Genomic DNA, 57,671 nt, shown 5'->3' with positions numbered 1-57,671 from the left:
CGTCGTCGCGGTGATCGACTCGGGCGTCGACGCGCGCAACGCCCAGCTCCAGGGCGCCGTGCGGGCCGGCCCGGACCAGCTCGACGGCGGCAACTCGGTGCTCGACTGCGTCGGCCACGGCACCGGCGTGGCCGGCATCATCGCCGCCCGCCCGGTCGCCGGTTCCCCGTTTCGCGGCCTGGCCCCAGCCGCGACGATCCTGGCGCTGCGGGTCAGCGAGCTGATCGAGGGCGAGGACGGCGGCGCGATCGGCCGCCCCGGCACCCCCACTGGCCTGGCCAACGCGATCCGCGACGCCGTCGCCCGAAACGCCCAGGTGATCAACCTTTCCCTGGTCTCCTACCGCGACGACGCCGTCGTCCGCGACGCCGTCAGGTTTGCCCTGGACAACGACGTGGTCGTGGTTGCCGCCGCGGGCAACGGCGCCGAGCAGGGCAACAGGGCCCCGTATCCGGCCGCCTACGACGGCGTCATCGGCGTGGGCGCGATCGCCCCCGGCGGCCAGCGGCTGCCGACCTCGCAGACCGGCCCTTACGTCGACCTCGTCGCCCCCGGCTCGCAGGTTGTGACAACCGCGACACCCGACGGCTGGACAACCATGGACGGCACCAGCTTCGCCACCCCGTTCGTCGCGGCGACCGCTGCGCTGCTGCGCCAGTATCGCCCCGAGCTGACCGCCGCCCAGGTATCCGCCCAGCTGAGGGCCACCGCCGACGGCGGCCACGCGGGCCCCGGCTACGGCGCCGGTCTGCTCAACCCTTACCGCGCCCTGACCGAACGCCTGGGCGCCTCTGCGAAGCCGGCCGCTGCGCCCCTGGCCCAACCCGCACGGAACCCGAACGCCGCCCGCGAGTCCGAGGCCCGCCGCCGGACGGTCCTCCTGGCCCTGACCGGCCTGGGCACGGTCCTGCTCGCGTTCCTCATCGCGGTCGTCCTCCCCCGCGGCCGCCGCCGCGGCTGGCGCCCCGGTGTGCGCGAACTCCCATCAGCCACGGCCCCCGATCTCGACCCGGCCACCTCGGCCTTCGGCGGCCCATGACCCCGCCTCGGGGGTCACGGGTCCGAACGCCCGCCGCGCGGCACCGGGAAAGAGCAGGCGGCGCCAGCCCCCGCGAGAACGGAGGAGGGCGCCGCCGGAGTTGCCGATCGCGATGGCTCAGCTGCCGCCGCCCGGAAACAGGTGGGTATTGCGCAGCTCGGTCTCGCGGTAACGCTGCAGCGAGTCGTCGACGCCGGCCTTGATGTCGCGCAGCATCTGGGCCAGGTCGGCGCCGGCGCGCTCCCAGTTGGCCTGGCGCGCCGAATACGCGTCTTTGGCATCGCCCTGCCAGCCGGCCGTGAGGCGCTTCCCGAGCTGGGACACCTCGTCGAGGCGGGCGTGCAGCGTGTTGAGCGCGGACTGGATGGAGTGGCTCGCGTGCTCCAGTGCGCCGAAGTCGACTACCAGCGTGTCGTCCATGTGAGATGCCTCCAGGGTCAGCCGAGCGCGGACAGGTCGACACGACCGGCGCGGCGCATGGTGCTCGCCGCCTCGGTGTCGGTGGAGCCATAGTTCCGCCCCGCCGTGCGGAGCCCTTCCGCCGTGTCCAGGAGGCTCCGGTTGAGCACATCCTGATCATTCTTGAACGCGGCCTTGACCGCCTCGAATGATCGGCCGCCGGCGCCCTGCCAGCCCCCGCGCGTCACTTCCAATTCCCGCATCAGCGTGTTGAGCATGCTCTGCAGCTCCCCGTTGACCTGCTCGAACCGCTGGGCAGCCGAATTGAGCTCGGCTTGCTGGGCCTGTGTCGTCTGGGCCACCGGCGATCACCCCGTTTTCTCGTTAGTGGACGTTTGGCATGACCTCGCCGACCGTATCGGCATCCAGCGATGCGACACCACCCCCGATCACCCGCTGTGGATAACTTCCGGCATTTCACCTTTATGATGTGCGGCATGGCGGAGGGCCGGTCGTTCATCAAGTGGGCCGGCGGCAAGACACGCTATGCGGCGCAGCTGGTGGCGGCCGCACCCGCGTTCACCGGGCGGTACTGGGAGCCGTTCATGGGCAGCGCGGCCGTCTTCTTCGAGCTCAGGCCAGCCAAGGCGGTGCTGTCCGACGCCAACCCGGAGCTCGTCGCCTGCTTCCAGGCGGTCGCCGCCGACCCGGAGGCCGTGATGGCGCGCCTCGACGCCATACCGAACACGCCGGAGCAGTTCGAGCTGGTCAGGCGGCAGGACCCGGCCCAGCTCGGCGCGGTCGAGCGCGCGGCCAGGGTCATCTACCTCAACAAGACCGCGTTCCGGGGCCTGTGGCGGGTCAACCGTCACGGCGGGTTCAACGTGCCGTACGGGGCTTACGACAGGCCGTACTATCGCCGCGAAACGCTGCTCGAGGCCTCTCGCGCGCTCGCCGGAGTCGACGTGCGACTCTGCGACTTCGCGGTCGCCCTGCGCGAGGCGGCAGCCGGCGACTGGGTGTTCCTCGACCCGCCCTACCTGCCCGAGGGCGGGTTCGCCGACTTCAAGCGGTACACCGCGGGCCAGTTCCGCGACGCCGACCACGAGCGGCTCGCGGCCGAGATGCACGACGCATCGGACCGAGGGGTGCTGCTGACGATGACCAACAGCGACACCGAAGCCACGCGACGCATCTACACCGGTTTTCGTGCCACGCGCATGGCGACCCGGCGCGACATCAACCTGCGCGCCGCCGCCCGGGCGAGCTTCGACTTAGTCCTCACCAACTACTGAGCCGGTTGCGCGGCGACCGCCGGGTCGAGCGCCGGGCCGGCGGGCAGCAGTGCGATCACCTGGCTGGGCACGTCGACGGGCTGCTGACCCGCATACCCGAGCGCGCCCAGCGCATCGGGCGCCGGCAGGGCGTGCCGCCGGCCGAGATCGGTGACCAGCATGAACACGCCTGTTTCGGTCCGCACCAGGGCACCCGATCCGGGTGGCAGCACGATCCGGTCCGCCAGCACCGCCCCCTCCGCCGTCGCCGAGGCGGTCCTGAGCGCGTGGGACAGGTCCGGCAGGGTGGCGCCGACCGTGACGGCATCCGCGTTGCACACCTCGCGGGGCTGCGTGTCAAGCAACTCCGGCGGCGCGGCGGGCAGCGCGCCGTCTCCGCCGCGATCCGGCGCGAACGGCTTGATCTGAGTTCCGCGCACCAGCGCGGAGAACTCGGCCGGGTTCAGCGTCATCAGCCTGCCGCCACCCTGCACGCTCTGCGTCTGCGGGGCCGCGAGCAGCAGCGCGGCCTGCAACGGCGTGACCGAGGCGAGGCCGTCGGCGGTGACCAGGAACGCGTCGGTGCGGGCGCCGGACGGCACGCCGTACAACTGGCCGACCTTGCCGGCCGGGACGGTCCTGCCCCGGTCGGGCACGGCCGGCGTGACGAGGTCGGCGCCCGACGGTACGGCGTGCAGTAGCGCCTGGGCCACCGCGACCTGCGGACGCGCCGACCAGACCAGGGCGGGCAGCGCGGCGCCCGGCTCGCGGATGAGGTGCTTGTGGCCGTGCCAAACGAGGTATGTCTGCTGGCCCGGACCGCCCACCAGCAGGCCTTTTTCTCCCAGAGGTGTACCGCCGGAAGGCCCGCCGCCCACGAAGAGCACCGATCCGTCGGCGGTCGAGCAGACCGTCCACGCCCCCTTGCGCAGGCCGCTCGCGGCGGGCAGCGAGGCGGGCGCGCCCGGGATGCCGAGCGTCTCGCCGCGGGGTGCGCCGGCCAGCGCGCCACGCGACACGACGACGGTCGGCGCGCCGGCGGCATTGAGGATGAGCAGCGCCGACGCCTGGTTGAGGACGGGGTGGAGCATCTCGTCGCGGTACACGTACAGCGCTCCCGACTCCCGCTCGACGATGATCGCCCCGTCGTCGCGCCACTTGCCGGAACTTCCCGGGCGCAGAGCCGCGAACGCCGCCGCCCCGCCCACGCCCAGCGCCGCGAGCAGCACGCCGACCAGCGTCGCGCCCGCGACCCGGCGAAACGGCGGCTGAGCAGGGTCGGTGTCCCGCATCACCAGAGCCGACACCACCCGTTGGAGCATGAACTGGTACGAATGCAGCTGGTCCTGCCGCGACGCCATCGGCCCCCCAAAACTGTCGTACCGGCGCCCTACGATAAGCCCGTCACTGACATCGGCGGGGGGCGATATGTCGACACGGATGCGAATAGTCCTCGGTCAGGCGGCGATCGCGCTCGTGGTCGTGGCCTGGTCGACCGGCCCGGCCTGGGCGTTCGTCGCGCTGCCGTTCGGCCTGGCCGCCCTGATCCTGGCCGTCGCGCGCTTCCGGCACCGCCAGCTGTCCTCGTGGATCGGCGACGGCATCCGCTTCCTCGCCCGGCGCCACACGCTGCCCGCGGGCGCCGGCGGCGCGGGCCTGCTCGCCCTGGTCCGCCCCGGCGCGGCGGCCTCGTCCGTCGACGTCGACGGAGCCGACGTCGGCGTGCTCGAGGACACCGACGGCCTGGCCGCGATCGTGCGCGTCGGCGACCCGTCCGGCCTGCTGGGCACCGCCCTGCCGCCGCTGCCACCACTCAACGCCCTGCTGCCGGCGCCCGCGCGGGACGTGCCTGAGGTGCGCGTGCAACTCCTCGTCAGCGCCGTCACCGCCCCGGCACCGTCGACGACCCCGTCCGCGACCTCCTATCGGCAGCTCACCGACGGCCGGGTGCTCGCACACCAGCGGGTGCTCGTGGCGGTGCGGGTGCGCCGGGCAGGCGGATATCGGCGCGCGGATCTGCAGGAGTCTCTCGTCGTTGCCGTGCGCCGGGTGTGCCGCCTCCTCGCCAAGGCCGGCCTGCCGGCGCTGCCGCTGTCGGCGACCTCGGCGCTCGCCGCGGTGACCGAGGCCGCCCAGCACGACCCGGCCCATTCCGTGCGAGAGACGTGGACCGGCCTGCGTGTCGGCGGCCTGCACCATGCGGTGTTCCGGCTGAGCCGCTGGCCCGAGCGAGGCCCGCTGATGAGCCAGCTGCTGACCTTGCCGGCCTCGACGACGACGCTCTCGCTGGCCGCCCAGTCCCCGGACCCACCAGCGCGAAGGCAGGCGAGCGCCCCAGCGGACGGCCCGCCGGGTGCGCTCGTGGGCAGCCCGGTGGGTTCACCGGCGGTGCGGGCCGAGCTCGTCATACGCCTCGCCGCCCCTGACGCGGGGGCGCTCGCCCAGGCGACGACGGCCCTGCACCGGCTCGCCGCGAGCCTCGACGCGAAGGTCGCCCGGCTCGACGGCACCCAGCTCGACGGCCTAGCCGCCGCGCTCCCGCTGGGCGCCGGCGCGACCGGCGACGACGCCGCGCTCGCCGGTCTGGTCACCGGGCGCGACGGCCTGGCCCTCGGCGGCGGCCGCCCGGCGAGCGTCACCGCCCCGCGCCTGTCCGCCATCGAGCCGGTCGTCGGCGGCGAGGGCGTCATGCTCGGCGTCAACCGCCGCGGCGAGCCGGTGGTGATCCGCCTGTTCCGCCCGGAGCCCACCCGCGCCGCCCTCATCGGCGGCCCGCACTGCGCCCAGCTCGTGGTCCTGCGCGCCCTGGCCACAGGCGCGCGGGTCGTGGTCCAGTCGGCACGGCCGCGGGCATGGGAGTCGTTCCAGCGCGCTGTGGGCGCCGCCGAGGCACTGGCGGTCCTGCCCCCGGGTCGCCTTGCCGAGCCGCCGGCGGCCACCGCGACCAGCCCCCTGCTGTTGGTGTTCGACGTGGGCCCGCTCCCCGACCGCGCGGTCCCGATCCCGGAGGGCGCCTGGCGCACCATCCTGTTCCTGCGCGACGACCTCACGACGGCCGACATCGACCTGCTGACCCGCTGCGACCTGGTCCTGCTCCAACCGCTGACCCCGCACGAGGCCGCCCTCGCCGGCGACGCCCTCGGCCTGGGCGACTCCCAAGCCTGGCTGACGAAGATCTCCCCCGAAATGCTCGGCGTCGTCGTCAACCGCCAAACCGTCCGCTGGACCCAGCTGTCAACGACCCCGATCGAACACCAACTGACCGGCGGCCCAGCCCGTTGAAGCCGCCAGTTGCCTGCCCGGCGGCCCCGCCTCGCTGAGCGCCGGCCGGCAGCCCAGCCGTCCGGACCGTTGCCCGTCGCGCCCGCAGACGGTCGACTAGCGGTGCGTGAGTGCGCCGGGGCGCTCCGTGAAGGTCAAGGCACGCCGGTCGCGATGGGGTGAACGATCGGGGGATGGGTGGGTGGGCGATCGGTGGAAGGAGAGGTGATGGCGGGGTGTTCCGGACTGGCGCGGGCATGGCACGATCACCCGCATGGGAATCGTCATCCGGCTCGCGGTGAGTGCGTTCACGGTCTGGCTGGCCACGCTGGTGATCTCGGGGATCACCGTCGAGGGTGACACCGGGCGCAAGGTGCTCACGCTGGTCGCGGTCGCGGCGATCTTCGGGGTCGTCAACGCCGTGTTGCGGCCGATCATCAAGACGATCGGGTGCTGGGCATACCTGCTGACCCTGGGGCTCGTGTCGCTCGTCGTCAACGGGGCGCTGCTGCTGCTGACCAGCAAGATCGCCGAAGCCCTCGACCTCTCGTTCCGCGTTGACAAGTTCTGGCCGACCGCCGTGCTCGGGGCGCTGTTCATCGGCGTGGTCAGCTGGCTCCTCAACTTCCTGGTCCCGGACGGCGGGGACAGGGATCGCAAGCGGAACGACCGCCGGCAGGTGGCGCCTCCACAGCAGTACGGCAGGGACCGCTACCGCGACTACAACCGGTGACGAACGCCATCATGTGAGGGGGGCAGGCGCCTGCCCCTTACGTCGTCAAGGCCTACGGTGTGGAGCGTGGACCCGCTGCGCCGTGGTTATCTCTCCGCGCTCTGCGCCAACTTCCTCTGGGGCGTCTTCCCGCTGTACTTCCACGCCCTGCGGCTCGCCGGCGCTGTCGAGGTGCTCGCGCACCGCGTCGTGTGGTCGTTCGCCTGCATGGCGGTGCTGCTCACGGCGCTGCGGCGCTGGCGCGAGGTCGGCGCACTGCTGCGCAATTGGCGTCTGGTCGCGGGCCTCTCCGCCGCCGCGGTGTTCATCGCCGTGAACTGGGGCGTCTACATCTTCGCGGTGAACACGGATCGCGTTGTCGAGGCTTCCCTGGGGTACTTCATCAACCCCCTCTTCGTCATCCTGCTCGGCGTCCTCGTCCTGCGCGAGCGGCTCCGGCCCGCGCAGTGGGTCGCACTCGGCGTCGGGACGGGCGCGGTGCTGATCTTGAGCTTCGACTACGGCCAGCTGCCGTGGATCGCGCTGACCCTGGCGGCCACGTTCGGCTGCTACGGGCTGGTCAAGAAGCGGCTCGGGCTGCCGGCGGCCGAGGGGCTGTTCCTGGAGTCGGGCGTGCTCACGCTGCCGGCGCTCGGGTATCTGGCGTGGCTGACCGCACACCATCAGTCGACGTTCGGCACGGTGTCGACAGCGCACTCGCTCATGCTCGCGGGCAGCGGCCTGCTCACCGCGACACCGCTGCTGCTGTTCGCCGTGGCCGCCAACCGCGTGCCGCTGTCCGGGCTCGGCATCCTGCAGTACCTGACGCCGACGCTCCAGTTGCTCCTCGGGGTCGTGGTGTTCAGCGAGCCGCTCCCGCCCGTACGGCTGGTGGGGTTCGCGATCGTGTGGTGCGCGCTGGCGATCTTCACGTGGGACGCGTTCCGGGCTGCGCGCCGAAGCCGGGTGGAGCGCGGCGCCGAGGACGTCGAGGTGACCGAGCCATCGCCGCAGCGGGACACCGCCACGGCCGCGGGGCCGGCCTGAAGGAGACATGTCGCCGATGCGGCTTGACCTGAGCGTATGCCGGCGCGCCTACTCGGCGAGCACGGTCGCCAGGTGGTGTGCGGTGGCGAGCAGGCGGGTGCGCACGACCTTGGCCGAGGACATCAGCTCGGCGGGCGGCAGCGCGCAGGCCAGCACGACCCGGCGGTCCGGATCGCGGTCGTTGATGACCATGACGGCGGCGCAGGCCAGGCCCGGACGGTACTGGCCGATCTCGATCTGCATGCCGCGCCGGTCACCGGCGGCCAGGTCGGCGTCGAGCGCCTCCGGCGACGTGAGGGTGGCCGAGGTGTAGGCGCGCATGCCGTACTCCTTGAGGAACCGCCACCGCTGATCGGGGCTCATCGTGGCGAGCAGCGCCTTGCCCAGCGCGGTGGCGTGCGCGGCCTCGTCGTAGCCGGGCACCAGGTCGTCGAGGGGCGGCGTGCGTGGACCCTCGGCCGTCGCGGTCACCGCGACCCGCCCGGCGATGAATCGGCCCAGATAGTGGGTGTACCCGGTCTCGGCCGCGGCTCGGCGCAGCCGGTCGATGACGGCGCTCGGCCCCCGGAAGGCCAGCACGAGCTCGCGGTAGCGATCGGCGATCTCCAGCCCGACCACGTAGGTGCCGTTCTCCCGGCGGATCACGTAACCCTCGTAGGCCAGCGTCCGGACCAGGTGATAGGTGGTGGCCACGGTGAAGTCACAACGTCTCGCGATCTGCTTCACCGTCAGGCCGCGCGGCGACTGACCGACCGCTTCGAGCACACGTAAGGCCCTCGAAACACTCCGGATGAGATCCGAGGGTTCGGCTTGTGGATCCCGCACCGCCGCCCCTCCCCCAGCCGCAGCAGCAACCGAGTCACACCATATGAAATCGGAGAGGGTCGAGGGAACAATCTGATCATTTATGACGCGAGGTGGGGGGATTACGGCCGTCCACACATAGCGATGAATACACCATACTGGACATCGTGATCGCGATCGACCCGTTGCGACACGCCGATGGATGTGAGTAGTGGTCACCGACTGATCGCAACAGCTGAGTAAGTAATTTACCAATCATTAAGTACTTGGATCAGAAGTACGCACACACCACTCCGGCCCGTCATCGCGTCGTAGCGACTTGTTGTCGGCCCGGGTACCGCACCAGATGGCATTGAGCAACGCGTGCTCCGGCAGCAAAAATCAGGACGTGCCGTACGAAGGCATGAAAAATCCGACCGGCGCCGGGTGAAATCAACATTGACCGGCGTCGGTCGGAGGGCTATTGCGTCAGTTGGTCCGATCGGCGATGAAGTCGCACAGCGAGTCGAGCGCGGCGCGGGCCGGCACGTCCGGCAGCACGGACAGCGCGGCGCGGGCCTTGTCGGCGTAGCCACGGACGGTCTCGCGGGCCTGCTTGAGGGCCGCCGACTCGCGCAGCAGACCCAGCGCCTCGGCGTGCAGGGCGTCGTCGGTGACCGGGCCGGCCGAGAGGATCTCGCGCAGCCGCACGGCGGCCGCGTCGTCGTCGGAGGAGCCCAGCGCGTAGAGGACGGGCAGCGTGGCCACGCCCTCGCGCAGGTCCGTGCCGGGCGTCTTGCCCGACTGGTCTCCGTCGCTGGCGATGTCGATGAGGTCGTCGGAGAGCTGGAAGGCGATGCCGAACGTCTCGGCGAAGTTCGCCAGGGCGTCGACCTGCTCCGGGGTGCAGCCGCCGAACATCGCGCCGAACCGGGCGCTGGTGGAGATCAGGGAGCCGGTCTTCTGCTCCAGAACGCGCAGGTAGTGGCGGATCGCGTCCTCGCCGTCGAGCGGGCCGGCGGTCTCGGCGATCTGGCCGTGCACGAGCCGCGAGAAGGTGTCCGCCTGGATCTTCACGGCTTCCACGCCCAGCTCGGCGGCCAGGTCGGCGGCGCGCGAGAAGAGGTAGTCGCCGACCAGGATGGCCAGCACGTTGCCCCAGCGGGAGTTCGCGCTGGGCGCGCCGCGGCGCACGGGGGCCTCGTCCATGACGTCGTCGTGGTAGAGGGTCGCCAGATGGGTCAGCTCGACCACGGCGCCGGCGATGACGACGTCACGGGACGTGGGGTCGCCGAACTGCGCCGCAAGGCCGACGAGCAGGGGGCGCACCCGCTTGCCGCCCGCATCGACAAGGTGCCGGGCCGCCTCGGTGACCAACGGGTTTGCGCTGTGCACGGAGTCGATCAGCACCACCTCGACATCCCGGAGGATCGTCGCGACGCTGCTCTCCAGCTCCGGATCGGCCAAGGTCAGGCCGACGGAGGCACTCGACTGCACGGTTCCCGTACTCACCACAGCTCCAACGATGCCATACGCACTTCGTCTTCCGGATACAGGGACGTCCCCGCGTGGGAGCCCACGGGGGACGTCACTGTCGGTATAACACAAACAGCTATCTAGAGGAACTTCCCGGCGTTCTGCGTCACCTCGAGTAGCGCACCCGGCGCCACGCCCAGGACCAGCGTCGCGACCGTGCCGATGACCAGCGCGGCCGCGGTCATCGCGCCCGGAATGGACACGGCCGGCGTGCTCTCGCCCGGCTCCGACAGCCACATCATGACGACGACGCGCAGGTAAGGGAAGGCGAGGATGGCGGAGCTCACCACGCCTGCGATCACCAGCCAGGTCTGGTTGCCGTCGACCGCCGCCGCGAACACGCCCACCTTGGCGGTGAACCCGCTGGTCAGCGGCAGGCCGGCGAAGGCCAGCAGGATGAAGGTGAACAGCGAGGCGTACAGCGGCGAGCGGCGGCCGAGCCCGGCCCAGCGCGACAGGTGGGTGGCCTCCCCGTCTGCGTCGCGCACCAGCGTGACCACGGCGAACGCGGCGAGCACGGTGAAGCCGTACGCCACCAGGTAGAACAGCGAGCTGGACAGGCCCTTGTCGTTGAGCGAGATCACGCCGATGAGCAGGTAGCCGGCGTTCGCGATCGACGAGTAGGCGAGCAGACGCTTGATGTCGGTCTGGGTGACCGCCAGGATCGCACCGATGATCATCGTCGCCACCGCGATCGCGCCCAGCACCGGCTGGATCGTCAGGTCGGTGTGGCGGAAGCCGACGTACACCAGGCGCAGCAGCCCGCCGAACGCGGCGACCTTGGTGCAGGCCGCCATGAGCGCGGTGATCGGCGTCGGGGCGCCCTGGTAGACGTCGGGCGTCCACACGTGGAACGGCACCGCAGCCGCCTTGAACAGCAGGCCGATCGCCAGCATCGCCAGGCCGACGTACAGCAGGATGTCGTTCTGGGCGTTGGCCTGGATCGCCGTGTCGATCGACTTGAAGTCGACCTGGCCGGCGTAGCCGTAGACCAGCGCGATGCCGAACAGGAAGAACGCCGAGGCGAAGGAGCCGAGCAGGAAGTACTTCATCGCGGCCTCCTGCGACAGCAGCCGCCGGCGGCGAGCCAGCGCGCAGAGCAGGTACAGCGGCAGCGAGAAGACCTCGAGCGCGACGAACATGGTCAGCAGGTCGTTCGCGGTGGTGAACAGCAGCATGCCGCCCAGGGCGAACATCGTCAGCGGGAAGACCTCGGTCGCGCCGCCGAATCGGGCCGCCTGCTCGCGGTCGCGATCCGTGTTGGCGGTGACCGCGGCCTGCGCGACGAACGCACCACCCGGCTCCAGCGTGCGCTCGCCGATCAGCAGCAGCGAGACGATGCCCAGCACGATGATCGCAGCCGACAGGAACAGGCCCGGCTTGTCGACCGCGACCGCGGCCGCGGCGGTGATCACCGGCTTGTCGCTCTGCCGGATGACCATGACCAGCGCGGCGACCAGGCCGGCCAGGGCCAGCGTGAGCTGGACGCTGTGCCGCACCCGCCGGGGCACGAAGCCCTCGACGAGGATCCCGACGCAGGCCACGCCGAAGAGGATCAGCATCGGCGCGAGTGCCGCGTAATTCAGGTGCGGCAGTTGGAGAGTTTCGTTCACTTGCCGGCCTCCACGGTACCCACGGTGGCTTTCGGGTCGGTCCTGCCGACGTCCTGCATGGTCGCCTTCACCGCCGGGTTGATCACGTCGATCACCGGCTTGGGGTAGAAGCCCAGCAGCAGGATCAGGGCGATCAGCGGGGTGACCACGACGGCCTCGCGCAGCGAGAGGTCGCGGCCCATGGCCTTGATCTCGGCCAGCTTCGGGTTCGGGGTGCCCTGGGTGGTGCGCTGGATCATCCAGAGCACGTACCCGGCCGCCAGGATGATGCCGGCGGTGGCGATGATCGCGACCGGCTTGTTCACCGTGAACGTGCCGATCAGCACCAGGAACTCGGAGACGAAGGGCGAGGTGCCGGGCAGCGCCAGCGAGGCGAGACCGGCGATGAAGAAGACGCCGGCGAGCACCGGCATGAGCTTGCCCGCGCCGCCGAAGTCGGTCACCAGCGCGCTGCCCCGGCGGGCCACCAGCATGCCGACGACCAGGAACAGCAGGCCGGTCGCCAGGCCGTGGTTGACCATGTAGAGGACCGCGCCCGTGCCGGCCTGCGTGGTGAAGGCGAAGATGCCGACGCCGATGAAGCCGAAGTGCGCGATCGACGTGTACGACACCAGGCGCTTGAGGTCCTTCTGCCCGATCGCGACCAGGGCACCGTAGATGATGCCGACGAGCGCGAGCGTGAGCCCGAGCCACGCGAAGTCCTTCGACGCGTTCGGGAAGAGCGGGAGGCAGTACCGCAGGATCCCGAACGTTCCGACCTTGTCCAGGACGCCGACGAGCAGCGCGGCGGAACCGGCCGGCGCGGCGCCACCGGCGTCCGGCAGCCAGGTGTGGAACGGGAAGAACGGCGCCTTGATCGCGAACGCGATGAAGAACCCGAGGAACAGCCACCGCTCGGTGTTGGTCGAGAAGTCGGCGTGCAGCAGGGTCTGCCAGTCGAACGTCTCCCCGCCCAGCACCCACAGCCCGACCAGCGCGGCCAGCATGAACAGGCCGCCGAGCAGCGAGTACAGGAAGAACTTCACCGCGGCGTACTGCTTGTGCTGCCCGCCGTAGGAGCCGATGAGGAAGTACATCGGCACGAGCATGACCTCGAAGAACACGTAGAACAGGAACACGTCCTGCGCGGCGAAGACGCCGATCATCGTGCACTCGAGGGCCAGCAGCAGCGAGAAGTACGCCGGGACCGACCGCTTGCTGTGCTCCGCGTCGTGCCAGGAGGCCAGGATGACCAGCGGCACGAGCAGGGCGATCAGCGCGATCATGACGAGGGCTATGCCGTCGACGGCGAAGGTGAACTTCGCGCCCCACTGCGGGATCCAGGTCCAGGAGTCGCGCAGCTGGAAGCGGTCGCCTTCGGGCTTGAACTGCGCCCACAGGCCGACGCCGAGCGCCAGGACCACGACCGACCAGGCCAGCGCGACGCGCTTGGCGAGTTCGGGCTTGTCCTTGGGCAGCAACGCGACCCCCGCCGCGCCGACGAGCGGCGCGGCCGTGAGAACGGTCAGGTAGGGGAAGCTGCTCATCCGAACCTCACCACAAGCGTGGCGGCAACCACGAGCACCGCACCTCCGAGGATGGACAGGGCGTAGGAGCGCACGAACCCGGTCTGGGCCCGGCGCAATCGGCCCGACCCGCCGCCGACGCCCGCGGCCAGGCCGTTGACCAGCCCGTCGATGCCGCGGTTGTCGAGGTAGACCAGGGCGCGGGTCAGGTAGCGACCCGGCGCCTCGAACACGATCTCGTTGAACGAGTCGGTGTAGAGGTTCTTGCGTGCGGCGGTCACCAGCGGACCGGCCGGCTCCTCCTGCAGGGCGGTGCCCTTGTTGAACAGCGCGATCGCGAGGCCGGCGCCGGCGAAGGTCACCACGATCGACAGCGTGGTGATCAGCCAGTGCGCCATGACCGGCTCATGCGCGACGCGCTCGGCGCCATAGACCGGGGTCAGCCAGTCGGGCACCGACGTCGACAGCAGCCATCCGGCGAACACCGAGCCGACCGCCAGCAGGATCAGCGGAATCGTCATCACGGCCGGCGACTCGTGCGGGTGCTTGATGTCCTCGGTCCAGCGCTTCGGACCGTGGAACGTCAGCCAGAACAGCCGCGTCATGTAGAACGCGGTCAGGCCCGCGCCGAGCAGTGCCGCCCCGCCGAAGAGCCAGGCCGTCCAGCCCTCACGCTCGAAGGCAGCCACGATGATCGGCTCCTTCGAGAAGAAGCCGGACAGGCCGGGGAAGCCGATGATCGCGAGCCAGCCGAGGCCGAACGTGATCCAGGTGATCTTCATGTACTTCCAGAGCCCGCCGAAGCGGCGGATGTCGGTCTGGTCGTGCATGCCGTGCATGACCGAGCCGGCGCCGAGGAACATGCCGGCCTTGAAGAAGCCGTGCGCGAGCAGGTGGATCAGCGCGAGCGCGTAGGCCGCGCCGCCGAGCCCGACACCCAGGAACATGTAGCCGATCTGGCTGACCGTCGACCAGGCCAGCACCCGCTTGATGTCGTCCTTGGCGCAGCCGATGATGCAGCCGATCAGCAGCGTCAGCGCGCCGACGGCGACGACCACGGTCTGCGCGTCGGGCGAGGCGTCGAAGATCGGGTGCGAGCGGGCGACGAGGTAGACACCCGCGGTCACCATCGTCGCGGCGTGGATCAGGGCCGAGACCGGGGTCGGGCCCTCCATCGCGTCGGGGAGCCAGGCCTGCAGTGGGAACTGGCCGGACTTGCCGGCCGCGCCCAGCAGCAGCAGGAGCGCGATGGCGAGGACCACACCGCTGCTCACGGCGCCGATGTTGTTGGCGACGCCCGCGTAGTCGACTTTGCCGATGTAAGCGAACATCAGGAAGATCGCGATCGCGAAGCCCGCGTCACCGACGCGGTTCATCAGGAACGCCTTCTTGCCTGCGGTCGCCGCGCTGGGGCGCAGGTTCCAGAAGGAGATCAGCAGGTAGGAGGCGAGGCCGACGCCCTCCCAGCCGAAGTACAGCATCACGTAGTTGTTGCCGAGGACCAGCAACAGCATCGCCGCGATGAACAGGTTGAAGTACCCGAAGAACTTCCGCCGGCCCGGGTCGTGCTCCATGTAGCCCACCGCGTAGAGGTGGATCAGGGCACCGACGCCGGTGATGAGCAGCACGAACATTGCCGACAGCGGGTCAAAGAGCAGGCCCAGGTCGACGTGGAAGCTGCCGACGCTGATGAAGTCCCACAGCTTGAGTTCGACGCCGCTGCGGTTCTCCAGCCCGCGCAGCGAGAAGAAGTACGTCAGCCCGAGGACGAACGACACGGCGACGCTGAGCACGCCGAGCCAGTGACCCCAGCGGTCGGCCCGCTTGCCGAGCAGCAGCAGCACTGCCGCGCTGGCCAGCGGGATCGTCGGGAGCAGCCAGAATGAGCCCAGCCACCCGGTCGCCGCCGAGTAGGCGATTGGTTCCACCACCCGCTCCTTAGTACTTCAGCAGGTTCGCGTCGTCGACGCTGGCCGAGCGCCGAGTCCGGAAGATCGACATGATGATCGCCAGGCCGACGACGACCTCGGCCGCCGCCACGACCATGACGAAGAACGCCATGATCTGCCCGTCGAGCGTGCCGTTGATCCGGCTGAACGTGACCAGCGTGAGGTTGGCCGAGTTCAGCATCAACTCGATGCACATGAACAACACGATCGCGTTCCTGCGGACGAGTACGCCCACCGCGCCGATCGTGAACAGGATCGCCGCGAGGACGATGTAGTACGTCGGAGTCACTTCTCGGTCCCCTTTGGTGCGACGTCGGCTGACGTCAACTCCCGCGTCGGCAGGATCTTGGAGATGCTGCGTTCGGACGGCGTGCCGTCGGGCAGCCGGGCCGGGGTCGCCACCGAGTCCGAGCCTGCGAAGACGCCGGGGCCGGGCTTCGGCGCCGGGTAGTTGCCCGGGCGGAAGCGCGCCACCATGCGTTCCGGCTGGCTGACCTTGTCTTCCTTGCGCTTCTGGATGTGCGCCAGGATCATCGCGCCGACCGCCGCCGTGATCAGCAGCGCCGACGTGATTTCGAAGACCCAGACGTACTTGGTGAACAGCAGCCGGGAGATGGCCACCACGTTGCCGGGTGCGTTGGCTTCGGCCAGGCCCTTCGGGCTGACGCCGCCCAGTGCCCGGTAGAGGCCGATGCCCAGCAGCAGCGCCAGGCCGATGCCCAGGATGCTGGCCGCCATCCGCTGCCCGCGCAGCGTCTCGATCAGCGAGTCCGAGGAGTCGCGGCCGACGAGCATCAGCACGAACAGGAACAGCATCATGATGGCGCCGGTGTAGACGATGATCTGCACCATGCCGATGAACGGGCCGGCCTGCAGAACGTAGAACACGCCCAGGGACAGCATCGTGATGATCAGCGAGAGCGCCGAGTGCACCGCGTTACGCGCCCAGACCATGCCGATCGCGCCGAGCACCGCGAGCGGGGCGAGGATCCAGAAGGTGACGGCCTCGCCGCCCTTCACCTCGCCGGCCGAGGCGAGCGTCTGCAGTGCCAGGGTTCCGGTCATGAGTGGACCCCCTTGTACCGTTCAGCGCCGGCGGAGGTGCCGGGGTTCTCCAGAGCGCCGACGTAGTAGTCCTTCTCGGAGTCGCCCAGGCGCATGTCGTGCGGCGGGTGCTCCATCCCCGGCAGCAGCGGCGCGAGCAGCTGCTCCTTGGTGAAGATCAGGTCGCGGCGGTTGTCGCGGGCCAGCTCGTACTCGTTGCTCATGGTCAGCGAGCGGGTCGGGCAGGCCTCGATGCACAGCCCGCAGAAGATGCAGCGGGCGTAGTTGATCTGGTACGTCTGGGCGTAGCGCTCACCGGGCGAGAACCGCGCGTCCTCGGTGTTGTCCGCGCCCTCGACGAAGATCGCGTCCGCCGGGCACGCCCACGCGCACAGCTCGCACCCGATGCACTTCTCGAGCCCGTCCGGCCAGCGGTTGAGAATGTGCCGGCCGTGGTACCGCGGAGCGGGCGGCTTGCGCTGCTCCGGGTACTCCTCGGTGACCACCTTCTTGAACATGTGCGAGAAGGTGACCCCGAACCCCTTGAGGGTTCCACCAATTGACACGTCAGCTCTCCTTGCCGGTCGGGACGGTTTCCCGCTCGACGATCACGCGCTTGGCCCGCGGGCTGGGCGGCACCTCGAGGTTCAGCGGCGGCAACGGGAAGCCGTTCTCGCCACCGATCCGGCCGCCTGGCGTCTGCGGCAGATCCGCCAGCGGGGCGCGGCGGGCGCGCTGCAGGAGGAGGAGCGCCACCACCAGCACGACCAGGGCGACGATGCCCACGATCACCCCGGTGCGCGCGCCCGTGCTCAGGTCGCTGTTCGTCTGCACCAGCCGGATGCCGGACAGCACCAGGATCCAGACCAGGTTGGCCGGGATGAGCACCTTCCAGCCGAAGCGCATGAACTGGTCGTAGCGCAGCCGGGGCAGCGTGCCGCGGAGCCAGACGAACACGAACAGCAGCAGGAGCACCTTGATGGTGAACCACAGGATCGGCCACCAGCCGTGGTTCGCGCCGTCCCAGAGCGAGATCGGCCACGGGGCGCGCCAGCCGCCGAGGAACAGCGTGGCGCACAGGCCCGAGACGGTGACCATGTTGACGTACTCGGCGAGGAAGAACAGTGCGAACTTCAGCGACGAGTACTCGGTGTGGAAGCCGCCGACGAGCTCGGACTCGGCCTCGGGCAGGTCGAAGGGTGCCCGGTTGGTCTCACCGACCGCAGCCGTGAAGTAGATCAGGAAGCTCGGGATGAGCAGCACGGCGTACCAGGCCCCCGACTGCGCCGCGACGATCTCCGAGGTCGACATCGTGCCCGCGACCAGGAAGACCGAGACGATGGACAGGCCCATCGCGACCTCGTACGAGATCATCTGGGCGCTCGAGCGCAGACCGCCGAGCAGCGGGTACGTCGAGCCGGAGGCCCAGCCGCCCAGCACGATGCCGTAGATGCCGATCGAGGCGCAGGCCAGCACCAGCAGCACCGCCACCGGGATGTCGGTGAGCTGCAGCGGGGTGTGCGTGCCGAACACCGACACCGACGGCCCGAACGGGATCACCGAGAACGCGGTGAACGCGCAGATCGTGGAGATCACCGGCGCGAAGAAGAAGACCACCTTGTCCGCCATGCGCGGCATGATGTCTTCCTTGAAGGCCAGCTTCAGGCCGTCTGCGAGCGACTGCAGCAGGCCGAACGGGCCGTTGCGGTTGGGGCCCGGGCGGACCTGCATGCGGGCCACGACCCGGCGCTCGTACCAGATGGCGAAGAGCGTCATGACGACCAGGAACGCGAAGATCACGACGACCTTCGCGAGCACCAGCCACCAGGGGTCCTTGCCGAACTGGTCCAGGTTGCCGTAGGCGAGAGGCGTCATTTTGCGCTACCCCCAGTGCTGATCTCGACCAGCGCGCCCTCGGTGACGCCGAGCGTGCGCCGCAGGGTCGAGCCCGGTGAGTTCGTCGGGATCCACACAACCCCGTCGACCATGTCGGTGACGAGTGCCGGCAGGGTGATCGCACCCCGCGCGCTGCCGACCGTCACCGCGTCCCCGTCCACCACGCCGAGGTCGGCCGCGGTGCTCTTGGAGATCCGGACCACAGCGGGGCGGGCGGTGCCGGCCAGGTGGCCGTCCCCGTCCTGCAGCGAGCCGCCGTCGATCAGGTGATGCCAGGAGGCCAGGATCGCCTGGCCGCTGCCCGGCTTGAGCGGCACGGCCGGCTCGACGTCCGGCGCGCTGCCGCGAACGACACTCGGGCTGCCGGCGCCGACGGTACCGACCGAGACGGTGCCCGGCAGCGGCAGCTGGGCCAGCGCGGCCAGCTGCGTCCGGATCGCCGTCACGTCCGCGACGCCGAGCTGGACGCCGAGCTCGCGGCCCAGCGTGTCGAGCACGCGGGCGTCGCTCATCGCGTGGGTCTTCAGCACGGTGCCGAACGGGCGGGCCCGGCCCTCCCAGTTGACGTAGGAGCCGGACTTCTCGACCGCCGGGGCGATCGGCAGGACGACGTCGGCGCGCTTGGCGACGGCGCTCATCCGCAGCTCCAGGCTGACCAGGAAGCCGACCTTGTCCAGCGCCTCCTCGGCGGCGATCGGGTCGGCCAGGTCGGCCGGGTCGACGCCGCCGACGACCAGCGCGCCGAGCCGGCCCTCGCGGGCCGCGGCGACGATGCCGTCGGTGTCACGGCCCGAGGCGCTGGGCAGCACGCCCGCGTCCAGGTCCCAGGCGATGGCGATCTCGCCGCGCGCGGCCGGGTCGAAGACCTGGCGGCCGCCCGGCAGCAGGGTCGGCAGGACGCCGGCCTCGACCGCGCCGCGGTCACCGGCCCGGCGCGGCACCCAGGCGAGCCGGGCGCCGGTGGCCTCGGCCAGCCGCGCTGCGGCGGACAGGCCGCCCGGCACGCTTGCCAGCCGCTCGCCGACGAACAGGATCGCGCCCTCGGCCGACAGCGCCTCGCGCAGCTGCTCGGACGCGCCGAGCACCTCCGCCTCGGCACCGGGGACGGTGAGCAGGACGGTCGCACCGAGCTTCTCGAAGCCGCGGCTCACGAACGGCGCCACCGCGTAGCTGGGCAGACCACGCTTGAGGTAGGCCTTGCGCGCCCGCAGGAAGATGATCGGGCACTCCTCCTCGGGCTCCAGCCCGACGAAGACGACCGCGGGGGCCTGGTCGATGTCGGCGTAGGTGACGTCGACCCGCCCGACGACGTGGGAGCCGAGGAACTCGGTCTCCTCCGCCGACAGCGGCCGGGCGCGGAAGTCGATGTCGTTCGTGCCGAGCGCGACCCGGGCGAACTTCGCGTACGCGTAGGCGTCCTCGACGCTCAGCCGGCCGCCGGCCAGCACGCCCACGCCGCCGTTGTCCTTCGCGGCGGCGAGCCCGGCCGCGGCGACCGTCAGCGCCTCCGGCCAGCTGGCCGTGCGCAGCTCGCCGGTCTTCGTGTCGCGGACCAGCGGGGTGGTGATGCGGTCGGTGGCGTTGACGTACTGGAACGCGAAGCGTCCCTTGTCGCAGTTCCACTCCTCGTTCACCGCCGGGTCGTCGCCGGCGAGGCGGCGCATGACCTTGCCCCGGCGGTGGTCGGCCCGCTGATCGCAGCCCGCGGCGCAGTGCTCGCAGACGTTCGGCGTGGAGACCAGGTCGAAGGGGCGGGCCCGGAAGCGGTACTGCGAGCTCGTCAGCGCCCCGACCGGGCAGATCTGGATCGTGTTGCCGGAGAAGTAGCTGTTGAACGGCGCGTCGTCCTCGGGCGAGTCGGGGTCGCCGCGGAACACGCCGATCTGCTCGTTGGACGAGCGCTCCATCAGGTCGATGAACTTGTCGCCGGCGATCTCGTCGGAGAAGCGGGTGCAGCGCTGGCACAGCACGCACCGCTCGCGGTCGAGCAGCACCTGGGTGCTGATCGGCAGCGGCTTGGGGTACTCCCGCTTCTGCTCGACGAACCGGGACTCGGACTGGCCGTTGCTCATCGCCTGGTTCTGCAGCGGGCACTCGCCGCCCTTGTCGCAGACCGGGCAGTCAAGCGGGTGGTTGATCAGGAGGAACTCCATGATTCCCTCCTGGGCCTTCTTGGCCACTTCGGAGGTCTTCTGGGTCCGCACGACCATACCCTCGGCCACCGGCTGCGTGCAGGAGGCGACCGGCTTGCGCTGGCCCTCAATGTCGACCAGGCACTGCCGGCAGGCGCCGGCCGGGGCCAGCAGCGGGTGGTCGCAGAAGCGCGGGATCGAGATGCCCACCTGCTCGGCGGCCCGGATGACGAGCGTGCCCTTCGGCGCCTCGACCTCGAGGCCGTCGATCGTGAGCTTCACCGTGTCAGTCTTGGGAACCACGTCGGTCATCAGTGGGCTCCTACCAGCTCGCCGGCGAACATCGGCGCCTTGCGGCCTTCGATGTAGTCCAGGTAGTCCTGCTTGAAGTACTTGATCGAGGACGTCACCGGGCTGGTCGCGCCGTCGCCGAGCGCGCAGAACGAGCGGCCCAGCAGGTTGTCGCAGGCGTCCAGCAGGGTGTCGAGGTCCTGATGGGTGCCCTGGCCGGCCAGGATGCGGTGCAGGATGCGGACCATCCAGTAGTTGCCCTCGCGGCACGGGGTGCACTTACCGCAGGACTCGTGGTGGTAGAACGCGATCCAGCGATACGTGGCGTAGACGATGTCGTCCTGGTCGGAGAAGACCTGCACGGCGGTGGTGCCGAGCATCGTGCCGACCCCGGCCATGCCCTCGAAGTCCAGCGGCGTGTCGAGGTGTTCGTCGGTGAGCATCGGCGTCGATGAGCCGCCCGGCGTCCAGAACTTGAGCTTGTGTCCGGACTGCATGCCGCCGGCCAGGTCGATGAGCTGCCGCAGCGTGACGCCGAGGCCGCACTCATATTGGCCGGGACGGTTCACCCGGCCGGAGATCGAGTAGATCTTCGGGCCCGGCGACTTCTCGGTGCCCATGCTGCGGAACCAGGAGGCGCCACCGAGCACGATGTACGGCACGCTGGCGATCGTCTCAACGTTGTTGACGACCGTCGGCGAGGCGTAGAGGCCGTGCGTCGCCGGGAACGGCGGGCGCAGCCGGGGCTGGCCGCGGTAGCCCTCCAGCGAGTCCAGCAGCGCGGTCTCCTCGCCGCAGATGTACGCGCCGGCGCCGCTGTGCACGACCAGGTCGAGGTCGAAGCCGCTGCCGAGGATGTTCCTGCCCAGATAGCCCTTGGCGTAGGCCTGCTGGACCGCGGAGCGCAGCCGGCGGGCCGCGTGCACCGCCTCGCCGCGGATGTAGATCGCGGCGAAGTTGGCCCGGATCGCATACGACGCGATGATGACGCCCTCGACCAGCGCGTGCGGGTCGGCCATCATCAGCGGCAGGTCCTTGCAGGTGCCCGGCTCGCCCTCGTCGGCGTTGACCACGAGGTAGTGCGGCTTGCCGTCGTTCTGCGGGATGAAGCCCCACTTCATGCCGGTCGGGAAGCCAGCACCGCCACGTCCGCGCAGGCCCGAGTCCTTGACCAGCTGGATCAGGTCGTCCGGGTGGGCCTTGAGCGCCTTGCGCAGCGCCGTGTAGCCGTCGAGCCGCTCGTACACGTCGATCTTCCACGCGTCGGGCGACAGCCAGCGCTTGGTGAGCACCGGCGTGAGCTTCGACAGCGACTCCTGCGAGGGCTGGTGGTCCAGCGTCATTACTTCGCCTCGTCCTTCTTGGCGATGGGCGTCTCCGGGTCGAAGCCCGGCACCGAGATCCCGAAGCGCTCCGCGAGCCGGCTGCCGGCCAGCGTCGACTCCCCGGCCGGCCCCTCGCCGATGACCTCGTCGCCCCGGTCGTCGGCGAAGCCCGCGAGCTGCACCGCCATCTCCTTGAGCGTGCAGAGCCGGGTGCCCCGGCTCGGCTGCGGTCGATCGCCGTTCTGCAGCTGCTTGACCAGCGACAGCGCGCCGTCCTCGGTCACACCGTCGAAGAACTCGTAGTTGACCGTCATGACCGGCGCGTAGTCGCAGGCCGCGAGGCACTCGGCGTGCTCAAGAGTGATCTTGCCGTCGGGGGTCGTCTCGTCGTGCCCGACCCCGAGGTATTCGCTCAGGGCCTGGTATGCCTTGTCGCCGCCGAGCACGCCGCACATCGTGTTGGTGCAGACGCTCACCAGCCAGTCGCCGGTCGGCTTGCGCTTGTACATGGTGTAGAACGTCGCGACCGCACCCACCTGGGCCTTGGTGATCCCCAGGATCTCGGCGCACAAGGCGATGCCGTCCGGGGAGACGTAGCCCTCCTCCGACTGCACCAGGTGCAGCAGCGGCAGCAGCGCGGAACGCGAGCGGCCCTCGGGGTAGCGCGCGATGATCGCACGCGCGCGCTCGCGCGTGACCTCACTGAACACCATTAACGATCACACCCACCCATGACGGGGTCGAGCGAGGCGCCGCCCACGATGACGTCGGCGAGCAGACCGCCCTCCGCCATCGCCGGGATCGCCTGCAGGTTGACGAAGCTGGGCTCGCGGTAGTGCACCCGGAACGGGCGCGTGCCGCCGTCGGACACCGCGTGCACGCCGAGTTCGCCGCGGGGCGCCTCGATCGGCACGTACACCTGGCCGGCCGGCACCCGGAAGCCCTCGGTCACCAGCTTGAAGTGGTGGATCAGGGCCTCCATCGACTGGCCCATGATCTTCGCGACGTGCTCGAGCGAGTTGCCCAGGCCGTCGCCGCCGACCGCCAGCTGCGCCGGCCATGCGATCTTCTTGTCGGCGATCATGATCGGGCCGGGCTCCAGCCGGGCGAGCGCCTGCTCGACGATCCGCAGCGACTGGCGCATCTCGTTGAGCCGCACCTTGTAGCGGCCAAACGCGTCGCCGGTCGTCTCGGTCGGGACCTCGAAGTCGTAGGTCTCGTAGCCGCCGTACGGCTGCTGCTTGCGGATGTCCCAGCCCAGGCCCGCGGAGCGCAGCACCGGGCCGGTGATGCCCAGCGCCAGGCACCCCGTCACGTCGAGCACAGCGACACCCTGGGTGCGCTCACGCCAGATCGTGTTGCCGGAGAGCAGGTCCTCATACATGTCGATGCGGTCCGGCATCCAGCCGAGCAGCTCGCGGATCTTGACGATCGCCTCGTCCGGGATGTCCTGCGCGACGCCGCCGGGGCGTACGTAGGCCATGTTCATCCGCAGGCCGGAGACCATCTCGAAGATGTCGAGGACGTACTCGCGCTCGCGGAACCCGTAGATCATCATCGACAGGGCGCCGAGCTCCATACCGGTCGTGGCGAGCCAGACCAGGTGGGAGGAGATCCGGTTGAGCTCCATCATGAGGATGCGGATCGTCTTGGCGCGGTCGGTGATCTGGTCCTCGATGCCGAGCAGCTTCTCGACCGCCATGCAGTAGCCGGCCTCGTTGAAGATCGGCGCCAGGTAGTCCATCCGGGTCACGAACGTGGTGCCCTGGGTCCAGTTGCGGAACTCCAGGTTCTTCTCGATGCCCGTGTGGAGATACCCGATGACGGTCCTCGCCTCGATGACGGTCTCGCCCTCGAGCTCGAGCACCAGGCGGAGCACGCCGTGCGTGGACGGGTGCTGCGGGCCCATGTTGACGACGATGCGCTCTTCGGAGCCGGCCTCGTTGACGACCGTGTCCCAGTCCCCGCCGGTGACGGTAAAGACCCGGCCCTCGGTAGTCTCGCGCGCTGCCGCGTAGTCGGTGGTCACTGGTAACTCCTCCGCTGGTCCGGCGGCGGGATCTCCGCACCCTTGTACTCGACCGGCACGCCACCGAGCGGGTAGTCCTTCCGCTGCGGGAAGCCCTCCCAGTCGTCCGGCATGAGGATCCGGGTCAGGTTGGGGTGGCCGTCGAAGACGATGCCGAACATGTCGTAGGTCTCCCGCTCCTGCCAGTCGGCGGTCGGGTACACCTGGGTCACGCTCGGCAGATGCGGGTCCTCGACGGTGACCGCCGCCTCAAGGCGGATCCGGCGGCGGAAGGTCATCGACGTCAGGTGATACACCGCGTGCAGCCGGCGGCCGTCGGAGCCGAGGTAGTCCACGCCCGACACCGAGGAGCACAGCTCGAAGCGCAGCGCCGGGTCATCCCGCAGCGCCTGGCAGACCTTGGCGATGTGCTCCGGCACGATGTGCAGCGTGAGTTCGCCGCGGTCGACCACGATGCGCTCGATCGCGTCGTTGAAGGAGGCATATGCCTCCTCAAGGGCGTCCACGACCTCGTCGAAGTCGCCGCCGTAGGGCCGTGGCGAGTCGAGCTCGACCGCGCGCCGGCGGCGCAGGCCGCCGAAGCCCGAGGTGTCGCCAGTGCCCTGCACGCCGAACATGCCGCGCCCGGCCCCGCTGGACGGCGGGGTCTGGGCCGTGGCGCCGACCGGCTCTACTTCAGTCACTTGGTTCCTCCGGACAGGTTCGCCCGCTCTTCCATCCACTTCTGGATGCGCAGCTGCTCCTCGCGGCCCGCGGCGGCGGCCTTCGTCCACTCGGCGCGCTTGACCTTGTCGAACCGGTAGCTCGACGGCATCGCGCCGGGCGCCACCACGGGGGCACCCTCGCGCTGCACCCGCGCCTCGATCGCGCGGCGGCGCCGGTCGCCCAGCGGCTCGGCCATGACCTTGTCGTGCAGGCGCAGGATCGCGTCGATGAGCATCTCCGGCCGCGGCGGGCAGCCTGGCAGATACATGTCCACGGGAACGATGTGGTCCACGCCCTGGACGATCGCGTAGTTGTTGAACATGCCTCCGCTGGAGGCGCAGACGCCCATGGAGAGCACCCACTTGGGCTCCGGCATCTGGTCGTAGATCTGGCGCAGGACCGGGGCCATCTTCTGGCTCACGCGGCCCGCGACGATCATCAGGTCGGCCTGGCGGGGGCTCGCCCGGAAGACCTCCATGCCGAAGCGCGCCAGGTCGTAGCGCGCGGCACCGGTCGCCATCATCTCGATGGCGCAGCAGGCCAGGCCGAAGGTGGCCGGCCAGAAGCTCGCCTTGCGCGACCAGTTGACCAGCTTCTCGACCGTGGTCAGCAGGACGCCGGTCGGTACCTTTTCCTCGATGCCCATGACTCAGTCCCAATCCAGCCCGCCGCGGCGCCACACATAGGCGAACGCGACGAACACGGTGACGATGAACAGCACCATCTCCACGAATCCGAAGAGGCCGAGTGCGTTGAAGTTCACGGCCCACGGGTACAGGAAGATGATCTCGATGTCGAAGATGATGAACAGCATCGCGGTCAGGTAGAACTTGATCGGGAAGCGGCCACCGCCGACAGGCTGGGGAGTCGGCTCGATGCCGCACTCGTAAGCGTCGAGCTTTGCCTTGTTGAACCGGCGCGGCCCAACGAAGGGCGCGACCGCCACCGAGAACAGCGCGAATGCGGCGGCTAGGGCAAAGAGCCCGAGAATCGGTACGTACGGCGCGAGCGACATCGTGCTGCTCCGTCCTTTCGGCGAGCCCGCGGGGCGGTCGGCCCCTGGGACCACTCTGTATGCGGGTTTAACACTATTCGGTATGCCTGGACGGCTTCGTCCGGGGGCACCCCAAATGCGGCCTTGGCCAGTGCCTTTGGGGGTCAGGCGGCCGGCGCCAGCCGGGTCATCGCGTTGATCACGCGGTCCATGGCGTCCCCACCCCGCGGGTCCGTGAGGTTGGCGAGGAGTTTCAGCACGAACCGCATGAGGGTCGGGTGTGGCATGCCGTGCTTGGTGGCGATCCGCATGATCTGCGGATTGCCGATGAGCTTCACGAACACGTTCCCGAGCCGGTAGTACCCGCCGTAGCGGGCCTTCAGCTCGGACGGGTAGTTGGCGAGCACGCGCTCGCGCGCGGTGCCCTGCGGGCGGGCCAGCGCCTGGATGGCGATCTCCGCCGCCAGTTCGCCGGACTCCATGGCGTAGGCGATCCCCTCGCCGTTGAAGGGGTTGACCATGCCGCCGGTGTCGCCGACGAGGAGCACACCCCGGGTGTAGTGCGGCACCCGGTTGAACCCCATCGGCAGCGCCGCGCCCTGGGACTTGCCGTCGGCGTTGGCCGGGTCGGAGAGGCCCCATTCGGCCGGGGTGTTGTCCAGCCAGTCGGCGAGCAGCGTCCTGTAGTTGGTCTTGCCATAGGCGACGCTGCTGTTGAGCACGCCCAGGCCGACGTTGACCCGGCCGTCGCCGAGCCCGAAGATCCAGCCGTATCCCGGCAGGAGCTTGTCGCCCGACTCCCGGCTGCGCAGCTCCAGCCACGACTCGAGGTAGTCGTCGTCGTGGCGGGTCTGGCTGAAGAAATACTGCCGGACGGCCACACCCATCGGCCGGTCGTCGCGCTTGGTGATGCCCAGCGCCAGCGCGAACCGCCCGGAGACACCGTCGGCGGCGATGACCAGCGGGGCGCGGAACTCCAGCGGCTCCCTGTCCTGGCCGGTGGCGGTCACACCGACGACCCGGCCGGTGCGGTCGAGGATCGGGCCGGTCACGTTGGTCCCGGTGCGCAGCACGGCGCCCGCGTCGGTCGCGGCCGTTGCGAGCATGTGGTCGAAGTCCATGCGGGTGCGGGTCAGCCCGTAGTCCGGGAAGCTCGCGAGGTCGGGCCAGTCCAGCTCCAGGCGCACCCCACCGCCGATGACGCGCAGGCCGCGGTTGCGCAGCCAGCCCTTCTCCTCGGTGGTGTCGATGCCCATCTTGATCAGCTGCTGGACCGAGCGGGGCGTGAGCCCGTCGCCGCACACCTTCTCGCGCGGGAACTCGGTCTTCTCGAGCAGCAGGACCCGCAGCCCGTGACGGGCGAGGTAGAACGCGGCGGCTGAGCCGCCCGGCCCGGCGCCGACGACGATGACATCCGCATCTTGTCCGATGTCAGTCACGGCCGTAACACCTCCTACCCGTTCGACTTATGCTCATTGTGCGCTCGTGAAAGTCTTCACAAAGTCATCCGTGGAGCAGTCTAGAACCGTGAACAGCACCGCCGTTGGTAAGGCGACCCTAATTTTTCACCCGAACAGTCATTCCGCGAGCCACATCCCCCGGCGCGGGCGGGATTGTCCACAGGCCTAGCTCGCACGTCGACAGGGCGTAACGAGACGGCAATCCTGAGTAATCATGGATGTCGCAACCCGCCGCCTGGCGACCCGCGCTCTGCGCCGGGCCGGCCTGTGGGTCTGGGCCTATGACGAGCCGATTGTCGATCGCTGGGGCGAGATCATGGTCGCGGACGTGGCGTTCGCCACGGCCCATCTGGCCGTTGACCTGGGTATGTCCCAATTTCCCGGCCTTTTTCCGGACCTTCCGAGCAACGCGGCACACGCACAGCTGCGCCTGGCCGCCGCGGGTTGGACGCTGTCCACCTTCACGCGGGCCGATCTGGAACAGCACCCTTCGGAACTGGCCCGCGAGATCCGCGCCTTGCTGGACCGCCTGACGCCGACCCGCTTCCCGTTCTCCTGACCCGTCTTGTGACTGACGCCCGCCGTGCGCCGGAGCCCGGCCGACGGCGAGGTCAGGCGCGGAAACCGCGGTGCATTGCCACCACGCCGCCGGTCAGGTTGCGCCACGCGACCTTCCGCCAGCCGTTCTCGCCGATCCGCGCGGCCAGCCCGGCCTGGTCCGGCCAGGCACGGATCGACTCGGCCAAGTACACATACGCATCCGGATTGCTCGAGACCCGCTTCGCGACCTGCGGCAGGGCGCCCACCAGGTAACCCTGGTAGACGGCGCGGAACGGGCGCCACGTCGGGGTGCTGAACTCGCACACCACCAGCCGGCCGCCGGGCTTGGTCACGCGGGCCATCTCGCTCAGCGCCGCGTCCGTGTCGGCGATGTTGCGCAGCGCGAAAGAGATGGTCACCGCGTCGAAGGTCTCGTCGGCGAACGGCAGGTGCAGCGCATCGGCGGCGAGCAGCGGCACCTCTGGGCGCTTCTCCCGGCCGGCCTGCAGCATGCCGACCGAGATGTCGGCGCCCACCGCGAGCGCGCCCGACCGGCCGAGCTCCAGCGTCGACACGCCGGTGCCCGCGCCCAGGTCGAGGACCGTCTCGCCGGGCTTGAGGCCCAGCGCGAGGCGCGTCTCGCGGCGCCACATGCGGTCGCGGCCGCCGGAGAGGACGGTGTTGGTGAGGTCATACCGGCGGGCCACGCCGTCGAACATCGCCGCGACCTCCTCCGGCTCCTTGTCCAGCGATGCGCGCGTCATGCCGACACCTCCGCTTCGCCGCGGACCGCTCCTGAGTTCACCGGGGTCAGCGGAAGCGAGCGGCCGGTGCCGCCGCCGGGGATGGCGATGGACGAGAAGTGCGACTGCACCCGCTCGTCGGTCGGGTCGTCGGCCTCGGTCCAGTGGACCTTGAGGTGCCGGTACTGCGTGTCCCGCTGCGCCGGAACGCGGTCCGCGCCCCGGATCATCTGGACGAGCTCGGTGAGGCGGGAGCGGTGCCGGGCGCCGGCGGAGGAGATCACGTTCTCCTCGAGCATGATCGAGCCCAGGTCGTCGACGCCCAGGTGCAGCGAGACCTGGCCCACGTCCTTGCCCGTGGTCAGCCAGGACGACTGCAGGTGGGCGATGTTGTCGAAGAACAGCCGCGCGACCGCCACCAGGCGCAGATACTCCAGGCTGGTCGCCTGCGTGCGGCCCTTGAGGTGGTTGTTCTCCGGCTGGTAAGTCCACGGGATGAAGGAGCGGAACCCGCCCACGGTCCCGGCCAGGTCCGCCTCGACGGAGTAGCCGTTGGCGACCGCGAGGTCCTGCACGTCCCGGATCAGCCGCAGGTGCTCGATGCGCTCGGCGTTGGTCTCGCCGGTGCCCATCATCATCGTCGCGGTCGACGAGACGCCCTGCCGGTGCGCGGCCGCCATGACCTCCAGCCAGCGCGCCCCCAACTCCTTCAGCGGCGCGATCGCCTGCCGCGGCCGGTCGGGCAGCATCTCCGCGCCGGCGCCGGCGATCGAGGCCAGGCCGGCCGCCTTGATCCGGGCGATCGCGTCCTCGATCGACACCCCGGAGACCTTGGCCATGTGCAGCACCTCGGACGGGCCGATCGAGTGGATGACCAGGTCGGGGAACTCGGTGTGCACCGCCGAGAACAGCGACTCGTAATACTCCACCCCGTGGTCCGGGTGGTGCCCGCCCTGCAGCATCACCTGCGTGGCGCCGAGGTCGACCGCCTCCGCGCAGCGGCGCAGGATCTCCTCGGTGCCGTGCGTCCAGCCCTCGGCGTGCTTCGGCGCCCGGTAGAAGGCGCAGAACTTACACGCCGTCACGCAGACGTTCGTGTAGTTGATGTTGCGGTCGATGATGTAGGTGACGATGCCGTCCGGGTAGCGGCGGCGGCGCACCGCGTCGGCGGCCTCGCCCAACTCGTGGAACGGCGCATCCGTGTAGAGCAGCAATGCCTCCTCCGCACCGATACGCCCGCCGTCGGCGGCACGCTGCAGGATCTCGCTGATCACCGGAGTCGTCACACCCAGAGCGTACCCAGAGCGGCGTCGGCGTCGAGCGGGCGTGCCTAGGATCACGAGAGTGACTGCAATGCGCTACCGGCGCCTCGGGCGCTCAGGCCTCACCGTCTCGGTGGTCGGCATCGGCTGTAACAACTTCGGCGGGCGGATCGACGCGGCCCGCAGTGCCGAGGTCGTCGACGCCGCCCTCGACCTCGGCATCAACCTGTTCGACACCGCCGACGTCTACGGCACCACCGCAGGCGCGTCCGAGGAGGCGCTCGGCGCCGCCCTCCGCAAACGCCGCGACGACGCCATCATCGCGACCAAATTCGGTATGGACACGCGCGGCGCCAACGGACCCGACTGGGGCGCGCGCGGCAGCCGGCGCTACATCCTGCGCGCCGCCGAGGCGTCGCTGCGCCGGCTCGGCACCGACTACATCGACCTGTACCAGATCCACAGCCCCGACCCGGCGACCCCGATCGAGGAGACGCTCGCCGCGCTCGACGACCTGGTCCGGGCGGGCAAGGTGCGCTACATCGGCCACTCGAACTTCGCGGGCTGGCAGACCGCCGACGCGGCCTGGACGGCCGAGACCCATCACCTCACGCCGTTCGTGAGCGCGCAGAACCGCTACTCCCTGCTGGACCGCTCCGTCGAGGCCGACCTGGTGCCCGCTCTGGAGCGCTTCGGCCTGGGCCTGCTCCCCTTCTACCCGCTCGAGCTGGGGCTGCTCACCGGCAAGTACCGGCGCGGCGACGCGCCGCCGCCGGGCTCCCGGCTGGCCCGCGACGGCTTCGCCCGCGTGCTCGCCGAAGCGCCGTGGGACCGCATCGAGCGCCTCTCCGCATTCGCCGAGGAGCGGGGGCTCGACCTGCTGAGCGTCGCGATCGGCGGGCTCGCCGCGAAGCCGACCGTGGCCAGCGTGATCGCCGGCGCCACGTCGGCCGGGCAGGTCGCGGCCAACGCGGCGGCCGCCGCCTGGGTCCCCGGCGCCGAGGACCTGGCGGCGCTGGCGGAGATCTAAGCGTCCCGATGACGGCGGACGGGTCTTGCCGTCGCCCGGCGCTGGCAGGCCGTCGAGGACGGCGACGCCGGTGTCGCGCGACGGCGAGACCACGATCGTGACCCGCCCGCCGCCCATCGGCGTGACCCACCTCAGGCGTCGAAGTCGACCACGACCCTGTCCGTGATCGGCATCGACTGGCAGGTCAGGACATATCCGGCGGCGAGCTCGTCCGGCTCGAGCGCGAAGTTGCGCGCCATCTGGACCTTGCCCTCGACGACCTTCGCCCGGCAGGTCGAGCAGACGCCGCCCTTGCACGCGTACGGCAGCTCCGGCCGCGCCCGCAGCGCCGCATCGAGGATCCGCTCGTCGTGCGCCATCGTGAAGGTGGTCTCGCGCCCGTCGAGCAGGATGCTCACCTCGGCGCCGGGCTCGGCCGTCTCGGGGGCGGCCGAGCGCGCGGCCGGCGGCGCGTCGTCGACATGGAAGAGCTCGGTGTGTACCGCGGCGTCGTCGACCCCGCGCAGGCTCAGTGCCACCTTCGCGTCGAGCACCATGCCGTGCGGCCCGCACAGGAACCACTCATCGACGGTGCCGGGCGGCACCAGCGCGTCGAGGATCGCGCCGATGCGGGCCTCGTCCAGCCGGCCCGACAGCAGCGGGGGCTCCTGCGCCTCGCGTGACAGCACGTGTACCAGGTGCAGCCGCTCCGGATGGCGGTCCTTGAGGTCGGCGAGTTCCTCGGCGAACATCACGGTGCCGGCGGCGCGGTTGCCGTAGATCAGCGTGACCCGGCTCCCCGGCTCGGTCCGCAGCGCGGTGGCGGCGAGCGACAGCACGGGCGTGATCCCCGAGCCGGCCACGATCGCCGCGTAGTGCCGCGCCCGGTCCGGGTCGAACGCGGTGGTGAAGTGGCCCAGCGGCGGCAGCACGTCGACCTCGTCGCCCGGCGCGAGCTCGGACAGCGCGAACGTGGAGAACGCGCCGCCGGCGACCCGCTTGATGCCCACCCGCAGCACGCCCTCGTCGCGCAGCAGCGCGGGGGTCGAGCAGATGGAGTACGACCGGCGGATCTCCTCCCCCGATCCGGTGTGGCGGCGCACGGTGAGATGCTGCCCCGCCCGGAACGCGAAACGCTCCCGCAGCGCGGGCGGCACGTCGAAGGTCACCGCGACGGCCTCGTCGGTCAGCCGCTCGACGTCGAGCACCGCGAGGCGATGGAACACGGGCCGCGGCTTGACGGGCCGCCGGATCGGAGAGACGGTCATAGTGCCTTCACTCGCTCGAACGGCTCCCGGCACGCCCGGCACCGCCAGAGCGCCTTGCAGGCCGTGGCGCCGAAGCGGGACAGCTCCTCGGTGTCCGGCGACCCGCACCGGGGGCAGCGCACGGTGAGCGTCAGGGCCACCGCCGCACTGCGCGCCGGCGGCGCGACACCCGCCGCGGCCAGCTTCGCGAGGCCCTCGTCGGTGATCCAGTCGGTGGTCCACGCCTCGGCGAGGTCGGTGTCCACCTCGACGTCGTGGTAGCCGCCGGCGTCCAGCGCCGCCGCGATGTCGGCGCGGATCGCGTCCATCGCCGGGCAGCCCGAGTACGTCGGCGTGATCGTGACCGTGACCTGGCCGTCACGTTCCGCGACCCTCCGCAGGATGCCCAGCTCCTCGATGGTGACCAGCGGCAGTTCCGGGTCACGCACCGCCGCCACCAGCTCGCGCGCGCTCACCACGTCACCCCGGGGTGCGCGCGGTGCAGCACCTGCATCTCGGCGAGCAGCTTGGACAGTTCCTCCGTGTGCAGCCCGCGCCGCCCGCCCGAGGGCGCCCAGCCGTCGCCCGGCCGGGTCAGCGTCGCCTCGTCGAGCACCGCGGCGATCTCGGCCAGCCAGGGCTCGCGCAGCGCGGCCAAGTCGTCGTCGAAGTCGCCCTCGAAGAGCTCGTGCGTGTAGGGCCACAGCGCATCGACGGCCGCCTGCATGCGCCGGTGCGACTCGTCGGTGCCGTCACCGAGACGGATGGTCCACAGCGCCGCGTGCTCGGCGTGGTACGCGGACTCCTTGCGCGTCTTCGCCGCGATCCCGGCCAGCCGCGCGTCCTCGCCGACGCTCAACCGTTGGTAGGCGAGCCGCTGATAGACGGCGAGGAACAGCAGCTTGCCGATGGTGACAGCGAAGTCGCCGTTGTCGAGCTCGACCAGCGACACGTTGCGGAACTCGCCGTCGTCGCGCAGGTACGCCAGGTCGTCCTCGTCCCGCCCGCGCCCCTCCAGCTCGCCCGCATAGGTGAGGAACAGCCGGGCGGCGCCGAGCTGGTCGAGCGCGATGTTGGCCAGCGCGACGTCCTCTTCCATCTCGGGCGCGCGCGAGCACCACTCGGCGAGGCGCTGCGCCGCGATGAGCGCGTCGTCGCCGAGCGCCAGCACACGCGCGAAGTCCATACTCATAGATGCTCCGCGCCTTCCGGTACGGCGTAGAAGGTCGGGTGGCGGTACACCTTGTCGGCCGCCGGATCGAAGAACGCGTCCCTCTCGTCGGGGCTGCTCGCGGTGATCGCGGCGGCCGGCACGACCCAGATCGAGACGCCCTCCTGGCGGCGGGTGTAGACGTCGCGGGCGTTGCGCAGCGCCATCTCGGCGTCGGGGGCGTGCAGGGAGCCGACGTGTGCGTGCGAGAGCCCGCGGCGGGGCCGGACGAACACCTCCCACAGCGGCTCGGACCGCGACTCAGACCGCGACTCAGACACTGGCCACCGCCTTCTTGGCGGCGTGCGCCCGGGCCGCCTCGCGCACCCACGCGCCATCCTCGTGAGCGCGGCGGCGGTGCGCCATGCGCTGACGGTTGCACGGCCCCTCGCCCTTGATCACGCGCATGAGCTCCTCGTAGTCGGGCTGGGTGTAGTCATACGCCTGGCGCTCCTCGTTCCAGCGCAGGTCCGGGTCCGGCAGGCGCAGGCCGAGCACGCCCGCCTGCTGCACGCACATGTCCACGAACCGCTGGCGCAGCTCGTCGTTGGAGAAGCGTTTGATCTTCCAGGCCATCGAGCGCTCGGAGTGCGTCGACTCGGTGTCGGGCGGGCCGAACATCGCCAGCGACGGATACCACCAGCGATCGATCGCGTCCTGCGCCATCTCCCGCTGCCGCGGGCTGCCGTTGGCGAGCGTGTGCAGGATCTCGTACCCCTGCCGCTGGTGGAACGACTCCTCCTTGCAGATGCGGATCATGGCGCGCGCATACGGCCCGTAGGAACAGCGGCACAGCGGCACCTGGTTGACGATCGCGGCGCCGTCGACGAGCCACCCGATCGCACCGATGTCCGCCCAGGTCAGCGTCGGATAATTGAAGATCGAGCTGTACTTCTGGCGGCCCTCGATCAGCAGCTCGACCAGCTCGTCGCGGGAGACCCCGAGCGTCTCGGCCGCGGCGTACAGGTAAAGCCCGTGGCCGGCCTCGTCCTGCACCTTCGCGAGCAGGATCGCCTTGCGCTTGAGCGAGGGGGCGCGGGAGATCCAGTTGCCCTCGGGCTGCATGCCGATGATCTCGGAGTGCGCGTGCTGCGCGATCTGGCGGATCAGCGTCTCGCGGTACGCCTCGGGCATCCAGTCCCGGGGCTCGATCTTCTGGTCGGCCCAGACGGTCGCGTCGAAGTATTCCTGCAGTTCACCGCGGGCCTCGACGCTCGCCTCGGAGGCCGCCCGAAGGTCCCGCTCGGCGCTGTCGACCTGCTCGAGCAGAGGGGCGAAGTCGTTGCCGTCCACGCCTCAAGTGTTACAGCATCCGACAGGTCCAGCAAGAAGCTGTCACATGGCATCGAGCCAGCTACCAGGCACTTTTGAGTGCATCCGGGCTGCCGCTGCGATGGTTGAACGAGAGACTGATCGGGCAAAAGCACTCACGTCGGGTGACCCCGATCGCTGATGACCGGCCGCCGATGCGCAACGTGGCGAAGGACCAGAAGTTCGGCATCACGCCGGCGCTACCGGCCGCGGAGCAGTCCTCGACCGCGGTGAAGAACGGCTGGATCACCCGGTCGCCGCGCGCCGCGACCTGCCGAGCAGATCAGCCCTTGAAGAACGCCGGGCCGCCCTCCGGCAGCGGGGGCACCGCGCCGCGTGCCGCGGCCCGCCGGGCGAACTCACGCACGCCGGCGACCTGGCGTTCACCGAGGGAGAAGTCCAGCACGCGGAAGTAGGTCGCCAGCGTCTCGGCCGAGAGGGTCTCCCAGCGCGCCGCCGCGGTGGCCACCTCGTCCAGTTCCGTAAGGCACAGCTCGCGCGAGCGCAGGAACGCCTCGTGCACGTCCTTGACCAGGCCGGGGTGCGCGGCGGCGAAGTCGCGGCGCACCGCCCACGCGGCGAACACCATCGGCAGGCCGGTCCACTCGCGCCAGGCCAGGCCCAGGTCGGTGACCTGCCAGCCGTGCTGCGGCGCGTCGTGCATCGCGCGCAGCGCCACGTCGCCGATGATCACGGCGGCGTCGGCCTCGTCGAGCATGCGGGCCAGGTCGGGCGCGCTGTTGAAGTACTCGGGGCGCACGCCAATGCCGGACTCGAGATACATCTGCGCCAGGAGCACGCCGGTGCGGGAGGTCGCGCCGAGCGCCACGCGGCGGCCGTCGAGCGACTCCAGCGGTACAGTCGAAACGGCATTGACGGACAGCACGGGCCCGTCGCTGCCGACCGCGAGGTCGGGCAGGAGTAGCAGGTCGTCGGCGTTGCGCAGGTATTCGACGAGCGAGATCGGGCCGATGTCGAGGTCTCCGGCGACGAGGGCGGCGTTGAGGCGCTCCGGCGAGTCCTTGAACAGATCGACGTCGATCAGCGCGCCCGATCGCATCAGGCCCCAGTAGATGGGCAGGCAGTTCAGAAACTGGATGTGGCCCACGCGGGGCCGCTGCAATGCGGGCACAACGCCATCGTGCCCCAACCAGTGCCCTGCGCATGGCCGGGGCGGTCATTTTCACAGCGGCTACCCTCGTGGGATGCGACGCCCCCTGGCTGTGCTCGGGCCTGGCCTCGCGCTGGCCCTGCTGCTCGTGACCGGGTGCGAACCCGCGCCGCGGGTCGACCACACGGCGGCCGGTTCCGACTCGCCGGCCGTGGTGCGAAGCGCCGGCGAAAGCGCGGCGCTGTTCACGCCGACGCAGCCGGTGACGATGAACGTGAAGGGGTACTGGTCATGGGCGTACTACGACCACACGACCGACCAGATGTACGGCTCCACGCCGTACACCACGAGCGATACCGCCTCGATGGCGAAGGCCTGGGTGGTCGCCGACTGGCTGCGCCGCCAGGCCGAGCAGAAGAAGCAGCCCAGCAGCGCCGCACTCGCCGAGCTCAGCCGGATGATCCGCGACTCGGAGACGGAGAACACGTTCAAGTACCACGCCCAGAACGGCAACCTGACCTCGATCAAGCGCATGATCACGCTCTGCGGCCTGACCGACACCAAGGGCACCCAGAACTCCTGGAGCCTGACCCAGATGTCCGCCCGTGACGTGACCCGGCTGGCCAAGTGCATCGGCGACGGCCGCGCGGCCGGCCCGAAGTGGACCGGCTGGCTGCTCAACGAGATGCGCAACGTGCGCGGCCCGGGCCGGTTCGGCCCGATCGAGGTGCTCCCGGCCGACGTGCGGAAGACCACGGCGATCAAGAACGGCTGGCTGGCCCGCGACGACGGCCAGTGGCACATCGCGTGCATGGCCGTCGGCGACGGCTGGAGCCTGGGCATCATGGCGCACTACCCGAGCTCCCTGGGGAAGGACTACGGCGTGAAGACCTGCCGCGAGGTGACGAAGCAGCTCCTCACGAGGCACTGACCGCCAACTGGCAATTTGTGACCCTTCAGACGATCAATTGCGCTGACTTTGCGCTTACCGTGATCGCGTGCGAGTACGAGGCTATGCTCCCGCGACGCCGTGCTGGTCGGTGCTGACCAGCGGCGACACCGCGGCCGCGGCGGCGTTCTACTGCGGCCTCTTCGGCTGGACGACCACCGAGGCCGACGACGGCACCACCCTCTTCCTGCTGCGCGACCTCGCCGTGGCCGGCCTGGTGCCGTCTCCCACCGGGCAGTCGGCGTGGTTGACGTACATCTCGACGGAGAACGTCGACGCCACCGCGGACCTGGTCGTCGAGGCCGGCGGCACGGTCCTGCAGCCCCCGGCCGAGGCCGGCACCCGGGGGCGGGCCGCGCTGTTCGCCGACTCGGCCGGCGCGGCGTTCGGCGCCTGGCAGCGCGGCCGCTTCGCCGGCGCCCAGGTCCAGGATGAGCCCGGCACCGTCTGCTGGAGCGAGACGGTGACCCAGGACGTCCCGACCGCCGCCACGTTCTACGGCAAGGTCTTCGGCTGGACCGAGCGCGAGGGCACGTCGGACGCCATCCACGAGTACCACGACTGGGTCTGCGCGAACCGCGTGGTGGGCGGCGTGAGCCTGCTAGGCGACGAGTACCCGCCGGGCACCCCGCCGCACTGGCGCACGATCATGTCGATCGACGACTGCGAGGGCTTCATGGCCCGCACCCCCGAACTCGGCGGAAGCGTTCTGGTCGGCCCGATCGACGCCGGCATCGGTCACGCGGCGTATCTCGTCGACCCGACCGGCGGCGCCTTCCTGGTCATCGAGATGCTCCCCGAGCTGCGCGCTCTGACGGCCTGACCGGAACCGGCCCGCGCCCCATCGGTACCGACTGGCCTGCGGCCCGACCATTCGACTAGGTTTGGCCGGTCGATTCGAGGGGGGCTGGTGGCGCAGCCAAATCCGCCGTCGTTCGGACTGGACGACTTCAGCCTGGACGACCGGATGCGGCTGTTCAGCTACGTCACGGCGGACAACAGGACGGCTTACCTGTGGGTCCTGCGGTCTCTTGACGCCGCCCGCTCCAGCTATCAGGTGGTCCTGCACACGTCCGAGGTGGCGTCCGCCATGGCGGGGCTTTCGGCCACCTACCCCGAGTGTCCGGACCCCGCCGGACTGTAGCTTCCGCGGCTGCTCGATGCGCTCGTCGACTGGGGTGTACTGGATCGCGGGCAGGACGGTGCCCGCGCGGCGACGCTGGCGGAGTATCGCAACCGTCACTCGGTGTATCAGTTCACCGAGGCCGGCTACCGCGCACACCGGGCACGGGCTGCTCGGCTCGTGGCTGACCGAGGCGGCCGCCGCGCGGGTCCCGGTGCGGATCACCGCAGCCGCGCTCGCCCGCTACCCGACGGCCGTGTCGTGGCGCATGGACGGTGTCACGTACGCGGCCCACGCGGCGAGCGGCGTAGCGCTGGCCGGCACCTCAACCGCAACGCCGTGGGAGCCCGCACTCGCCGAAATGATGATCCACTCCGGCCGCGCCGTCATGGAAGAGCGGATTCTCCCGCTGTTGCTGCAGGACCTGTCGTGAGCTGCCGCGGGCACATATCCTCACCGTGCCCGGTCGTAAGCCGCCGCGTCGGTGAGCCGAACGCCGCACGCAGAAATCAGGCGACCTTGAGTTGCTCATCACCGAAGTCGGCGATCAGTTTGAGCGTCCCGCCGAGCGCCTCGATGTACCGCGCGAGCACCTCCTGCGTGGAAACACTGCCGGCCTCGATCTGCGACACCCGGGCCACCGAGACACCCATCCGCGACGCGACCTGCTCCTGCGTCATCTCTCGCCGCTTCCGCAACTCGGCCAGCCGCCAACCCCGAGCCTCGTCAAGCATCGCTCCGACCGCGGCATCGAACGCCTGACGGCCGCCTGCGGTTTCGACCGCGCGCGCCAGGTGATCGGTATCCCGCCACCGCTTAACGCCGCTCATCCACGATCTCCTTCTCTCGCTCCTTCAAGTATGTGGCGTAAAGCTGCTCCGCTTCCGGAACGGCCTGCCGATACCACCGGTTCCACTGACCGGACTTGTCACCGGCAACGAGCAGGATCGCGGATTGCCATTGATCGAAGACGAACAAAATCCTAATAATATTATTAACCTGGAGACGCGGGAAGCAACCGCAATTCGGTGGAGCGGTGGACGCACCCCCGCATAGCGCCGCTTGACGGCCGCGGTGAGGTGAGCGTTCACGAAACCGAGCTCGCCGACGAGCGAGCAGGCAAGATCGCCTGGGACTACGCGCGGAATCCGGCGTCGTCGAGTGTCTTGATCAGGGTCGGTCGGCGGCGGTGCCGTTCGCGGAAATCGGCCAGGTAGGAGGCGAACCGAGCTTCCTGTCCGGCCGCCCGGCAGGTCGCCCGCAAGGCCGAGAGCAGCGGCAGTGCCCCACGGTACCGATGCCTGTCGCCGCTGTCGCGGACCTGCTCCTCGATGAGGTCCTGGTAGTGCTCGATCACGTCGGCCGGTTCGGTCGTGCTTCGCCGCTGGAGTAGGCCGAGCCAGCGCTGCCGGCCGAGCCGGTCGGCGTTCGCCCGGCCGATCGTCCAGGCTTCGCCGTGGGCACCGACCGCCGTCAGCACGTCGACCAGTTCGGATACGTAGAGCGGCTGCTCGGCGGCGCGCTGCCGTAGCCGCTCGACCGCCGCCGATGTCGGGTCGCCGGCACCGGCCTGCACTGCGGTGCTCTCCCACGCCCGGAAGGCCTCGAGCGTCGGGTGCCGCTCGAACTCCGCCCGCCGTACCACCAGCGCGGCCTCGCTGTCGCCCTGTTCGAGCAGCAACGCCACCAGCGTGTCGCGGAGCTGGTCGGCATGCGGCCAGCCGGCCTTCTCCGCCAGCCCGCGCCGCGCCCAGGCGATCGCCTCCACCGTCCGGCCGGCCGCACACAGCGTGTCGACGATCCGTGCGTACTGCACCGCGCTGGTCAGATGTTCGGCCAGCACTTGGACGTGCCGGTCGATGTCGCCGGACACCTCGGCCAGCTGCTCGCGCAGATCCCGGATCGCGAACAGTCCCGTCCATGACTCGGGATCCGCCGTCGCGGCCCGGTCGGCGACCAGCCGCTCGACCTCTGCCAGCCCGGGCGCACCGAGCGCCGGGGCGAAGTCGCGCAGCACGATCCGCGGCCAGCCCGGGCCGTCGCACTCGAGTTTCACCAGCCAGCCGGCAAGCCGCCTCGGGTTCTGGGGTGCCGCGATGCAGGCCTGCGCGTACAGCTCCATCATCTGCTGCAGGTCGTCGCCGACGACACCGGACGAGTCGTCCATGTACATCAGCGCGGCCGTCATCCGGTCGACGGCCTTGCGCAGCACAGGGACCACCGTCGCCGCGGCGCCGGCGTCGATCAGCACCGCGCACCGGTCGGCGAGATCGCGGGCCGCCTGCGAATATTCACGCCGGCCCCGGTACGGATGCGTGCGGCGATCGCGACGGAGCCGATCCACCAACGGGATCAGATCTCGGGTGCCATTGTCCATGTGGATGTCGCGCTAGACCGTCCGTTTCGCAGATGGGTGCCCGGTCCACGGTTGGCCCGAGCGCCACTGCGCTCCCAGAAGCCTGCCTCGGACCGGCGTGGGTGCGCAAGGCTTGCGGCCAGCGACCCCACCCGGCCGTCATTGCCGGTCAGGTGAGGCCGGACAGCGCCGTGTTGACCGACTTCGCGTCGAACCGTTCAGGGGTGAAGTCGGCGATGTCGTCGATACCCACCCAATCCATGCTGTCTCGGTGTTCCGGGTGATCCGGGTCCTTGAGCGCTTCGATCAGGTCGAGATATCCCCAGATGCCGCCGCAGTCGTCGGGTGGCGCGGCTCGCCGCCCGCCGGTACACCTTGGATACCGCACCACCGGATCACGGTCGAGGACCTTCTCGACCAGCAGTTCGTGCTGCCAGTTGTCCCCGAAGTCGTAAACGTAGCGGATCTTGCTCTTGACCTCCGGAGCAACCTGCTCAAGAGTGACCGACTTGTCCGAACCGTAACCCAGCTCCCGATCCGCGACACCGAAATCCCCGAACGGCGTCTCGAACACGTGCATGTGACTGTCATTCCAGCCGAACGCCGCCTGGATGATGTCGTGCAGTCGCGCCAGGCTGACGTCCGCCGGCACTTCGAGGCGCCGCCAGATCGGCGGCGTCGCGCCCTTCAGTCCAACCTTGACCTGGTAGATCGGGGCCGGTCCAGCCAGCTTGGTCCGCTTGGGCGCCAACGCGGGAGCCGCCGCGAACCCGCCGTGCGGCGCCGGAGGCTTGTCGGACTCGGGCAGCGCGGCCATTCGAGCACGGACCAGCGTCGCGAGCACCGGATACCCGGGTCCCTCCGCATCGAACAGCTCCGCCGATTCGTCGTCGGCGCCCTCGGCGTCATGGACGTCCCGGGCATCGAGGGCGTTCTCGATCCACCAGCGCAGCTCCGCCGGCTCCATCGACTCGGTCTTGATGTCCAGGCCGTTCTTCCTGCCTGACGCCCGCATCTCCTTCAGTACCTCAGGAAGGTCTGCCGCCTCCCCGAGCATGACGTCCACGGCGGCGTCGCAGTCGGTGTGGTCGACGGACAGCACGAGCATGTGCCCGCGCTCCGCCCGCTGGAACGAGCAGACCAGCATGGAAGCGGTGCCCTGCAGGTCGAAAACGCGACGACAATTCTCGACGGTGACCGGTGCGGCGATCTCGTCCGCCCATACCGGTTTCGCGACGCCGGCCCGCGCGAGCCTCCCCGCCGCCGCGCGCGCCGCCGCGCCGACGTCGCCCGGCGCGACCGACCCGATGGCCAGCAGCATCGCGAGCGTTCCCGCGGTTGACCGGCTCTCGAAGTGCGAGATCAGATCCGCCACGGCTCCCTCGGCACCGTTCGCGGAACAGATCGCCAACAGCGTCGCCGCACCGATTTCGGCGTCCAGCGGGTCATCGACGGCCGCCAGCTCCGACGTGGCGTCGGCCAGCTCCCCGAAGGCCTGCTCCGGATCGAAGTCGGGGTCCGAACAGGCCGGGCAGTCACACGAGACCGGCTCACCGACGACGCGCAGCACCGCCGATCCTCGCCCGGCGTTCCGTTTCTGCCTGCCCTTACGGCCGCGACTGACAGGGCTCATTCGACCAGTCTGTACCAGAGCTCACATTGAGGTGAAGCCGGGGCATCGGCCGTGAGCACACTTCGATCGCATACCAGATGCGACCACCGCCGGTGACCTCGTACTGCCACTGTTCCAGCGCCACGGCATCGACCTTGACGACGCCCAAGCCTCCGATGCATCCTGAGGCCGCGGTCCATCATTCGTCAGCGACGAAGCTATTCCGAGTAAGACATCGTCACCGTCTGTGATTCTGCTGATCTACCGCGGCGACCCAACGAATGCCGGTGGGACCTGTGTGGCGGGATCGACGTTGTCCCTATCGCCGGGGCCGGGGTGAGCCGGGGCACCTGGAACGGCTCGGACCTGACCGTTGCGGTTCTCGATCCGCACCGCCACGCCACCGACGTCGGTGAGCCGGACCGGTCCGATGAACCGGGAGTCGTGGGCGCGGGCGCGGTTGTCGCCGAGGAGGAAGATCATGTGATCCGGCACCGTGGAGGTGGGGAACGGGTCGGTGACCGCTGCGCCGAGGTAAGGCTCGGGCAAGGTTGTTCCGTTGACGACGACCCCCTCGCATCGCCCGGCCGGGCCGGTCGGGCACCCGATCGTGTCACCGGAGAGAGCGACGACCCGAAAAATGGCGTCGTATGTGTAACCGTCACGGGCGAGGTGCACGATGACGATGTCTCCGCGGGCGGGCGACAGCTTTTTGTTGAGTACGACGCGTTCCCCCACATTGATCGTGGATTCCATGACTTCACTCGGTTCGGTGACGGTGAAGTAGTCACTGCGGCCGAGCAGGTTCGCCGCCGCCACCGTGGTCAACACCACGAGACCACCGCCGACAGCGGCCGCAACCTTGCCCAGGCGCCGTACACGCCGCTGGCGACGAGCGCGGTTGAGGACCGTTCGCGCGAGGTCAGCCCGGGCGTGCACTGTCGGCGTGGCAGCCGTTGCCAGCCTGCGCAGTTCCTCAGCCGGATCGTGCGGCGAGGGCAGAATCGTGTTCATCGCGTCGTCCTCTCTACGGAGGCAAGGGAAGATTCCAGGGCGGTGCGGACCTTGAGTAGTCCGCGCGCGAGGTTGCTCTTGACCGTTCCTGGCGAGCACCTCATGACGGCCGCTGTCTCGGCTTCACTGAGTCCATCGATGACGCGCAGGACGACCGTCACCCGCTGGCGAGGCGGAAGGGCGCCGAGTATTTGGTCGAGGTGCGCTCGGGCAGCGACCGCCTCAGCGTGATCGCGCCCGGCAGCCAACAAGTCCGGGTCAGCCTGTACGGGGACAGGGACGAGATGGCTGCGCCGGCCGCGATCCTTCGCGAGATTCACAAGCGCCGCCCGGACGTATGCCTCCGGAGATTCCAATTGTCTTGACCAGTGCTTGGTCAACCGCAGCAGGGCGGTCTGCAGGACATCCTCGGCCTCGGCGGCGTCCGGCACCAGCAGCCGCGCGAATCTGAGTAACTGGTCTCCATTGACCCGAACGAACTCCGTGAAATCCTGCTCCTCAGACGGGTTCACACCTACCAGAACGAGATCTGCTTCAGAGTCGTTGCACGCGTTGCTCGGCATTCCAGCCCTAATCGCCTCTGGCGCCGTCTCAACGGGTCGTCATCCATGCGCGCAGGTTGCCGACGAGCAGAACGCATGATGCGAGGATCAGCATGGCTGCCGCTCCGGCCCGCCAGTTGCGGACGACGACCTCGACGACGCCCAGGACGGCGAACACGGTGGCGCCGGCCGCGGCCATGGTTGCCGTGAACCGCACCAGCCGGCCGCGAGCCGCCGACTCGATTCCGAGCATGAGCACCATGAGCGCGGCGAACGACCAGAGCACTCCGATTGGCGGGCTTATCACGACGAGCGCGACTCCGGCCAGCATGACCGACACCGATGCGGCCGACCATATCGCCAGGAACCGCTGGCGTGGGGCGTCGGCGGCGAGCGGAAGAGCACGGCGGCGCAGATGGGCGTGTGGAGCCTCGACGGGCGGCTCGGTTCTCGCGCGGACGATCGCATCGAGCTCCTCGCGCAGCGCGGTCTGCTCGGTGTGCAGCCGCGCGATGGTCTCCCTGCCGTCCTGGCCGTAGCCGGTCTTGCCACGGCTGTGGGTCTTGTCCGCACCTTGGCTCGTGTAGGCCGCCCTGGCCCGGTCGCTGGCGCGCGACTCCCGCGACGCCTGCCGGTGGACGTCGATCTCGACGGCGATCTCGGCAAGGCGCTGTTCCAGCCAGCTCGCGCGGCTATCCCGCAGCACGGCACCGTGCTCGACAGTGGGGTACTCCTCGTCGAGGCCGGCCCACGCCACCGGGTTCGCCCAGCCTGGCCGGACCGACCCATCGCGCTCATACCGGGGCCCGGCCGGCGCCCGCTCGCCGCCGAAGTGGTCCCGTGTGTCCAGGCCCCACAACCCTCGGAAGCCACGAATCCAGGGAGTGTGGTCGTCGATCAACACCGGATGCCAGGCCAGGCCCTCTCCCACTCCGATGCCCGGGCCGTCGCCGCGGTGGTAGTCGATGAATGGGATACCGGCGGGCGTCTCGGGCATGTCCCTGACCCAGGGCAGCAGAGTCCGTGCCACCTGGCGCGACGCGGCCGCGAGGCGATTCGGCCACGTCAGGGCGACGGTCGTCACGTATTCACCGGGTAGGTAGGCACCGGCGTGCGATCCGGCCCCCGCGTACACCACTGGATGCGTACCGACGAACTCGATGTCCGGGTCGTCCCAGCGTCTACGCAGGTCGTCGCCGACTTCGTCGTGGGCCGAGAACGCCACCCAGGCCGGGCGCAATGCGCCGCTGAGTGTCTCACCGAGAAAGATCGTCACCTGTTCCCAGTCGGCCTCGTGGTCGTTGACCCCGCTGAACGTCGAGCGCCAGTCGTTCATCGGGTAGAAGTACCAGTACTGCAGGGCGACGTAGCCGCCGTCCCGGACCACTCTCGCGTAGTAGGGATGATCGTCCGCCTGCATACGCGTGACGTACAGCCGGTGCGCCGCCGCCCGGGTGCCGCCGGGCACTGTCCCCCGCAGAAGAAGGGACAGACGGAGACCGGCGTCGACGAGCCGCGCGAACAGCCCGACGGCGGCGAAGCGGCTACTCGGCCGAAACGACGGCTGCGCTCCTTCACGGCGCCATCGCCGGTACTCGGCACCATGCATCGGACGGTCGACAAGGCGCAGGTACAGGCCGTCTCCGGCGAACCGCTCCCCCTCCGCGGCCAGCCGCTCCAGTGTCAGCTCACCGGGCTGGGCCAGGCATTCCTCGCGTCGTTCACCCGGGCGCCGATGCCACAGGCTGGTCTGGCCAACGTAGGCGTCGACGGCTGTCGGCAGGAACAGTTCGCCGGCTGTGTACCGGATCACCGGCTCGTACGCGCGCAGTAGGGCGAGCTCACCCTCACGGCTACCAAACCCGGAAGGAATCTCCGAGCGGTCCGGAGCGGGTCCAGCCTCCGGGCCACCACCGGCGGCAGGCACCGCGTCATCCACGCTCATGACTCGGCTTACCGGATCGCGCCGATTCGGCATCGCGGGAGAGGCGTACTGCGCCCGAGCTCAGCCTCGACCCGGCCTGCTGCCATCCCACGACGCCGACCATGCAGATCCCTTCCTCACGGTGATCTCGGATCACCGTGCTACCCACGGCCGGCTGGTTCATCCGTCCGGCAGTCCCACGCCACGGAGGCGAGGACCGAGTCCGGTCCGGTCAGCGGCGGAAACCGACCGGGGCTCAGCTGAGGAGCGCGGCCGGCAGCGGTTCGCGGTGCAGCACGCTGAGCCGGGAAACGGCGCGGGTGAGCACCACGTACAGCCGATGCAGGCCACGCGGCTCGGCTGCGACGATGGCGGCTGGCTCGATCACGATGACGTGGTCGTACTCCAGGCCCTTGGCGAGGGTCGCCGGCACGACGGTGACCCTGCCGGCGACGGGGCTGTCGAGATCCGCGGGCTGCACGCCTGCCTCTTCGAGCGCGGTGCGCATCTGATCGATCTGGTGGTCGGCGGCGATCACGCCGATGGAACCTGGGTACGTCATGGCGGCTTTCGCCTCGGCGACCGCGGCGGTCGCGAGGTCGTCGAAGGCTTGGACGGTCAGTTCGCCGTCGCGGCGCAGCGAAACGGCCGGTGGGACGTTGACGGCGAGCGCGGGCAGCAGCCGGTTGGCGAGCGCGACGACCGCGTCCGGCACGCGGAAGCCGACGCTGAGCGGCACGATCCCGGCCTCGGGCTTGCCCAGGTGACGCAGCGACTCGGCCCAGTCGGTCGCAGCCCACGGCGATGTGCCCTGTGCGAGATCGCCGAGGAGGGTGATCGAGCCGTGCGTGCTGCGGCGGGCGATCGCGCGGTACTGCATCGGCGAGAGATCCTGCGCCTCGTCAACGACGATGTGGCCGACGCTGGCCTGGCGTTCGAGAAGTCCCGCCACCTCGTCGATGAGCACGAGGTCGGCGGCGGACCACTTGGTGGCGCGCGGGGTGCGGGGCGGCTTCACCCAGACGATCGCGGCCTGCTCGTCGGCCGTCAGGAGGCCTTCGGCGGACACGGCGAGCACCTCCGGATCGCGGAGAAGATCGAAGACGAGCCCCTCGGGCGTGACCGCCGGCCATGCCGCGTCAAGTGCCTCGGCCACGGGCCGGGACTTGCCCATCTTTCGTGCCCAGCTCTCGGGCGGCGACTCGCCGGACTTGGCCTCGGCCTGGCGCTGCAGCAGGGAGACGATGCGCGCCCGGGCCCGCTCCCGGCCCAGCGCGTAGGGCGGATCCTCGCGCCGTACGTCGTCGATGACCCGGCGCAGCGCCTCGACGCTGACCCGCCAGCGGTACGCGCCGTCCGAGACCTGCAGCGGCTCCTCCGGCCGGGACAACCGTGACCAAAGCGCCCGGTGCAGCACCTCTGCGATGCGTGGATCGTGCTTGACCACCTGCGCGTCGACCGGGTCGGTGACGCGGACCGGCACGCGGGCGATCAGGTCTTCGATCGTGGACTGCTGGACTTCGAGCTCGCCCAGGGCGGGCAGAACCGAGGCGATGTAGCCGAGGAACGCCTGGTTCGGACCGACGATCAGCACCCCGGCCCGGCGGAGGCGCTCCCGATGCAGGTACAGCAGGTACGCCGCACGGTGGAGACCGACCGCGGTCTTTCCCGTGCCGGGAGCGCCCTGGACGCAGATGGAGGTTTCGAGGTCGGCGCGGACCAGTTCGTCCTGCTCCGGCTGGATGGTGGCGACGATGTCGCGCATGGGTCCGACGCGGGGCCGCTCGATCTCGTCGAGCAGGATGCGGCTGGTCCCGATGTCCTGCCCGGCGGTGAGGTGTTCGTCCTCGAAGCTGGTGAGGTCGCCTTTGACGAACCCGAAGCGCCGGCGCACGTCGACGCCTTGCGGGTCGCGGACGCTGGCCTGGTAGAACTTGCGTGACAGGGGTGCCCGCCAGTCGAGGACCATCGGCTCGCCGGCGGCGTCGGTCACGTGCCGGCGCCCGACGTGGTACTGGTGGTCGTCGAGGTCGAGCCGCCCGAAGAACAGCGGCGTGTCGGGGTTGTCGGCGAGATCGGCGATGCGCCGGGCCAGGTGCCGGCCGAGCGTCTCCGCGGCGTACGCATCCCCGGCGACCTTGTCTCCGGTGGAGAAGAGCTCCTCGGCATGCTCGCGCATGCGTTTGAGCGCCTGTCGTGACGCGGCGAGGTGTTCGCGTTCGTGTTGAAGGTCGGTTTCGAGTGCGGGCACGGTGATCCTCTTGGAGGTCTCGGTCGGCTCGCTCGCGTATCCAGGGCGGTGGGCCCGGCGCGTGGGACGTCCGCTGCGGTGCTTACCTCACCGCGGCCGTCAAGCGGCTAACCAGCCTACGCGCACGCGGCGCCCACCTCCACCGATTTTCGAACGGCGCCGGACGGAGCTGATTGTGCACTTGCTCGATGTCGACGTTCCGGCCGCTGTGGCGGTTCACGTGGCAGGCGCAGAAATGTACCAAATGCCGTGGAGGGCATCAGGACGTCCTGCCCTGTGCGCCAATTGACGTGTGCCAGGAGTAATCCTGACGCAGATGCCTGACAGAAGGGATCGGCATGCACAAGTCTTGGCGACGTGCGGCGGTTGCAACCGCCCTGTCGCTCACGGGGGTAGTCGGCGGACTGGCGGCAGCGGCTCCCGCCGACGCCCAGACTGGATCGTTGTCGTTCAGCGGCGACGCCGGCGGCTAGGGCGCTGTGTCGATTCGCATGCTGGTGCTGATCGTGATCCCGCCGCTCGCCGGTGTGATCGTCGGCTATCTGCTGGGCGGGCGCCTGTCCGGGTTGCGCACGATCCGGCTGGTCGCGATCTGGCTGCTGTGGCTGGCCGCGTTCGTGCAAGCGGCGCAGTACTACCTGCCCGGCGCGCGGGACTTCGTCGAAATCCGGGTCGGCGTGCCCCCGCTGGTCGTCGTATTCGCCCCGGTGCTGATCTGGCTCGGGGTCAACCTCCGAAACTGGCCCGCGGCGATCCGCGTCGCCGGGGCGGTCATCGCGCTCGGTGCCGTCCTCAACGGCATCGCCATCGCGGTCAACGGCCGGATGCCGTACTCGCCCGCCATGGCCGAGTCAGTCGGCCTGCGCCCGGGTCTGACCACGCCGAAGAACGCGCCCGTCGACGCCGACACCCGGTTGTCGTTCCTGGGCGACACCATCCCGATCGCGCCGCTGCGGAAGGTCATCAGCCCTGGTGACGTCCTGATCAGCGGCGGCTCCTGCGCGGTGGTCGTGCTCGCGATGCGCCGCCACCGGCGGGAATTGCCAGTAGCGCAGCTGACACAGACCCGGACAGGGGGTGAATCATGACGTTGTCGATCAACTGGCGGCGCGCCGTCTTCGTGGTGTTGACGCTCGCCTCGCTCGCGACCCTGCTCTACACGATCGGTGCGCCATACGAGCACGGAGGCTGAGCGGCCGCACATGGGAGACCATGCCGCGAGGCATGGTCTCCCGTCATGAGTGGACGTCGGAAGCCGTCCGGATCCGAGTTGCGGGTGGGCTCCACCGAATTTACCCGGCTGCTCGGCCGGGGGGCCGGTACTGCTCCCTTCGGAGCGGTCGGCGTGGCACCCTTGTGACAGTATCCGTCAGGAGGTGAGTCGCCGATGAGCGTGGCCGTGCTTGAGCATGTCGGTCCGTGGAGCGAGGACGAATACCTCGCATGCGGTGGCGAAGGATGGCGAGACACTGACCGCCGATGGTCCGTTCACGATCGAAATCGACACTCGCGCCCTGCTACGCCCCGATAGCTTGACGTTCTTGACAGCCTCGGCAGTGTGCCGAATTCCGGGGTTGGGGTTCCCGGTCCCGGGTGCGCCTTGCACACAGATCGACTCGTCGAGCTCGGCGCGTACGAGGGCGTCCTGTTCGGGTTGGATGGTGGCGACGATGTCGCGCATGGGTCCGACGCGCGGCCGGTCGATCTCGGCGGTGAGGATCGCGCTGTTGGTGCCCAGTTCCTCGCCGAGCCTCAGGTGTTCGTCCTCGAAGCTGGTCAGCTCGCCCTTGACGAACCCGAACCGGCGCCGAATCTCGACGTCCTGCGGGTCTTTGACGCTGGCTTGGTAGAACCGCCGGGACAGGGCCCGCCAGTCGAGGACCATCGGCTCGCCAGCGGTGTCGGTGACGTGGCGGCGCCCGATGTGGAAGAGGTCCTGGTTGATGTCGAGCCGGCCGAACAACAGCGGTGTGTCGGGGTTGTCGGCCAGTTCGGCGATGCGGCGGGCCATGTGTCGGCCGAGTGTCTCGGCGGCGAACGGGTCCCCGGCGACCTGGTCGCCGGTGGCGTAGAGGTCTTCAGCGCGTTCCCGCATCTGGCGGAGCGCTGTTCGTGAGGCGTCGAGGTGCGCTCGCTCGGCGGCGAGTTCTTCTTCCAGTGCGGGCACGTTGATCCCCGTGGAGGTGTCGGTCGGCTCGCTCGCGTATCCAGGAAGATCCCTGGCGCGTGGGGACGTCCGCTGCGGTGCCTACCTCACCGCGGCCGTCAAGCGGACAATCACAATACGCCCCACCCAGACCCTCTTCCACCCATTTACGCGGGCGAAGCGGCCTGCGCCGCGATCGAGCCGCTCGAGCTCGAACCAGTAGCCGGGGCGGGTGGTTCGGCAATGCGAAGCGCCCGGGGCCGCTTCGACCCCGGGCGCTTCGGACGTGCGTGGTGCTGTGCGTGGGACTACGGCTGCAACTTCCTGGCACTCTGGCCGGCACCCTTGTCACCCTGCGGCAGCTGGGTCTTGCTCGTCGCGGCCTTGGCCGTCGCCGTGGTCAGCAACTTGTTGTAGACGCCGTTCACGTCGATGACGAGGTTGGTCGTGCCCAAGTGGTTGTAGGCGCTGAACGACCAGTGGTCGTCGAGGCCGATGAGCGCCGAGTTGGGCTTGATGTCACCCGGGTTGAGGTTGAGCGTGCTGCCCGCCGCCGGCTTCGGCCGCGAGGTCGGCCACAGCTGCACGAACGTCGACGAGGTCGGGGTGACGCCGGTCACGTTGGCCGCGATCGCCCAAGTGCCGTCGCCACGCAGGTTCGAGGGGAGCACCGTCGTGCTAGTGGTGGCGGGACCGAGCGCCTTCGGAATGCCGAGGCCCTCGCGGGTGTCGACGATGCGGGTCGGGTCGGTCGGCGTGAAGTGCAGGCCTTCGCCGATGGTGTTGTCGTCGAACACACCGAGCACATCGACGATGACGTCGGCGCTGCCGAAGCCGCTGTACTGAACGGCGAACTGCTGCATGTTGCTGGGCAGGCCCTCGCTGCCGCACCAGTCACACGCCGAGGTCGGAACGATCGCCATGTTGGGGACGATCGCGCCCTTGACGAAGTTCAGCAGCGAGGTGTTCGGCCTCGAGCCGACACCGTTCCACACGGTGAAGAAGCCGTCCGCGTTCGCGTTGACCGCGGTGACGTTGATGGCCACGGCCTTGATGTGCGGGTTCAGCGAGGTGTCGGCGAACCCGACCGGAAGCTGGTAGTACTCACCGCTGCGGAGCTTGCCGTCCGGGTATTCGCGGCTGTCGATCAGGCGGAACGGCGTCCACGGGAAGTACTCGCCACCGGCGCCCGCGGCACCCGCCGACTCGGTGCCAGCGTAGAAGCCCGTGACGTCGGCGATCACGTCGAGAGTGCCGACCTGGTTCCAGATGTTGACCGCGCCGTCCGCCCCGAGCTTGACGGTCACCGAGTTGGCGCCCGTCCAGCCCTTGGTGATGTTCAGGTTGGACGCGTTGGGTCGCGAGATGCCCGACGGATACACCGTCATGAAGGTCTGCAGCGAGGGGTTGGTAACCGTGACGTTGAGCACCACGGCCGAGACTCCGGACGCCGGCACACCACCGCGGCCGGCGACCTGGAGCTTGAGAGTCCCGTTGGGCCCAAGCGTGCGCTTGGGGGCACCGTTACCCTCGCGGGTGTCCAGGATCCGAGAAGGCGTGATCGGGAACAGGTTACCGATCTGAGTAGGTGCTGCTGCGGCGGCGGACGCGACGCCACTGAAGCCCGGCAGTACCGCCAGGACAAGAGCGGCCGTGCCGACCACAGCGAGAGATTTGCGCATAAGGCGCATAAATTGCCCCCGATTCCCCGTGTAGGTCGAGAGAGATGAGGTCAGGCATCGGTCAGAGCGATGCCACGACCGCAATACGGTACGACAGACCCCACAGCGGCGCAAGAGCCTTATTGCCGTTCATACATGAACGGGGGACAAGGCCTACTCCGTTCCCTATTCGTTTCCCTTTGCGGTCACTCGGGCTTTCGAGGCATATCGTCCGCCGGTCCCCGCGCTGCACCCGGCTACGGCACGGTGGCCGCCGCATGGCCGTCTCCGCCGAGCTGACGCGCCGGTCGAGCGCGACCGGGACTCCATCGGCGGCTTGTCTTCGCAACGGCTCCTGGCGTGGCGCAGGCGACGCCGAGCGGTCCCCGTGCGCGTTCACAGCGGCGCGGGCGCCGAGCCCGCCGACCGCCGCCATCGACAATACGTTTCGGTTCAGCTACCGATCGGTGAGCATCGCGGGCGGTAATCGCAGCGTCGTAAATCGGTGTATGTTAATACTGCCGACGTCGCGTCCGCGCGCAAAGGAGCGGTCAGCGGCGTGATGACTCAAACCCGCGACCTTCCGATTAAGGGCGAATTAACTCCGTTTTGGCGAGCATTGCCAGTGCTGTCGTGATCTCCGATGGGATGTCACTATCTCCGATGACGCGTCACGTGCAGTCGGCGTACTCGGTCAGCGGCAGGCTCGTCTCCCTGTTGCGCACCGTCTGGGCCGTCGGTGACACAAAGGCTGCTGGACCATTGCGGGCGTGGCCGTCGCTCTTGGCGAACATTCCGACGCTCCGGCTCCAGTACGAAGGCGCGCAGCCACTGCGTCTCTGGCGCCGAGAAGGCCCCGGGGCCCATGGCAGGTCTCCAACGACGCGACCGGCGAGGAGCCCCGGCAGCACCCGCACCTAAGCCTTAAAGGGCATTAGTCCCTTTTAGGGGCGCTTTCGCCCTCGTCGTCATCCCCGTTGAGGGCGGCACGCAACCGGTCCCGCTTGTCCGCACGCCGCTGGGCCATCCCCACGGCCTGCACGGACGCCTCCTCGCGCAGCCCCTTTAGCAGGAAGAGGGCCAGCACCGCGGAGACCAGCACGGCGACCATCAACTTGAGCGGCACGCTGATGTCGATCGGCACGACGAGGACGGCGAGCGCGACGACCCCGAACAACCCGAGGCGGGCCAGCGAGTACTTCACAAACGGTGACATGGTTTTCCCAGCGTAGCGTCAGGCCCAGACCTGCTGCGGCTCAGCGCGGCGATCGGCCAGCGGCGTCGGCTTGTCGTACTCCCGCACGATCTCGTATCGCGTGTTGCGCTCGACCGGCTGGAAGCCCGCGTCCCAGATCAGGTTGAGCAGGTCCTCGCGGTGCATGGTGTTGGGCGTGCCGTAGCTGTCGGCGTCGTGCGTGATCTTGTACTCGACGACCGAGCCGTCAAGGTCGTCGACGCCGAAGTTCAGCGACAGCTGCGCGACCGACAGGCCGTGCATGACCCAGAAGCACTTGACGTGCGGCACGTTGTCGAAGAGCAGGCGCGAGACGGCGAACGTCTTGAGGCTCTCCGCCGGCGAGGCCATCTTGGTGCGCTCCTGCAGCCGGTTGCGGATCTTGCCGTCCGCCGAGTCGACGAAGTCGTGCTGGTAGCGCAGCGGGATGAAGACGGTGAAGCCGCCCGTCTCGTCCTGCAGTTCGCGCAGGCGCAGCACGTGGTCGACGCGGTGGCGGGGCTCCTCGATGTGGCCGTACAGCATCGTCGAGGGCGTGCGCAGGCCCTTGCTGTGCGCGAGGCGGTGGATGCGCGACCAGTCCTCCCAGTGGGTCGCGTGGTCGACGATGTGCTGGCGGACCTCCCAGTCGAAGATCTCCGCGCCGCCGCCGGTCAGCGACTCCAAGCCGGCGTCGATGAGCTCGTCGAGGATCTCGTCGGCGGGCAGGCCGGAGATCTTCTCGAACCACTGGATCTCGGTCGCGGTGAACGCCTTGAGGTTCACGCCCGGCAGCGCACCCTTCAGCTCGCGCAGGACCTTCGGGTAATACTTCCACGGCAGCGTCGGGTGCAGACCGTTGACGATGTGCAGCTCGGTGAGCTGCTCGTCCTCCATCTCCTTCGCCTTCGCGACGGCCTCGTGGATACGCATGGTGTATGCGTCCTTCTCGCCCGGCTTACGCTGAAACGAGCAGTACGCGCAGCTGGCCGAGCAGACGTTCGTCAGGTTCAGGTGCCGGTTGACGTTGAACATCACCCGGTCGCCGTTCTTTTCGGTGCGCACCTGGTGGGCCAGCCGGCCGAGCCAGACGAGGTCGTCACTCTCATAGAGAGCGATGCCGTCTTCCCTGCTCAGCCGCTCGCCTGCGGTGACCTTGGCCTCGAGCTCACGCTTCACACCTGCATCCACGCCGCCAGCGTACGTCGACCCTCTCGTTACCCTCGCATTCACCTGCCCCTGACCAACCTGACATTGATCACCACTCGACGGTGTGGCCTCCGTACGGTAAGAAAATTAGTGGGTAGTAACACGGTCGGGCGGCAGACCGACTGATCGATCGATAACGATCGACCATTGGCATGGCTAACCGACTGGGACGGTGGCGATGAGCGGGCTGGTGCTGAGGGCGGCGTATCCGGGCGATTTTCCGGCGCCACCACCGCTGGAGACACCTGTTGTCCGGGCAGTGACGACCGCGCCGCGGCCTCGCCGGCGGTTCCGCCGCGGCTCCGTGATAGCGACCGCCGTCATGTGCACGATGCTGTGCTCCCTCGTCACGCGCCCGGCCTACGCCGACCCGGGCGGCGACGTCCCTGACACCGGCTCCCGCCCGATCGCCTCGGGCCAGCTCGTCCTGCCGGGCCAGGGCGGCACAGCCGCCCCGCCGTCGACCAGCACGACGACGCGCGGCCCCAAGGCCGCCGAGCTGGCCCAGCTCGAGATCACCGTCGCCCAGCTCGGCGAGAAGCGCAACCGAGCCTCGCTCGACGTGGAGACGGCGCAAAACTCGCTGACCGACGCCCAGGGCAAGCTCGCCGCCGCGAGCCAGAAGGTCGAGGAGCTCAAGGCGAAGGCCGACTCGGCCGCCGCCGAGGCCTACAAGCGCGCCGCCGGCCTGGGTCCCCTGGACGGATACGCGAACGACCTGCACCAGTTCGGGCTCCTCGCGCCCGGCCTCGGCGGCCAGCCCGGCGGGCAGCAGGCGGCCCGCGACCTGCTGCGCGCGCAGGAGGCCGAGTCCGCCGCCCGCCAGGAGGTCCAGGAGGCCCAGCGGGCGGTGCAGGCCGCGCAGACGACCTACACACCGGTCGACACAGAGTTCCAGACGCAGAACAACCGCTACTTGCAGGTGCGTGCCGAGAACGACGCCCTGGTGCTGCGGATCGAGGCCGAGCAGGACGCCGCCGAGCAGGCGCTGAGCCCCGGCCTGGTCGACAACCCCGTCATCGACGGCATGGTGGCCCACCCCAAGGCGATCCAGGCGCTCAACTACGCGCTCAGCAAGGTCAACATCGCCTGGTATGTCTGGGGCGACGAGGGCCCGGACACGTTCGACTGTTCCGGCCTGGCGTACTGGGCCTACGGGAAGGTCGGCGTGCGCGTCCCGCGCGTGGCCAACGACATGTACCACGGCACGCGCGCGATCCGCCCGACGAAGAACCGCCCCGGCGACCAGCTGCTGCCCGGCGACCTCGTGTTCTTCGCCACCGACATGAGCGACTGGCGCAGCATCTACCACATGGGCATCTATGTTGGCGGCGGCAAGATGGTCAACGCCCCGACGAGTGGCCAAAAGGTCAAGATCGCGGAGGTGCGCTGGTCAAAGCTCTTCGGCGCCACCCGCATCTTCGACGCGGTGCCCTCACCCGGCGGCCCCCAGCCGTCCAGCACCACGACGACCGCCGCCCCGGGCGGCTCCGCCTCGGCGTCGCCGACCAACACGACGTCACCCTCGCCTACCGGCAGCGCCTCGCCGACCGGCAGCGCCTCGCCGAGTGGCAGCCCGACGCCGAGCACCAAGCCGTCGGAGTCGGAATCGCCATCGCCGACCGCCAGCCCGTCGACCCGTCCGTCCGACGATCCGACGACGCCTCCGCCGCCGTCTCCCGAGCCGAGCAGTCCGTCGTCGGCCGCCTCGTCGCCGTCGTCGGCCGCCGCGAAGTCCCCCTCCGCCGGCGCCAGCACCGCGCCCCAGGTGACGACCAGCGCCTCCGACGGCTGACGTTGCCCGCGGGGCAGGTTGAATCCCGGCGGTAGATCCAAAACCCGACGGTCTGCGACCCAGCACCGCGTGACTCGATGTGGCACCGTGGACACGTTGACCGATGGAAGGGGGGCCGTCGGCCGCGCGATGATGCCTGTGTAGGGCACCGGTTCATGGAGGGCAGCGATGGACGAGCGCGAGACGCGCGACGGCGCACGCGGCGAGGCGATTCCGACCGGCACCGCGTTCGGCGGCTCGGCCCCGGCGGGGGGCATGCCACCGGGCAGCCAGCCACCCCCAGAGGACGGCGCCGACCTGCCACCGCTGCCGCCCCCGCCGCCGGTCGGCGCGGAACTGCCCCCCACGCCGACGGACGAGGGTCTCCCCGACCAGGCGTACGAGCCGCCGCCCACCCCGGTGGACGGCGCCCTGTGGCCGGGCGCCAACCCGTTCGGTGGCGCCGTGGACGAGGAGGAAGACCCCGAAGTCGCGGCCCTGATGGCCGCCTTCTCCGACGGCGGTACGGCGGGAGTCCCCTCATCCGCGGGCGTGCCGGCCGCCGCTCCCTCCGCCGGCGCCGTCTCGGACGCGCAACCGTTGAGCGGAGCGCCACCCGCCGCCTTCTCCATGCCGACCTCCGAGCCCTTCGCCGGCGTGCAGCCCGGATCACCGGCCCCCGCTCAGCCGGTTGCCGCTGCGCCCGTTCCCGGCCTGCCAGCTGCTGGTCCGGACGTCTCCGGTCCGTCCGTCTTCGGTCCACCGATCTTCGGCCCGGCTGTCTCCGGCCCGCCGGTCGCTGGTCCGCGCATTGTCGCGGACGAGCCGGAGGTGATCGCCGCGCTGGGCGCGGAGCCCGACGAGGACGTGATCGCCGCGGCGGTCGGCGGTGCCCCGGCCTATCAACTGCCGAGCCTTGCGCCGGCCCCCGGCGTGTACGGCCCGCCCCCCACCGACCCGACCCCGCCCTCCACCGTTCCTCCGGCCCGTCGCACCGAGGGCGAGGACTCGGTCGGTCTGGCCGCCCCGTTCGGTCCGGCCCCGCTGACCGGCTTCGCTCCCGCCGCCGACGTCCGGGGCGAATCAGAGCCCCCGTCAGGCCCGATCGCCGCCTTCCAGCCGCCGGCCGCCGGTCTTGCACCGCCGGCTGCCGCGCCTGAACCGCCTGCCACCAGTTTTGGACGGCCGGCCGCCGCTGCCGAGCCGCCCGCGCCGATCGACGGTGACGAGCCGCCGCTGTCGAGCCGCCTGCGGACCCCGCGCGTGCCGATGGAGTCGTCCTGGGACGCGTTCGCGAAGCCCTGGACCGCGCCCGCTGCGGCCGCCGCCGAAACGCCAGCGGCCCCGTCGTCGCCGGAGCCGCCCGTGGTGCCGGCCCCCACCGCATATCCGCTGCCCAGCAACTCCTACGGTTCGCCGAGCGACGCCGCGCCCTCGTACGCCCCGCCCGCCGAGCCCCCCGCGTTCGAGCCGCCGCCGGTCAGGCACCCGTTCGCGGCACAGAGCCGCCCGGCCTCGCACGCCGCCCCGGAGCCGGCCGCTTCCCAGCCGCCGGTTGTCCCCGCGTTCCCGGGCACCTACCCGCCGCCGATCCCCGAGCCGTCGATCGCCGCGACCCCGCCCGCCGGCCTCCTGGCATCCGACCCGCTCGCGAGCGACCCCGCACCCGTCTCCGCGCCGGGCGGGGACGCCCCCGGCGTCGGGGCGGGCGCCGCGGTCGCGGCCGTCCGGGCCAGCGCCTCCGTGGCCGGCCGGCACACCGTCAGCGCCGAGGAGGCCGCCCAGGCCGCCCGGGGCGCGACGACGATCCCGAAGGTCTACCGCGGCGGCGCCGCGAGCGCCGAGCCCCCGGCCGTCGACCAGCCCCCGGCCGAGCCCGAGCCGGCCGAGCCCATCCCAGGCCCGACCCCCTCGCCCTTCCCGAGCCCCGAGCCGGTACCGCAGCCGGAGCCCACCCCGTTCCCGCCTGCGCCGACCCCGGAGCCGATCCCGAAGCCGTTCCCACCGGCCCCCGAGCCCGAACCGATGCCCGAGCCGGAACCGACCCCGCGGCCCGGCCCGACGCCGGATCCGTTCCCGCACCCGGAGCCCCGGCCCCAGCCGCAGCCGTTCCCATCGCCGTCGCCGTTCCCGTCGCCGTTCCCGTCGCCGTTCCCGTCGCCGTTCCCGCCCGGCCCGTTCCAGCCTCCGAACGCCCCGCCGGCCCCGTCCTACGGCGTCCCGGACGCGCAACCGGCACCATCGTTCGGCGCCGCACAACCACCGCCGCTCCCCGGCCCACCCCCACTGCCCGGCCCGCCACCGATCCCCGGCCCGCCACCATTCGGCACGCCCACGCCGGCCGCCGACACGCCGGCCACACCCGCCTTCGGCATCCCGGACGCGCAACCGGCACCATCGTTCGGCGCCGCACAACCACCGCCGCTCCCCGGCCCACCCCCACTGCCCGGCCCGCCACCGATCCCCGGCC

51 protein-coding genes and 5 pseudogenes (1 of these 56 running past the window's edge) are annotated in these 57,671 nt (G+C 70.1%); 15 read left to right on the top strand and 41 right to left on the bottom strand.

Annotated elements, in window-relative coordinates:
- On the top strand, positions 1–1,039 hold the 3' portion of the coding sequence (mycP, locus tag AB0367_RS19205; protein WP_366227759.1) for a type VII secretion-associated serine protease mycosin. 212 nt of this gene lie to the left of the window's left edge; 1,039 of the gene's 1,251 nt are visible here — the last part of the coding sequence; its start codon lies beyond the left edge, outside the window; the stop codon is at positions 1,037–1,039.
- 117 nt (positions 1,040–1,156) lie between these two features.
- Here mycP and AB0367_RS19200 read toward each other — a convergent pair whose 3' ends face one another.
- Together AB0367_RS19200 and AB0367_RS19195 are read right to left on the bottom strand one after the other, a co-directional pair.
- Positions 1,157–1,459 carry a WXG100 family type VII secretion target gene (locus AB0367_RS19200; RefSeq protein ID WP_366227673.1) on the bottom strand — a complete coding sequence of 101 codons (303 nt, stop codon included), beginning with the start codon at positions 1,457–1,459 and terminating at the stop codon, positions 1,157–1,159.
- A 17-nt stretch (positions 1,460–1,476) separates the two neighbouring features.
- The gene (locus AB0367_RS19195; RefSeq protein ID WP_366227672.1) at positions 1,477–1,800 is read right to left on the bottom strand and encodes a WXG100 family type VII secretion target; all 324 of its coding nucleotides are present in this window, start codon (positions 1,798–1,800) and stop codon (positions 1,477–1,479) included.
- Positions 1,801–1,935: 135 nt separating this feature from the next.
- Between AB0367_RS19195 and AB0367_RS19190 the strand changes: the two genes are divergently transcribed.
- Positions 1,936–2,733 carry a Dam family site-specific DNA-(adenine-N6)-methyltransferase gene (locus AB0367_RS19190; RefSeq protein ID WP_366227671.1) on the top strand — a complete coding sequence of 266 codons (798 nt, stop codon included), beginning with the start codon at positions 1,936–1,938 and terminating at the stop codon, positions 2,731–2,733.
- Here AB0367_RS19190 and eccB read toward each other — a convergent pair.
- A complete protein-coding gene (eccB, locus tag AB0367_RS19185; RefSeq protein ID WP_366227670.1) occupies positions 2,727–4,073 on the bottom strand; it encodes a type VII secretion protein EccB in 1,347 nt (448 codons plus the stop codon). The genes AB0367_RS19190 and eccB overlap by 7 nt on opposite strands.
- A 79-nt stretch (positions 4,074–4,152) precedes the next feature.
- Here eccB and eccE point away from each other — a divergent pair, with 79 nt between their 5' ends.
- The 3 genes and pseudogenes from eccE to rarD all read left to right on the top strand — a co-directional run bounded on the left by eccE (position 4,153) and on the right by rarD (position 7,732).
- Positions 4,153–5,994 carry a type VII secretion protein EccE gene (gene eccE, locus AB0367_RS19180; protein ID WP_366227669.1) on the top strand — a complete coding sequence of 614 codons (1,842 nt, stop codon included), beginning with the start codon at positions 4,153–4,155 and terminating at the stop codon, positions 5,992–5,994.
- A gap of 253 nt (positions 5,995–6,247) precedes the next feature.
- Positions 6,248–6,595, top strand: a pseudogene (locus tag AB0367_RS19175) (phage holin family protein); the annotation flags it as partial.
- A 177-nt stretch (positions 6,596–6,772) separates the two neighbouring features.
- The gene (gene rarD, locus AB0367_RS19170) at positions 6,773–7,732 is read left to right on the top strand and encodes an EamA family transporter RarD (RefSeq protein WP_366227668.1); all 960 of its coding nucleotides are present in this window, start codon (positions 6,773–6,775) and stop codon (positions 7,730–7,732) included.
- 48 nt (positions 7,733–7,780) lie between these two features.
- Here rarD and AB0367_RS19165 read toward each other — a convergent pair whose 3' ends face one another.
- The 17 genes and pseudogenes from AB0367_RS19165 to AB0367_RS19085 form a co-directional block, all read right to left on the bottom strand.
- Positions 7,781–8,557 (bottom strand): IclR family transcriptional regulator C-terminal domain-containing protein, encoded by a 777-nt coding sequence (locus AB0367_RS19165; protein ID WP_366227667.1) that lies wholly within the window; start codon positions 8,555–8,557, stop codon positions 7,781–7,783.
- 447 nt (positions 8,558–9,004) lie between these two features.
- Positions 9,005–9,967, bottom strand: a complete 963-nt coding sequence (locus AB0367_RS19160) for a polyprenyl synthetase family protein (RefSeq protein WP_366227758.1) — start codon at positions 9,965–9,967, stop codon at positions 9,005–9,007.
- A 164-nt stretch (positions 9,968–10,131) separates the two neighbouring features.
- Positions 10,132–11,664: an NADH-quinone oxidoreductase subunit NuoN gene (nuoN, locus tag AB0367_RS19155; RefSeq protein ID WP_366227666.1), complete on the bottom strand. Its 1,533-nt coding sequence runs from the start codon at positions 11,662–11,664 to the stop codon at positions 10,132–10,134.
- Positions 11,661–13,190, bottom strand: coding sequence for an NADH-quinone oxidoreductase subunit M (locus tag AB0367_RS19150; protein WP_366227665.1), 1,530 nt, complete (start codon positions 13,188–13,190; stop codon positions 11,661–11,663). Before AB0367_RS19150 ends, nuoN begins: the two co-directional genes overlap by 4 nt.
- Entirely contained in the window at positions 13,187–15,100 is a 1,914-nt protein-coding gene (gene nuoL, locus AB0367_RS19145) for an NADH-quinone oxidoreductase subunit L (RefSeq protein WP_366227664.1), read from the bottom strand. The genes AB0367_RS19150 and nuoL overlap by 4 nt, the downstream gene beginning before the upstream one ends.
- A gap of 7 nt (positions 15,101–15,107) precedes the next feature.
- The gene (nuoK, locus tag AB0367_RS19140) at positions 15,108–15,407 is read right to left on the bottom strand and encodes an NADH-quinone oxidoreductase subunit NuoK (RefSeq protein ID WP_366227663.1); all 300 of its coding nucleotides are present in this window, start codon (positions 15,405–15,407) and stop codon (positions 15,108–15,110) included.
- On the bottom strand, positions 15,404–16,171 hold the full coding sequence (locus AB0367_RS19135; RefSeq protein WP_366227757.1) for an NADH-quinone oxidoreductase subunit J: 768 nt from the start codon (positions 16,169–16,171) through the stop codon (positions 15,404–15,406). The genes nuoK and AB0367_RS19135 overlap by 4 nt, the downstream gene beginning before the upstream one ends.
- An 8-nt stretch (positions 16,172–16,179) precedes the next feature.
- Positions 16,180–16,680, bottom strand: a complete 501-nt coding sequence (gene nuoI / locus AB0367_RS19130; protein ID WP_366227756.1) for an NADH-quinone oxidoreductase subunit NuoI — start codon at positions 16,678–16,680, stop codon at positions 16,180–16,182.
- 49 nt (positions 16,681–16,729) lie between these two features.
- On the bottom strand, positions 16,730–18,037 hold the full coding sequence (gene nuoH / locus AB0367_RS19125; RefSeq protein WP_366227662.1) for an NADH-quinone oxidoreductase subunit NuoH: 1,308 nt from the start codon (positions 18,035–18,037) through the stop codon (positions 16,730–16,732).
- Positions 18,034–20,502 carry an NADH-quinone oxidoreductase subunit G gene (locus AB0367_RS19120; protein WP_366227661.1) on the bottom strand — a complete coding sequence of 823 codons (2,469 nt, stop codon included), beginning with the start codon at positions 20,500–20,502 and terminating at the stop codon, positions 18,034–18,036. The genes nuoH and AB0367_RS19120 overlap by 4 nt, the downstream gene beginning before the upstream one ends.
- Complete coding sequence (nuoF, locus tag AB0367_RS19115; protein ID WP_366227660.1) at positions 20,502–21,824, bottom strand: NADH-quinone oxidoreductase subunit NuoF; 1,323 nt, start codon at positions 21,822–21,824, stop codon at positions 20,502–20,504. Before nuoF ends, AB0367_RS19120 begins: the two co-directional genes overlap by 1 nt.
- A gap of 5 nt (positions 21,825–21,829) precedes the next feature.
- Positions 21,830–22,519 (bottom strand): annotated as a pseudogene (gene nuoE / locus AB0367_RS19110) (NADH-quinone oxidoreductase subunit NuoE); the annotation flags it as partial.
- The gene (locus AB0367_RS19105) at positions 22,519–23,835 is read right to left on the bottom strand and encodes an NADH-quinone oxidoreductase subunit D (protein WP_366227659.1); all 1,317 of its coding nucleotides are present in this window, start codon (positions 23,833–23,835) and stop codon (positions 22,519–22,521) included. The pseudogene nuoE and the gene AB0367_RS19105, both read right to left, overlap by 1 nt.
- Positions 23,832–24,452 (bottom strand): NADH-quinone oxidoreductase subunit C, encoded by a 621-nt coding sequence (locus AB0367_RS19100; RefSeq protein ID WP_366227755.1) that lies wholly within the window; start codon positions 24,450–24,452, stop codon positions 23,832–23,834. Before AB0367_RS19100 ends, AB0367_RS19105 begins: the two co-directional genes overlap by 4 nt.
- Before the next feature lie 62 nt (positions 24,453–24,514).
- The gene (locus tag AB0367_RS19095) at positions 24,515–25,186 is read right to left on the bottom strand and encodes an NADH-quinone oxidoreductase subunit B family protein (protein WP_366227658.1); all 672 of its coding nucleotides are present in this window, start codon (positions 25,184–25,186) and stop codon (positions 24,515–24,517) included.
- A 3-nt stretch (positions 25,187–25,189) separates the two neighbouring features.
- Positions 25,190–25,555: an NADH-quinone oxidoreductase subunit A gene (locus tag AB0367_RS19090; protein WP_366227657.1), complete on the bottom strand. Its 366-nt coding sequence runs from the start codon at positions 25,553–25,555 to the stop codon at positions 25,190–25,192.
- A gap of 143 nt (positions 25,556–25,698) precedes the next feature.
- Entirely contained in the window at positions 25,699–26,973 is a 1,275-nt protein-coding gene (locus AB0367_RS19085; protein ID WP_366227656.1) for a geranylgeranyl reductase family protein, read from the bottom strand.
- A gap of 235 nt (positions 26,974–27,208) precedes the next feature.
- On the opposite strand from AB0367_RS19085, the gene AB0367_RS19080 reads away from it, so the two are divergent.
- Positions 27,209–27,553: a hypothetical protein gene (locus AB0367_RS19080; protein ID WP_366227655.1), complete on the top strand. Its 345-nt coding sequence runs from the start codon at positions 27,209–27,211 to the stop codon at positions 27,551–27,553.
- A gap of 52 nt (positions 27,554–27,605) precedes the next feature.
- On the opposite strand, the gene AB0367_RS19075 is transcribed toward AB0367_RS19080, so the two are convergent.
- Positions 27,606–28,298 carry a demethylmenaquinone methyltransferase gene (locus tag AB0367_RS19075; protein WP_366227653.1) on the bottom strand — a complete coding sequence of 231 codons (693 nt, stop codon included), beginning with the start codon at positions 28,296–28,298 and terminating at the stop codon, positions 27,606–27,608.
- Entirely contained in the window at positions 28,295–29,563 is a 1,269-nt protein-coding gene (mqnC, locus tag AB0367_RS19070) for a cyclic dehypoxanthinyl futalosine synthase (RefSeq protein WP_366227652.1), read from the bottom strand. The genes AB0367_RS19075 and mqnC overlap by 4 nt, the downstream gene beginning before the upstream one ends.
- Before the next feature lie 49 nt (positions 29,564–29,612).
- Here mqnC and AB0367_RS19065 point away from each other — a divergent pair, with 49 nt between their 5' ends.
- A complete protein-coding gene (locus AB0367_RS19065; protein ID WP_366227754.1) occupies positions 29,613–30,569 on the top strand; it encodes an aldo/keto reductase in 957 nt (318 codons plus the stop codon).
- Positions 30,570–30,700: 131 nt separating this feature from the next.
- Here AB0367_RS19065 and paaE read toward each other — a convergent pair whose 3' ends face one another.
- The 7 genes from paaE to AB0367_RS19030 all read right to left on the bottom strand — a co-directional run bounded on the left by paaE (position 30,701) and on the right by AB0367_RS19030 (position 35,448).
- Positions 30,701–31,816: a 1,2-phenylacetyl-CoA epoxidase subunit PaaE gene (gene paaE, locus AB0367_RS19060; RefSeq protein ID WP_366227651.1), complete on the bottom strand. Its 1,116-nt coding sequence runs from the start codon at positions 31,814–31,816 to the stop codon at positions 30,701–30,703.
- Positions 31,813–32,274, bottom strand: coding sequence for a 1,2-phenylacetyl-CoA epoxidase subunit PaaD (gene paaD / locus AB0367_RS19055; protein ID WP_366227650.1), 462 nt, complete (start codon positions 32,272–32,274; stop codon positions 31,813–31,815). Before paaD ends, paaE begins: the two co-directional genes overlap by 4 nt.
- The gene (paaC, locus tag AB0367_RS19050; RefSeq protein WP_366227649.1) at positions 32,268–32,987 is read right to left on the bottom strand and encodes a 1,2-phenylacetyl-CoA epoxidase subunit PaaC; all 720 of its coding nucleotides are present in this window, start codon (positions 32,985–32,987) and stop codon (positions 32,268–32,270) included. Before paaC ends, paaD begins: the two co-directional genes overlap by 7 nt.
- Complete coding sequence (gene paaB, locus AB0367_RS19045) at positions 32,984–33,286, bottom strand: 1,2-phenylacetyl-CoA epoxidase subunit PaaB (protein ID WP_366227648.1); 303 nt, start codon at positions 33,284–33,286, stop codon at positions 32,984–32,986. The genes paaC and paaB overlap by 4 nt, the downstream gene beginning before the upstream one ends.
- The gene (gene paaA, locus AB0367_RS19040) at positions 33,279–34,298 is read right to left on the bottom strand and encodes a 1,2-phenylacetyl-CoA epoxidase subunit PaaA (protein ID WP_366227647.1); all 1,020 of its coding nucleotides are present in this window, start codon (positions 34,296–34,298) and stop codon (positions 33,279–33,281) included. Before paaA ends, paaB begins: the two co-directional genes overlap by 8 nt.
- Positions 34,299–34,359: 61 nt before the next feature.
- Positions 34,360–34,566, bottom strand: a complete 207-nt coding sequence (locus AB0367_RS19035) for a hypothetical protein (RefSeq protein ID WP_366227646.1) — start codon at positions 34,564–34,566, stop codon at positions 34,360–34,362.
- A 33-nt stretch (positions 34,567–34,599) separates the two neighbouring features.
- Positions 34,600–35,448: a menaquinone biosynthesis protein gene (locus tag AB0367_RS19030; protein WP_366227645.1), complete on the bottom strand. Its 849-nt coding sequence runs from the start codon at positions 35,446–35,448 to the stop codon at positions 34,600–34,602.
- Between the two features lie 73 nt (positions 35,449–35,521).
- Here AB0367_RS19030 and AB0367_RS19025 point away from each other — a divergent pair, with 73 nt between their 5' ends.
- The 5 genes and pseudogenes from AB0367_RS19025 (at position 35,522) to AB0367_RS19005 (ending at position 37,932) form a co-directional block, all read left to right on the top strand.
- Positions 35,522–36,358 carry a hypothetical protein gene (locus AB0367_RS19025; RefSeq protein WP_366227644.1) on the top strand — a complete coding sequence of 279 codons (837 nt, stop codon included), beginning with the start codon at positions 35,522–35,524 and terminating at the stop codon, positions 36,356–36,358.
- Positions 36,359–36,425: 67 nt separating this feature from the next.
- Positions 36,426–37,199: a VOC family protein gene (locus AB0367_RS19020; protein WP_366227643.1), complete on the top strand. Its 774-nt coding sequence runs from the start codon at positions 36,426–36,428 to the stop codon at positions 37,197–37,199.
- A gap of 87 nt (positions 37,200–37,286) precedes the next feature.
- Positions 37,287–37,520 (top strand): hypothetical protein, encoded by a 234-nt coding sequence (locus tag AB0367_RS19015; protein WP_366227642.1) that lies wholly within the window; start codon positions 37,287–37,289, stop codon positions 37,518–37,520.
- Positions 37,521–37,529: 9 nt separating this feature from the next.
- Positions 37,530–37,613: pseudogene (locus tag AB0367_RS19010) on the top strand (DUF2397 family protein); the annotation flags it as partial.
- On the top strand, positions 37,579–37,932 hold the full coding sequence (locus tag AB0367_RS19005; protein WP_366227753.1) for a DUF2399 domain-containing protein: 354 nt from the start codon (positions 37,579–37,581) through the stop codon (positions 37,930–37,932). The pseudogene AB0367_RS19010 and the gene AB0367_RS19005, both read left to right, overlap by 35 nt.
- A 76-nt stretch (positions 37,933–38,008) precedes the next feature.
- Here the strand turns inward: AB0367_RS19005 and AB0367_RS19000 are convergent, their stop codons facing one another.
- The 8 genes and pseudogenes from AB0367_RS19000 to AB0367_RS18965 all read right to left on the bottom strand — a co-directional run bounded on the left by AB0367_RS19000 (position 38,009) and on the right by AB0367_RS18965 (position 47,198).
- On the bottom strand, positions 38,009–38,329 hold the full coding sequence (locus AB0367_RS19000; protein ID WP_366227641.1) for a helix-turn-helix transcriptional regulator: 321 nt from the start codon (positions 38,327–38,329) through the stop codon (positions 38,009–38,011).
- Positions 38,316–38,486 (bottom strand): annotated as a pseudogene (locus AB0367_RS18995) (type II toxin-antitoxin system RelE/ParE family toxin); the annotation flags it as partial. The gene AB0367_RS19000 and the pseudogene AB0367_RS18995, both read right to left, overlap by 14 nt.
- A 148-nt stretch (positions 38,487–38,634) precedes the next feature.
- Positions 38,635–39,843, bottom strand: a complete 1,209-nt coding sequence (locus AB0367_RS18990; RefSeq protein ID WP_366227639.1) for a hypothetical protein — start codon at positions 39,841–39,843, stop codon at positions 38,635–38,637.
- A gap of 181 nt (positions 39,844–40,024) precedes the next feature.
- The gene (locus AB0367_RS18985; RefSeq protein WP_366227638.1) at positions 40,025–41,425 is read right to left on the bottom strand and encodes a plasmid pRiA4b ORF-3 family protein; all 1,401 of its coding nucleotides are present in this window, start codon (positions 41,423–41,425) and stop codon (positions 40,025–40,027) included.
- 303 nt (positions 41,426–41,728) lie between these two features.
- Positions 41,729–42,481 (bottom strand): signal peptidase I, encoded by a 753-nt coding sequence (gene lepB / locus AB0367_RS18980; RefSeq protein ID WP_366227637.1) that lies wholly within the window; start codon positions 42,479–42,481, stop codon positions 41,729–41,731.
- Positions 42,478–43,044 (bottom strand): SigE family RNA polymerase sigma factor, encoded by a 567-nt coding sequence (locus tag AB0367_RS18975; protein ID WP_366227636.1) that lies wholly within the window; start codon positions 43,042–43,044, stop codon positions 42,478–42,480. Before AB0367_RS18975 ends, lepB begins: the two co-directional genes overlap by 4 nt.
- 28 nt (positions 43,045–43,072) lie before the next feature.
- Positions 43,073–44,968, bottom strand: a complete 1,896-nt coding sequence (locus AB0367_RS18970) for a hypothetical protein (RefSeq protein ID WP_366227635.1) — start codon at positions 44,966–44,968, stop codon at positions 43,073–43,075.
- Positions 44,969–45,203: 235 nt separating this feature from the next.
- Positions 45,204–47,198 carry an AAA family ATPase gene (locus AB0367_RS18965; protein WP_366227633.1) on the bottom strand — a complete coding sequence of 665 codons (1,995 nt, stop codon included), beginning with the start codon at positions 47,196–47,198 and terminating at the stop codon, positions 45,204–45,206.
- 491 nt (positions 47,199–47,689) lie between these two features.
- On the opposite strand from AB0367_RS18965, the gene AB0367_RS18960 reads away from it, so the two are divergent.
- Entirely contained in the window at positions 47,690–48,286 is a 597-nt protein-coding gene (locus AB0367_RS18960) for a DUF5317 family protein (protein ID WP_350546177.1), read from the top strand.
- Positions 48,287–48,780: 494 nt separating this feature from the next.
- Here AB0367_RS18960 and AB0367_RS18955 read toward each other — a convergent pair.
- The 4 genes and pseudogenes from AB0367_RS18955 to mqnE form a co-directional block, all read right to left on the bottom strand.
- Positions 48,781–49,371: pseudogene (locus tag AB0367_RS18955) on the bottom strand (AAA family ATPase); the annotation flags it as partial.
- A gap of 281 nt (positions 49,372–49,652) precedes the next feature.
- Positions 49,653–51,008: a hypothetical protein gene (locus tag AB0367_RS18950; protein WP_366227632.1), complete on the bottom strand. Its 1,356-nt coding sequence runs from the start codon at positions 51,006–51,008 to the stop codon at positions 49,653–49,655.
- Between the two features lie 931 nt (positions 51,009–51,939).
- Positions 51,940–52,209 carry a DUF4229 domain-containing protein gene (locus tag AB0367_RS18945; protein WP_366227631.1) on the bottom strand — a complete coding sequence of 90 codons (270 nt, stop codon included), beginning with the start codon at positions 52,207–52,209 and terminating at the stop codon, positions 51,940–51,942.
- 30 nt (positions 52,210–52,239) lie between these two features.
- Positions 52,240–53,409, bottom strand: a complete 1,170-nt coding sequence (mqnE, locus tag AB0367_RS18940) for an aminofutalosine synthase MqnE (protein ID WP_366227630.1) — start codon at positions 53,407–53,409, stop codon at positions 52,240–52,242.
- 340 nt (positions 53,410–53,749) lie between these two features.
- On the opposite strand from mqnE, the gene AB0367_RS18935 reads away from it, so the two are divergent.
- Together AB0367_RS18935 and AB0367_RS18930 are read left to right on the top strand one after the other, a co-directional pair.
- Entirely contained in the window at positions 53,750–55,222 is a 1,473-nt protein-coding gene (locus AB0367_RS18935) for an NlpC/P60 family protein (RefSeq protein ID WP_366227629.1), read from the top strand.
- A gap of 168 nt (positions 55,223–55,390) precedes the next feature.
- A partial coding sequence (locus AB0367_RS18930; protein ID WP_366227628.1) for a hypothetical protein occupies positions 55,391–57,671 on the top strand: 2,281 nt, incomplete at its 3' end.

This window comes from Dactylosporangium sp. NPDC051484 (assembly GCF_040689395.1).
Lineage (GTDB): Bacteria > Actinomycetota > Actinomycetes > Mycobacteriales > Micromonosporaceae > Dactylosporangium.
This window is presented reverse-complemented; position numbering and strand designations above follow the sequence as displayed.

Coding starts and splice junctions, on each gene's coding strand:
- AB0367_RS19200 (WP_366227673.1), bottom strand. CDS start 1,459: ATGGACGACACGCTGGTAGTCGACTTCGGCGCACTGGAGCACGCGAGC.
- AB0367_RS19190 (WP_366227671.1), top strand. CDS start 1,936: ATGGCGGAGGGCCGGTCGTTCATCAAGTGGGCCGGCGGCAAGACACGC.
- eccB (WP_366227670.1), bottom strand. CDS start 4,073: ATGGCGTCGCGGCAGGACCAGCTGCATTCGTACCAGTTCATGCTCCAA.
- eccE (WP_366227669.1), top strand. CDS start 4,153: ATGCGAATAGTCCTCGGTCAGGCGGCGATCGCGCTCGTGGTCGTGGCC.
- AB0367_RS19150 (WP_366227665.1), bottom strand. CDS start 13,190: ATGAGCAGCTTCCCCTACCTGACCGTTCTCACGGCCGCGCCGCTCGTC.
- nuoI (WP_366227756.1), bottom strand. CDS start 16,680: ATGTTCAAGAAGGTGGTCACCGAGGAGTACCCGGAGCAGCGCAAGCCG.
- nuoH (WP_366227662.1), bottom strand. CDS start 18,037: ATGACGCCTCTCGCCTACGGCAACCTGGACCAGTTCGGCAAGGACCCC.
- AB0367_RS19120 (WP_366227661.1), bottom strand. CDS start 20,502: ATGACCGACGTGGTTCCCAAGACTGACACGGTGAAGCTCACGATCGAC.
- nuoF (WP_366227660.1), bottom strand. CDS start 21,824: ATGACGCTGGACCACCAGCCCTCGCAGGAGTCGCTGTCGAAGCTCACG.
- AB0367_RS19100 (WP_366227755.1), bottom strand. CDS start 24,452: ATGTTCGGCGTGCAGGGCACTGGCGACACCTCGGGCTTCGGCGGCCTG.
- AB0367_RS19095 (WP_366227658.1), bottom strand. CDS start 25,186: ATGGGCATCGAGGAAAAGGTACCGACCGGCGTCCTGCTGACCACGGTC.
- AB0367_RS19090 (WP_366227657.1), bottom strand. CDS start 25,555: ATGTCGCTCGCGCCGTACGTACCGATTCTCGGGCTCTTTGCCCTAGCC.
- AB0367_RS19080 (WP_366227655.1), top strand. CDS start 27,209: ATGGATGTCGCAACCCGCCGCCTGGCGACCCGCGCTCTGCGCCGGGCC.
- AB0367_RS19075 (WP_366227653.1), bottom strand. CDS start 28,298: ATGACGCGCGCATCGCTGGACAAGGAGCCGGAGGAGGTCGCGGCGATG.
- paaE (WP_366227651.1), bottom strand. CDS start 31,816: ATGACCGTCTCTCCGATCCGGCGGCCCGTCAAGCCGCGGCCCGTGTTC.
- paaC (WP_366227649.1), bottom strand. CDS start 32,987: ATGAGTATGGACTTCGCGCGTGTGCTGGCGCTCGGCGACGACGCGCTC.
- AB0367_RS19025 (WP_366227644.1), top strand. CDS start 35,522: ATGCGACGCCCCCTGGCTGTGCTCGGGCCTGGCCTCGCGCTGGCCCTG.
- AB0367_RS19000 (WP_366227641.1), bottom strand. CDS start 38,329: ATGAGCGGCGTTAAGCGGTGGCGGGATACCGATCACCTGGCGCGCGCG.
- lepB (WP_366227637.1), bottom strand. CDS start 42,481: ATGAACACGATTCTGCCCTCGCCGCACGATCCGGCTGAGGAACTGCGC.
- AB0367_RS18975 (WP_366227636.1), bottom strand. CDS start 43,044: ATGCCGAGCAACGCGTGCAACGACTCTGAAGCAGATCTCGTTCTGGTA.
- AB0367_RS18970 (WP_366227635.1), bottom strand. CDS start 44,968: ATGAGCGTGGATGACGCGGTGCCTGCCGCCGGTGGTGGCCCGGAGGCT.
- AB0367_RS18960 (WP_350546177.1), top strand. CDS start 47,690: ATGCTGGTGCTGATCGTGATCCCGCCGCTCGCCGGTGTGATCGTCGGC.
- AB0367_RS18935 (WP_366227629.1), top strand. CDS start 53,750: ATGTGCACGATGCTGTGCTCCCTCGTCACGCGCCCGGCCTACGCCGAC.